The 57,671-nt window shown below is 35.9% G+C and carries 56 protein-coding genes, 1 tRNA gene, 1 other RNA gene and 1 pseudogene (1 of these 59 running past the window's edge); 20 read left to right on the top strand and 39 right to left on the bottom strand.

Annotated features, from left to right (window positions below; translation table 11 throughout):
• Positions 1–118: 118 nt before the first annotated feature.
• The 3 genes from DJ533_RS06245 to DJ533_RS06235 form a co-directional block, all read right to left on the bottom strand.
• Positions 119–3,109, bottom strand: coding sequence for a DEAD/DEAH box helicase (locus DJ533_RS06245; RefSeq protein ID WP_065993695.1), 2,991 nt, complete (start codon positions 3,107–3,109; stop codon positions 119–121).
• A gap of 187 nt (positions 3,110–3,296) precedes the next feature.
• Positions 3,297–3,467, bottom strand: a complete 171-nt coding sequence (locus tag DJ533_RS06240) for an acetyltransferase (protein ID WP_065993696.1) — start codon at positions 3,465–3,467, stop codon at positions 3,297–3,299.
• Between the two features lie 201 nt (positions 3,468–3,668).
• The gene (locus DJ533_RS06235; RefSeq protein WP_065993721.1) at positions 3,669–3,875 is read right to left on the bottom strand and encodes a helix-turn-helix domain-containing protein; all 207 of its coding nucleotides are present in this window, start codon (positions 3,873–3,875) and stop codon (positions 3,669–3,671) included.
• A 94-nt stretch (positions 3,876–3,969) separates the two neighbouring features.
• Here DJ533_RS06235 and DJ533_RS06230 point away from each other — a divergent pair, with 94 nt between their 5' ends.
• From DJ533_RS06230 to DJ533_RS06170, 13 genes and pseudogenes are all read left to right on the top strand, one after another.
• On the top strand, positions 3,970–4,449 hold the full coding sequence (locus DJ533_RS06230) for a hypothetical protein (RefSeq protein ID WP_065993697.1): 480 nt from the start codon (positions 3,970–3,972) through the stop codon (positions 4,447–4,449).
• A 171-nt stretch (positions 4,450–4,620) separates the two neighbouring features.
• Entirely contained in the window at positions 4,621–4,815 is a 195-nt protein-coding gene (locus DJ533_RS06225) for a helix-turn-helix domain-containing protein (protein WP_065993698.1), read from the top strand.
• 170 nt (positions 4,816–4,985) lie between these two features.
• Positions 4,986–5,657, top strand: coding sequence for a TnsA endonuclease N-terminal domain-containing protein (locus DJ533_RS06220; protein WP_065993699.1), 672 nt, complete (start codon positions 4,986–4,988; stop codon positions 5,655–5,657).
• 2 nt (positions 5,658–5,659) lie between these two features.
• Positions 5,660–7,549 carry a Mu transposase C-terminal domain-containing protein gene (locus DJ533_RS06215; protein ID WP_065993700.1) on the top strand — a complete coding sequence of 630 codons (1,890 nt, stop codon included), beginning with the start codon at positions 5,660–5,662 and terminating at the stop codon, positions 7,547–7,549.
• Positions 7,542–8,480 (top strand): TniB family NTP-binding protein, encoded by a 939-nt coding sequence (locus DJ533_RS06210; protein WP_065993701.1) that lies wholly within the window; start codon positions 7,542–7,544, stop codon positions 8,478–8,480. The genes DJ533_RS06215 and DJ533_RS06210 overlap by 8 nt, the downstream gene beginning before the upstream one ends.
• A 3-nt stretch (positions 8,481–8,483) precedes the next feature.
• Positions 8,484–9,227, top strand: coding sequence for a TniQ family protein (locus DJ533_RS18875; protein WP_228716520.1), 744 nt, complete (start codon positions 8,484–8,486; stop codon positions 9,225–9,227).
• A complete protein-coding gene (locus DJ533_RS06205; RefSeq protein ID WP_228716519.1) occupies positions 9,181–10,515 on the top strand; it encodes a MerR family transcriptional regulator in 1,335 nt (444 codons plus the stop codon). Before DJ533_RS18875 ends, DJ533_RS06205 begins: the two co-directional genes overlap by 47 nt.
• A 285-nt stretch (positions 10,516–10,800) precedes the next feature.
• Positions 10,801–11,523 (top strand): glycerophosphodiester phosphodiesterase, encoded by a 723-nt coding sequence (locus DJ533_RS06200; RefSeq protein ID WP_065993702.1) that lies wholly within the window; start codon positions 10,801–10,803, stop codon positions 11,521–11,523.
• Positions 11,524–11,863: 340 nt separating this feature from the next.
• Positions 11,864–13,027: an acyl-CoA desaturase gene (locus tag DJ533_RS06195; protein ID WP_065993703.1), complete on the top strand. Its 1,164-nt coding sequence runs from the start codon at positions 11,864–11,866 to the stop codon at positions 13,025–13,027.
• Between the two features lie 133 nt (positions 13,028–13,160).
• Complete coding sequence (locus tag DJ533_RS06190; RefSeq protein ID WP_065993704.1) at positions 13,161–13,493, top strand: DHCW motif cupin fold protein; 333 nt, start codon at positions 13,161–13,163, stop codon at positions 13,491–13,493.
• A gap of 141 nt (positions 13,494–13,634) precedes the next feature.
• A complete protein-coding gene (locus tag DJ533_RS06180) occupies positions 13,635–15,077 on the top strand; it encodes a protein adenylyltransferase SelO (RefSeq protein WP_065993705.1) in 1,443 nt (480 codons plus the stop codon).
• Positions 15,078–15,212: 135 nt separating this feature from the next.
• Positions 15,213–15,809, top strand: coding sequence for a L,D-transpeptidase family protein (locus DJ533_RS06175; RefSeq protein WP_065993706.1), 597 nt, complete (start codon positions 15,213–15,215; stop codon positions 15,807–15,809).
• A gap of 28 nt (positions 15,810–15,837) precedes the next feature.
• A pseudogene (locus tag DJ533_RS06170) lies at positions 15,838–16,218 on the top strand (MmcQ/YjbR family DNA-binding protein).
• Between the two features lie 31 nt (positions 16,219–16,249).
• On the opposite strand, the gene DJ533_RS06165 reads toward DJ533_RS06170, so the two are convergent.
• From DJ533_RS06165 to baeS, 3 genes are all read right to left on the bottom strand, one after another.
• Positions 16,250–16,555 carry a hypothetical protein gene (locus DJ533_RS06165; protein WP_148245828.1) on the bottom strand — a complete coding sequence of 102 codons (306 nt, stop codon included), beginning with the start codon at positions 16,553–16,555 and terminating at the stop codon, positions 16,250–16,252.
• A gap of 198 nt (positions 16,556–16,753) precedes the next feature.
• A complete protein-coding gene (locus DJ533_RS06160; RefSeq protein ID WP_065993707.1) occupies positions 16,754–17,440 on the bottom strand; it encodes a response regulator in 687 nt (228 codons plus the stop codon).
• A 16-nt stretch (positions 17,441–17,456) separates the two neighbouring features.
• Positions 17,457–19,115: a sensor histidine kinase efflux regulator BaeS gene (gene baeS / locus DJ533_RS06155; protein WP_065993722.1), complete on the bottom strand. Its 1,659-nt coding sequence runs from the start codon at positions 19,113–19,115 to the stop codon at positions 17,457–17,459.
• A 135-nt stretch (positions 19,116–19,250) separates the two neighbouring features.
• Between baeS and DJ533_RS06150 the strand changes: the two genes are divergently transcribed.
• The gene (locus DJ533_RS06150) at positions 19,251–19,889 is read left to right on the top strand and encodes a hypothetical protein (RefSeq protein ID WP_065993708.1); all 639 of its coding nucleotides are present in this window, start codon (positions 19,251–19,253) and stop codon (positions 19,887–19,889) included.
• A 46-nt stretch (positions 19,890–19,935) separates the two neighbouring features.
• Here the strand turns inward: DJ533_RS06150 and DJ533_RS06145 are convergent, their stop codons facing one another.
• Positions 19,936–21,240 (bottom strand): IS4 family transposase, encoded by a 1,305-nt coding sequence (locus DJ533_RS06145; RefSeq protein WP_109849248.1) that lies wholly within the window; start codon positions 21,238–21,240, stop codon positions 19,936–19,938.
• A 536-nt stretch (positions 21,241–21,776) separates the two neighbouring features.
• Here DJ533_RS06145 and DJ533_RS06140 point away from each other — a divergent pair.
• Positions 21,777–23,579 carry an acyl-CoA dehydrogenase C-terminal domain-containing protein gene (locus DJ533_RS06140; RefSeq protein ID WP_065995570.1) on the top strand — a complete coding sequence of 601 codons (1,803 nt, stop codon included), beginning with the start codon at positions 21,777–21,779 and terminating at the stop codon, positions 23,577–23,579.
• A 174-nt stretch (positions 23,580–23,753) separates the two neighbouring features.
• Positions 23,754–25,535 carry an acyl-CoA dehydrogenase C-terminal domain-containing protein gene (locus DJ533_RS06135; RefSeq protein WP_065995569.1) on the top strand — a complete coding sequence of 594 codons (1,782 nt, stop codon included), beginning with the start codon at positions 23,754–23,756 and terminating at the stop codon, positions 25,533–25,535.
• A 165-nt stretch (positions 25,536–25,700) separates the two neighbouring features.
• On the opposite strand, the gene DJ533_RS06130 is transcribed toward DJ533_RS06135, so the two are convergent.
• The 4 genes from DJ533_RS06130 to coaD all read right to left on the bottom strand — a co-directional run bounded on the left by DJ533_RS06130 (position 25,701) and on the right by coaD (position 27,008).
• Positions 25,701–25,777, bottom strand: a tRNA-Met gene (locus DJ533_RS06130).
• A gap of 63 nt (positions 25,778–25,840) precedes the next feature.
• Positions 25,841–26,223, bottom strand: an RNA gene (gene rnpB, locus DJ533_RS06125) — RNase P RNA component class A.
• A 28-nt stretch (positions 26,224–26,251) separates the two neighbouring features.
• The gene (locus DJ533_RS06120; RefSeq protein ID WP_065995568.1) at positions 26,252–26,515 is read right to left on the bottom strand and encodes a YfhL family 4Fe-4S dicluster ferredoxin; all 264 of its coding nucleotides are present in this window, start codon (positions 26,513–26,515) and stop codon (positions 26,252–26,254) included.
• Between the two features lies 1 nt (position 26,516).
• Complete coding sequence (coaD, locus tag DJ533_RS06115; protein ID WP_065995567.1) at positions 26,517–27,008, bottom strand: pantetheine-phosphate adenylyltransferase; 492 nt, start codon at positions 27,006–27,008, stop codon at positions 26,517–26,519.
• A 141-nt stretch (positions 27,009–27,149) separates the two neighbouring features.
• Between coaD and smpB the strand changes: the two genes are divergently transcribed.
• Complete coding sequence (smpB, locus tag DJ533_RS06110; protein ID WP_065995566.1) at positions 27,150–27,626, top strand: SsrA-binding protein SmpB; 477 nt, start codon at positions 27,150–27,152, stop codon at positions 27,624–27,626.
• Between the two features lie 127 nt (positions 27,627–27,753).
• Here smpB and DJ533_RS06105 read toward each other — a convergent pair whose 3' ends face one another.
• The 3 genes from DJ533_RS06105 to DJ533_RS06095 form a co-directional block, all read right to left on the bottom strand.
• The gene (locus DJ533_RS06105) at positions 27,754–28,419 is read right to left on the bottom strand and encodes an RluA family pseudouridine synthase (RefSeq protein ID WP_065995565.1); all 666 of its coding nucleotides are present in this window, start codon (positions 28,417–28,419) and stop codon (positions 27,754–27,756) included.
• 98 nt (positions 28,420–28,517) lie between these two features.
• Positions 28,518–29,195, bottom strand: a complete 678-nt coding sequence (locus tag DJ533_RS06100) for an IS1595 family transposase (protein WP_109849251.1) — start codon at positions 29,193–29,195, stop codon at positions 28,518–28,520.
• A gap of 72 nt (positions 29,196–29,267) precedes the next feature.
• A complete protein-coding gene (locus tag DJ533_RS06095) occupies positions 29,268–30,116 on the bottom strand; it encodes a GGDEF domain-containing protein (RefSeq protein ID WP_228716518.1) in 849 nt (282 codons plus the stop codon).
• A gap of 169 nt (positions 30,117–30,285) precedes the next feature.
• On the opposite strand from DJ533_RS06095, the gene DJ533_RS06090 reads away from it, so the two are divergent.
• Positions 30,286–30,774, top strand: a complete 489-nt coding sequence (locus DJ533_RS06090) for a hypothetical protein (protein ID WP_065995407.1) — start codon at positions 30,286–30,288, stop codon at positions 30,772–30,774.
• A gap of 1,218 nt (positions 30,775–31,992) precedes the next feature.
• On the opposite strand, the gene DJ533_RS06085 is transcribed toward DJ533_RS06090, so the two are convergent.
• The 11 genes from DJ533_RS06085 to DJ533_RS06035 form a co-directional block, all read right to left on the bottom strand.
• Positions 31,993–32,442, bottom strand: coding sequence for a hypothetical protein (locus DJ533_RS06085; RefSeq protein WP_065995408.1), 450 nt, complete (start codon positions 32,440–32,442; stop codon positions 31,993–31,995).
• A gap of 154 nt (positions 32,443–32,596) precedes the next feature.
• Positions 32,597–32,803, bottom strand: coding sequence for a hypothetical protein (locus DJ533_RS06080; RefSeq protein WP_065995409.1), 207 nt, complete (start codon positions 32,801–32,803; stop codon positions 32,597–32,599).
• 185 nt (positions 32,804–32,988) lie between these two features.
• Positions 32,989–33,567: a DUF4126 domain-containing protein gene (locus DJ533_RS06075; RefSeq protein WP_065995410.1), complete on the bottom strand. Its 579-nt coding sequence runs from the start codon at positions 33,565–33,567 to the stop codon at positions 32,989–32,991.
• A 106-nt stretch (positions 33,568–33,673) separates the two neighbouring features.
• Positions 33,674–33,817 carry a zinc ribbon-containing protein gene (locus DJ533_RS18780; protein ID WP_004829882.1) on the bottom strand — a complete coding sequence of 48 codons (144 nt, stop codon included), beginning with the start codon at positions 33,815–33,817 and terminating at the stop codon, positions 33,674–33,676.
• 451 nt (positions 33,818–34,268) lie between these two features.
• Entirely contained in the window at positions 34,269–35,096 is an 828-nt protein-coding gene (fghA, locus tag DJ533_RS06065) for an S-formylglutathione hydrolase (RefSeq protein ID WP_065995411.1), read from the bottom strand.
• A gap of 282 nt (positions 35,097–35,378) precedes the next feature.
• Positions 35,379–36,818, bottom strand: a complete 1,440-nt coding sequence (locus DJ533_RS06060; RefSeq protein ID WP_065995412.1) for a C13 family peptidase — start codon at positions 36,816–36,818, stop codon at positions 35,379–35,381.
• A gap of 136 nt (positions 36,819–36,954) precedes the next feature.
• Complete coding sequence (locus DJ533_RS06055) at positions 36,955–37,758, bottom strand: class I SAM-dependent methyltransferase (RefSeq protein WP_065995413.1); 804 nt, start codon at positions 37,756–37,758, stop codon at positions 36,955–36,957.
• Entirely contained in the window at positions 37,752–38,576 is an 825-nt protein-coding gene (locus tag DJ533_RS06050) for an undecaprenyl-diphosphate phosphatase (RefSeq protein ID WP_065995414.1), read from the bottom strand. The genes DJ533_RS06055 and DJ533_RS06050 overlap by 7 nt, the downstream gene beginning before the upstream one ends.
• A 15-nt stretch (positions 38,577–38,591) precedes the next feature.
• The gene (tsaB, locus tag DJ533_RS06045) at positions 38,592–39,257 is read right to left on the bottom strand and encodes a tRNA (adenosine(37)-N6)-threonylcarbamoyltransferase complex dimerization subunit type 1 TsaB (RefSeq protein WP_065995415.1); all 666 of its coding nucleotides are present in this window, start codon (positions 39,255–39,257) and stop codon (positions 38,592–38,594) included.
• Between the two features lie 124 nt (positions 39,258–39,381).
• On the bottom strand, positions 39,382–39,912 hold the full coding sequence (locus DJ533_RS06040) for a gamma carbonic anhydrase family protein (RefSeq protein ID WP_065995416.1): 531 nt from the start codon (positions 39,910–39,912) through the stop codon (positions 39,382–39,384).
• Positions 39,913–39,968: 56 nt separating this feature from the next.
• Positions 39,969–40,583: a CoA pyrophosphatase gene (locus tag DJ533_RS06035; protein WP_065995417.1), complete on the bottom strand. Its 615-nt coding sequence runs from the start codon at positions 40,581–40,583 to the stop codon at positions 39,969–39,971.
• 128 nt (positions 40,584–40,711) lie between these two features.
• On the opposite strand from DJ533_RS06035, the gene DJ533_RS06030 reads away from it, so the two are divergent.
• A complete protein-coding gene (locus DJ533_RS06030; protein WP_089024809.1) occupies positions 40,712–41,260 on the top strand; it encodes an NUDIX hydrolase in 549 nt (182 codons plus the stop codon).
• A 58-nt stretch (positions 41,261–41,318) separates the two neighbouring features.
• Here DJ533_RS06030 and filF read toward each other — a convergent pair whose 3' ends face one another.
• The 6 genes from filF to filA all read right to left on the bottom strand — a co-directional run bounded on the left by filF (position 41,319) and on the right by filA (position 49,434).
• Positions 41,319–43,265 carry a putative pilus system protein FilF gene (gene filF / locus DJ533_RS06025; protein WP_065995418.1) on the bottom strand — a complete coding sequence of 649 codons (1,947 nt, stop codon included), beginning with the start codon at positions 43,263–43,265 and terminating at the stop codon, positions 41,319–41,321.
• A gap of 12 nt (positions 43,266–43,277) precedes the next feature.
• On the bottom strand, positions 43,278–44,546 hold the full coding sequence (gene filE, locus DJ533_RS06020; RefSeq protein ID WP_065995419.1) for a putative pilus assembly protein FilE: 1,269 nt from the start codon (positions 44,544–44,546) through the stop codon (positions 43,278–43,280).
• Positions 44,547–44,575: 29 nt separating this feature from the next.
• On the bottom strand, positions 44,576–46,240 hold the full coding sequence (gene filD / locus DJ533_RS06015; RefSeq protein ID WP_065995420.1) for a putative pilus system OmpP1/FadL family transporter FilD: 1,665 nt from the start codon (positions 46,238–46,240) through the stop codon (positions 44,576–44,578).
• 12 nt (positions 46,241–46,252) lie between these two features.
• Positions 46,253–47,470 (bottom strand): putative pilus system protein FilC, encoded by a 1,218-nt coding sequence (filC, locus tag DJ533_RS06010; RefSeq protein ID WP_065995421.1) that lies wholly within the window; start codon positions 47,468–47,470, stop codon positions 46,253–46,255.
• A 48-nt stretch (positions 47,471–47,518) separates the two neighbouring features.
• Positions 47,519–48,352, bottom strand: a complete 834-nt coding sequence (gene filB, locus DJ533_RS06005) for a putative pilus system C39 family peptidase FilB (RefSeq protein ID WP_065995422.1) — start codon at positions 48,350–48,352, stop codon at positions 47,519–47,521.
• Between the two features lie 197 nt (positions 48,353–48,549).
• Entirely contained in the window at positions 48,550–49,434 is an 885-nt protein-coding gene (gene filA, locus DJ533_RS06000) for a putative pilus system protein FilA (protein WP_065995423.1), read from the bottom strand.
• 272 nt (positions 49,435–49,706) lie between these two features.
• Between filA and DJ533_RS05995 the strand changes: the two genes are divergently transcribed.
• Positions 49,707–51,074: an anthranilate synthase component I family protein gene (locus DJ533_RS05995; protein WP_065995437.1), complete on the top strand. Its 1,368-nt coding sequence runs from the start codon at positions 49,707–49,709 to the stop codon at positions 51,072–51,074.
• Between the two features lie 67 nt (positions 51,075–51,141).
• On the opposite strand, the gene hisC is transcribed toward DJ533_RS05995, so the two are convergent.
• From hisC to DJ533_RS05955, 8 genes are all read right to left on the bottom strand, one after another.
• Positions 51,142–52,239 (bottom strand): histidinol-phosphate transaminase, encoded by a 1,098-nt coding sequence (gene hisC, locus DJ533_RS05990; RefSeq protein WP_065995424.1) that lies wholly within the window; start codon positions 52,237–52,239, stop codon positions 51,142–51,144.
• A 168-nt stretch (positions 52,240–52,407) separates the two neighbouring features.
• Positions 52,408–53,709 carry a histidinol dehydrogenase gene (hisD, locus tag DJ533_RS05985; RefSeq protein WP_081406159.1) on the bottom strand — a complete coding sequence of 434 codons (1,302 nt, stop codon included), beginning with the start codon at positions 53,707–53,709 and terminating at the stop codon, positions 52,408–52,410.
• Between the two features lie 128 nt (positions 53,710–53,837).
• Positions 53,838–54,500, bottom strand: a complete 663-nt coding sequence (locus DJ533_RS05980) for a DUF4272 domain-containing protein (protein ID WP_065995426.1) — start codon at positions 54,498–54,500, stop codon at positions 53,838–53,840.
• A 151-nt stretch (positions 54,501–54,651) separates the two neighbouring features.
• Positions 54,652–55,353 carry an ATP phosphoribosyltransferase gene (gene hisG / locus DJ533_RS05975; protein ID WP_065995427.1) on the bottom strand — a complete coding sequence of 234 codons (702 nt, stop codon included), beginning with the start codon at positions 55,351–55,353 and terminating at the stop codon, positions 54,652–54,654.
• Positions 55,353–56,618 carry a UDP-N-acetylglucosamine 1-carboxyvinyltransferase gene (gene murA / locus DJ533_RS05970; protein WP_065995428.1) on the bottom strand — a complete coding sequence of 422 codons (1,266 nt, stop codon included), beginning with the start codon at positions 56,616–56,618 and terminating at the stop codon, positions 55,353–55,355. Before murA ends, hisG begins: the two co-directional genes overlap by 1 nt.
• A 6-nt stretch (positions 56,619–56,624) precedes the next feature.
• The gene (gene ibaG / locus DJ533_RS05965; RefSeq protein ID WP_065995429.1) at positions 56,625–56,876 is read right to left on the bottom strand and encodes a BolA family iron metabolism protein IbaG; all 252 of its coding nucleotides are present in this window, start codon (positions 56,874–56,876) and stop codon (positions 56,625–56,627) included.
• A 139-nt stretch (positions 56,877–57,015) separates the two neighbouring features.
• A complete protein-coding gene (gene hpf / locus DJ533_RS05960; protein ID WP_065995430.1) occupies positions 57,016–57,354 on the bottom strand; it encodes a ribosome hibernation-promoting factor, HPF/YfiA family in 339 nt (112 codons plus the stop codon).
• A 181-nt stretch (positions 57,355–57,535) separates the two neighbouring features.
• On the bottom strand, positions 57,536–57,671 hold the final stretch of the coding sequence (locus tag DJ533_RS05955) for an RNA polymerase factor sigma-54 (protein ID WP_065995431.1). 1,313 nt of this gene lie beyond the right edge of the window; 136 of the gene's 1,449 nt are visible here — the last part of the coding sequence; its start codon lies off the right edge, out of view — the gene reads right to left on this strand; the stop codon is at positions 57,536–57,538.

The following is a 57,671-nucleotide window of genomic DNA, read 5'->3' as shown; positions in this document are numbered from 1 at the left end:
TGTTCTATAAATTGGCTGAATAGCCACTAATTTTATAGACACCTTTGAGTTAGATTGGTGACAATTTTTTTGGTCACCAATCAATCCGTTAATAATAAAATAATTGAGCTAAAAAATATTATTGGTTAATTATTACTCGTAGCTTTACACCACTAATTTCATCTATATATGCAGCCGTAGCACCAATCACAGTCAATTGATCATCAGAAATCTTCTTTTTGGAAATTGCAGGTTGAACAATAGCAATACCTAGCTGAAAGTCAGCATACCTTGCAATTTTTGCTAAGTTGATTAAGTCCTCGAACTTTCCTTTATCGATTCTAGAAGCTTTACCTTGGCTCAAACGATCTCGTTCTCTTTCCATTAAACGCAAAATTAATCTTTCTTTATCTGCAAACCACTTAACACTTTTTTCTGCTTGCCCTACAACTTGGTATACATCATCAATTCTCGCACCTGGTTTAGCTACTCCATCTTTTTTAGAACAATATTTACAATGGAATAAGTCTATGATTAGTTTATTATCATCAATATTCTTTATTGCGACGATATCAGCAATTTCACCTGCGCCATCATCATCAAAAATAAAATCATAGTCATTCATAACTTTGTTAATCGTAGAATATTGAATTGAATGCTTTAGCTTACTTTCTGTTTGTGATTCAACGGATATATCAACACCCTGCCAGTCCCAGTCTTCCGTATTATTAATGTCATATTTGTAAGCATAATTATCATTAGGGTAATATCTAAAACCACCATCGATTATTGAAGTATCTCTCAAAAAGAGCGTCGGAGGATTTTCCTCAAAGAACTCAGCAATTGAATATAATTGTTCGCCTATTTTGATCTCCAGACTATCTTCTGAATGGAAGACTACTTCTCCACGACTTTTAATCCTCATGGAAATTTTACTAAGTCCATATTGTGTTCTTAAACAGAACTTAAGCTCTTTCAGATCTAAATTCTGCTCATCACTAAAAATTAGGTCACAATTTATTAATGATTCTTGCCATTTAGTCGTTTTAACAATTATTTTCGATTCATTTTTTCTAAGAATTTCTATTGGCCATTCAACAGCAAGTACCTGAACATTTGGAAACTCTTCCAACTCCTCAGTTTGCATGGCTGTTTTCATAACATCATTTGTATTAATAGTATCGTCTAGTATTTTAGTACCCACTCCTTTGCACCATGCTACCCACTGGTCTAAAGAATCACTATCCATTGCCCAAATTTTACCTTTATATGAACAGCCAATACTTACAAGCTGACCATTTTCATACCCTTTACCAAAAATATTCGATTTAGTTGCTCTATTTGCCTCTATGTCGGGAATTTGATCATTAATTTCTGTTCCCGTATGCATGGAATAACGTAGCCCCTTCTTATTTTTATTAAGACCAACATTTTGAAGCTTTAATCTTTTTAAATGAGCCAATGCTCTAAATATATATTCTCCTTTGATCTGAATAGCATCTTCCGCGATTAGTTGCATTAATCTCTTGACTAATCCATCTTTCGAAGAGGAATGGATAAAAAGTAAATCTGTATCCTTGTCATAGAAAGCAATATATAAATCCCATGATTCATCAAAAAGCTCCTTAGAACTTGTCCAGCCTACGGGTAGATAAGACTTAACAGAAAAAATCAATGTATCCTGTTCGTCATTAATTACTGAATCTACGATCTGAAACTGTTTATTCCCAAACTCACTAAACCGCTCTGGCTTCCATTTAGCAAACTTCATCTTATAAATAGTAGTACTTATACTCGGAGTTAATCCCAAATCTAATAATTTACTAGGTTCAGAAAATTCCTCTCGAAATGCTTGATACTCTTTTTCATTTTTAATTTTTCTAGAGCTAATACTGCTAATTACTGTATTCCAGTCTGAATCTTCTTTATAAAGTTCTTCCAAACTTTCATTGACATTAGGATTGGCAATATTTGCAATAAACTTGGCATCACCAACATTCTTAGTCGTTCTTGTAAATCTACCCGTAAATTGGAGCATTACATTGATACTTTTATGGGGGTCATGAATGGCTGAAATTTTCAACTGAGGAAGATCGAATCCCTCTCCAAGCATATTTACACATACGATGATCTTATGTTCTCTATTTCTAATTGCTTTAAGAACTTCTGCTTTCTTCTTAGTTTTACTATCTATTAATACAGGTTTAAGATCTGTTTCTTTCGAATATATACTGAAGATATCTTTAGCTCGCTTCATAGATGAAGCTCTAGCCATAACTATGTGATCTAACCCATTTTCTAAATCTTCTCTTAATAACAATATAGCTTGCTTAGCTATCGCCTCATCCGATTTTTCTTCAACAAATTCTCGTACAGGATGAAAAATGATAGGTTTGAAATATCCTTCCTCTTGTGCCCGTTTTAAAGGGTAATTGAATATTATTTTTCCTTCTACCCTTGAACCATCACTTCGGAATGGAGTGGCTGTAAATTGAAAGACTGATTTATCTCTAAATTGTGATTTAATCCTTGCCCAAGTAGAAGCCGTTACATGATGAGCCTCGTCAACTATTAAATGTGTACATTCACTAGTAAGCTTATCAAAAAATTCTTTTGAAAATTTTGATAATGAAGCCGCAGATGCTATTAAAACATTAGCATTTAATATTTTGGATAATTCTTCCGTATTAGTAATCCCATGTTTGATAGTTGAAACTACTGGATTAAGAATATCATTCGTAACTAGACCTAACTCTCTTAATAAACCAAGTTCAACAAACTTAGTTTTTGTCTGCTCTCGTAGGGCATCTGATGGAACAATAACAAGAGTTTTTTTAAACTTACCAGCTACTACAATTGATAGAATCGTTTCAGTTTTACCTGTGCCCGTTGGCATAACAATTGTCGCTGCATTTTTCTCATCAGATTTTTCATAGCCCAGAGCTGCAAATATTCCACCTAATTGTGGTGGTCTAAGTCCAATAACTCCTAAAGCTTGATTTTCTTCAATAAAAATCAAATTAGACTTCAACCATGATTTAAAAACTGAATCGGGTGAGTGCTCATGATCATTGAATGACAGCTTAGTTATCGTACTTTTCCCTACTTTAAACTCTTCTAATTGCCCCATATAAACCCACTTTATAAAAAATTATATTTCGTATTTCTTTAACACATTTAATGTTTTTAGACAAGAAATCGGGGGGTAAACCATCATATAAATATTATATTTAATTGGGATGATTTTTTTATAAGTCTATATTTTTCATAAAAAAATTAAGAATTAACTACAACATATAGGTATTTGAAGAAATACACTATAAATCAGCCAAACGTTCGAATGCTTTTTTATGGCGAATTAGAAGCAATTTCGTTTCATACTCAACAATTTTCTCTCCCTCTTTACCAGTTAAATCAAGCTTTTTAGAAGCCTTTATTTTCGGACGAGAAACTATTTTAACGCCATATTTTTTAACTGAATTTTCCATATAAATCTCATAGATACTAACTATATAGTCGCTTATTCTAAAAACTCATAATAAATTAAACTTTCCTCTAAAAAAATCATAAATAAAAATATGAGCCTGTATACAACCAATATAGTTCAAAAGATTAACAATAAATATTCTCATCAGACTATTATCAGAAAAATTATTCTAATTTCTAACTATAAAATCGTATATCTTGAATTAGACAAGCAATATTCGAATATCAACCTCTAAAACTTTCGCTATTTCATATAGTTTTAAAACCGTTATATTTACTTCTCCTCTTTCTATACGCCCCAGATAGCTTCTATCAAATTCGCATAACAATGCTAACTTTTCTTGTGAAAGGTTTTTCTCTTTCCTTGCTTTGCGTATATTTTGACCTAATATTATCGATAATTCTGTCATTTGAATCAATTGCTCAAAAAACAGAACTATCACTATTTGAGGATTAAACATCCACGGACTATAATCCTCTTTTAGAAATTAAAAGTATGTCTTCATGAATGAGTTCAATCATCCACTAAAGGAGGATTTTCTAAAAATTGTAGAAAATGATCCACTTTTGTTTGCATTTAAACCAAAACGAATTTGGCAAGAAATCAATCCAAATTCTGATTCAATTCAGCAACAAACGTACTCTTTAATCAAAGAGTTAGTTAATTATGAATATCTAATTATTTATTATGAAGATAATGAAAAACTCTACTCAGAAACAGAAAAATTGGCTAAATTTAGACAATATCACTGCGAGAAAAAAGCAAAAGAAACATTAGAAAAACGATTAGAAGAACTACAATTAGAAATCATAATAAAAAACAATAAAATCAAAGATATAGAGATAATTAAGAAAAAGGTCAATTCCATTGATTTTTGTTTCAATAATTATATTTCATTAATTAAAAAAAATATTAATAAACTTAATAATGAGAAAGAAATAATAATAGATATTATTAAAAACCTACAACACTGCACTTATTGAAAAACAAAATAAACAATCACAAAACATTAAATAATAATAAATATAAAATATCAATAATTAAAAAATAAACATTAATTAATCCATTAATTTTTTTATAATAAATAAAAAAAACACTTGATAAAATCAAAAAAAGAACATAAGTTTATATAAATTTTTCTTATTATTATCACTATGACAAAGACAAGATATCAGATAAAAAAAGAGTTTGAGCAGTCAGAAATGAGTGTTTCTGATTGGAGCTTAAAACATAATTTTTCAAGAGATTTAGTATATAGAATCCTAAATACCAATCGTTTACCTCAGCGTGGCGAAAGTCGACGAATTGCTGTTGCTCTTGGATTAATTCTAGAGGAGAAAGAAAAATGACTTAAAAAATAAAGCGGACTCATAGAATCCGCTCTACCCGTTTGCAATCAAGAGAAAGCTAACTATTGGCGTTTTTAGTATCTCTTGATTGCAAGGTTCCGTCAAGCCTTGAGCAATAAAATCAAAATTGCTCAGCGTTTTATCTCATCCTAAAAAATGTGAGAACAGCAATGCAATCAAGCTATTTAGAACAAAAATTAGAGCATCTGAATCAAAACCTACATGAAAAATTTGAAGATGCTTTTCGAAAACAAACACATGTATCATCAAAGTTCATTGGTGAACGTAGAATAAAATCACGTATTGGTAGCCGTGTTTCACTCTTTCCAAGCACAAAAAATGAAGGCCTCATCTGTCTTGAAAGCAATTTAGAACTTGCTCATGCAATAAGTTTAGAGCGTGATGAAAATATACTTCAGTATCGAACACAAGCAGTTCAAATCTTTATTAGTGATCAACATTTTATTATTCCAGATTTCATTATCAAAAAATCAAATGGATTTGAAGTTCATGAAATAAAACCAAATTTAAAAACAATTTCGGAAAGAATTTTTTCAAGATTTAAAATTGCAGAGGAAATTTTAAAAAATCATTGTATTAAATTCAAGACCTTTGATCGCCATAATCTTCTTTCAAAACAAGATTATCTATTTTTAAATATCAGCTATCAACGCGCAAACCATAAAATATTAAATAAATCTGATTTAGATAAAGCAGAAATCATTATTAATAATGCAAAATTTAAAATAAAAGAAGACCTATACCTTTTGATGCAATCAAATAATTTAAACCCAATGATTGCTGATTACTTTATTTTTTATAAAAAAATTTTAGGAGTTTAATTATGAAAAATAAACTTAGTATAAATATTGGTGACCGCATCACATATAACGATGAATTTTATGAAATATGTTATATAGAACAAGATGTCATCCGATACTCAAATTTCATTAATGGAAACATGTATTTCATAACCAAAGATGATTTAATTCAAAAGATTTTAAATGGAGATGTAAAGTTCACTAATTTAAGTATTCCACAATTTCACAAAAACAAAGCTCTGACACTTGAAGAAATTTTTAAGTATCTTAACTACGTTTTTTCAAAACAAATCCCATGTTCAAATAGGAAATTGAAACTTGCAATTAAAAATATAATTAAAGAAAATCCTGATCTTAGAGAAATATCTGCAAGTACACTTGCAAAATATATAAAAATATATCGTGACAAATCAGATTCATTCCACGGGTTTTATCAAGAAAAGGGGGGAAATAAAAGTCTTAGATTTTCGATCGAAGTTGAGAAAATTATTAATGAAGTAATTTTCAGTTTTATTAAGGAAAGAGAAAGTTTCAGTCCAAATGATGCCTATGTAATTATTAAAGAACGAATTAGGTCACTCAATACAAATTCAAAAATACCGTCAGAACGAACTATATATCGACGTTTTAAAAGAATTGATCCCTATATTGTGGTTAAAAATAAAAATGGATCAAAAGAAGCAAATAGAAAATTTAAGGCATCGGGTCAGAGTTTAATCTCTTATGGACTACTTGCAATAGTTGAAATCGATACACATGAGATTGATTGCATTATCATAGATCAAAACGGAAACGTACTTGGTAGACCACAGCTTTGCATTGCTATAGATGTTTATACACGAGCAATCGTTGGATGGCACTTATGCATGTTACCTCCATCAGCAACAAAAACATTACTTACGCTTAAAAATATGTTAATGAGACCCTATATTGGAAAAACTGGAGGCCTTCCAACGGTAATAATCCCAGACAATGGTTGCGAATTTAACAATAATGCCTTAGCTAATTTTTGTAATAATTTCAATATTACAAAATCTGAATCACAACCATATTTGCCAAATAACAAAGCGCATGTTGAAAGTTTCTTTAAATCACTTAATGAAAGTATTATTCATAAACTCAGAGGTACTACGTATTCATCACCATTGCATCGTGGTGATTATGACTCTATAGGAAATGCTTGTTATACACTTGATACATTGAGAGATTTAGTGAATGAATGGATTGAAAATATTTATCATAAAAGAGTGCATTCTGGCACCCAACAGCGACCAGAAAAAATGTGGGATGATGCTTCAAAAATACTACCTCCACTAACTATTCCAAAATTAGAAGTTGAAAGAAAATGTAGAACTGTTTTTCGATATAAAATAAGTAAAGATCAAATAAATCTAAAAGGACTAAGATATAAATCTCATGCCCTCGCAACATTAAATTCTCATTTCAAAGAGAAAGTTACCGTTTATGTCGACCAGCTAGATTTAAGCACTATCTATGTTCAAGATCCTTTCAATAAAAGCAATCTAATTCAAGCCGACTCCATTTATCCTAACGCAACTAAAGATTTGACTTTAGCCGAATGGCTTGAAGCCAAAGAAATAATACGTGAAAAGTATAAATCTGATCCTAATGAGATCAAAAATGAAGAGACTTTATATCTAGCACGCTTAAACTTCTTATTAAAAATACAAACACTTAATAAAAAGAATAAACGTTTTAGACAAGTTAAAAATGATTTACCACTAATGATTAAACAGCAGGAAGATCGTTTAAAGCTAACAAGTCTAAATGATGAAAAAGTTGATGTACGTTCATCCAATATTCATATAGACGATGTCCCTCACCTTGCATATGACAATTTACATTCAGATTTAACTGATTTTTTTTACGAAGAGATTAATTTCGATGAATAATAATACAAATATTGAAGTTCTCTCTAAGTTAAGAAACTTCATTTGTCACCATTCTGATTTTTCAAATGCTTTGACCTGTATTGATGAATGTATGCAGATGAGTTACCTGAATAATCGTCCTATCGGCTCATTATTGCTTGGTGAAGGAGGTGTTGGTAAATCAACGATATGTAAGCTTATTAGAAGTAGATATAAAACATATAAATCTATTGAAGATAATATGGAGAAGTTAATTGTTCCCGCTTTTTATTTTCCAGTCCCATCTCCAATCACGATCAAGAGCCTAGCAATCAGAATGCTAGAAGAGCTTGGATGTACTGACCACAAAGGTACTAGTGAGCAATTAAATTATCGATTACGCATTCTTTTAAAAGAATGCAAAACACAACTGATTATGCTTGATGAGTTTCATCACATTTACAGCTCAAGCGCTCAAAAAAATAAGACTTCAGAAAATGTTGCGAATTGGATCAAGACATTAGCGGATGAAACGAAAATATCTATATGTTTAGTCGGATTACCGAATATTCAACACAATCTGTTCATTGATAGCCAATTAGCACGAAGGTTCTCATGTGTTGTAAAACTCAACCCTCTGACTTTAGATGTACATGCAGAAAATTCGACACTAATACCTTTTTTAAAGCAAATTTCTATATATATGTTAAAGAATTTTGACATTAGATTTGATCCAGAAATTAGCTCAAAAGATCTATCCACGCGAATATTTTTAGCGACTAGTGGCTTTCAAGCTTATGTTATGCAGCTTGTACACCAGAGTTGCTTAAATGCGATGAACAATAACCGCCTAGTTGTTTCAATGAGCGACTTTCATGAAGCCTATGCTTCAAAAAGTATCTTATATAAACCAATGACTCAAAAAAATATTTTTCAACTCAATCCTTCTCAAATTACTGAAATTCTAATTTAAATCATGAAAAAACTGACTCTTTCTCATACGCCAATTCCATTTGATGATGAATTTTTAGCAAGCTTTCTACTTAGAGCATCATACTCAAACGGTTATCAATCGCCAAAACAAATGCTAAATAGTGTTCGCATTCCAGTTTATAAATTATCATATGATTCTATATTTACTGACGAAAATAAATTCAAACAAATCATAGAGCGTCTAGATCTTTCATATGATTTATTAGAATTAGTCATAAAAAAAGTTCCTCCAACGTCTCAATATTTCTTTTGGAATGAAAATCAAATAATTCAACCTAAACTGCTTACCATTGGATTGAATAAGTTCTGTCCAATTTGCTTAGATAAAAATGGATATTGGAAAAAAAATTGGTTATTAACCCCTCTCTTAATTTGTCCAGATCATCAAGTTAATTTAATAAGCAACTGTCCAGAATGCCTCAATCCATTGCAAACAAATCGAAGATCATTATTTGAATGTTCAAATTGCAATTTTGATATTCGAAAAAGCCAGATAGAACTATCTAATCCTGACAAAATTAATACTAACAGCTGGTTCATAGAAAAACTAAATTCAGATGAAGAAAATTTTGTTGAAATATTTTTTGATATATGGATAGCATTAATTGAATATTTTTCCAATTTAGAAATTACAGCAAACTATTCTTATATTTTAAAATTATGTCACGAGTATTTTCACAATGAAAAAAGATTTGCATCTATATTTATCAAAGATAATCGAGAATAATTTAAATTATGCTCATCCTCAAATTCAAATACTACCATTTTCAAGAAATAAAACTAGATTTAGAAATATTGTAAATGATGTGCAATCCTACTTTAGAGATTATAAAAAAAAATCATCCCTACCCATCAGTAAAAAATTCAACAAAAATGATGTTATTCATGTACTTGGGATAACTTTCGTATCATTCAATAAAAGATTGAAAGCTGGAATTTTATATCATGAGCAATTTATCAATAGCGATAAAACTAATTTCACTATAGAAATTCTTGAGGACTGGCTTATTTATGAAAAACAAAATATCAATGGCAACTACAAATATAACCGTCCACCAGCATTAGAAGATGAATCCAGTCACTATTATACCATTACTGAAATCATGAAAATACTTGACATTAATATTGCTAATACACGTTTATTTCTTAAAATGCCAACCATTCCAGCAACCAAAAAATATATCAATCGCTCTATGCAACTATGTCTTGAGAAGGAATTCGTTATTAAATTCAATAAAAATTATATTTTTTTAAGTTCTCTTGCTAGGACTTTAGATGTTTCAGTATTTACTTTAAGAGATAAACTTTCAAGTTTAAATATCAACCCAATTGATAGTGATAAAACTTATCCTGCTTACTATAATAGAAGTTCAGTTAACCATTTAACTAAAGATATAATTGAAAAAATAACAACATATAAAAACAATCGCAGGCGTAATAAAAAAAATACTACATTTCAGGATAGAAAAAATAATTTTATGAGTCTAAATGAAGCAGCTGAGCTTTTGAGCATTTCATCGTTACAAGTAGCCCAACTAATTCAACATAATTGGATTCAAGTCGAAGATCTAGATGCACGGCCTTACCGCATTCCTAGAAGCAGTGTTAATAAACTACTACAACAAAAGAATGATCCTTCATATATTGAAATAGATGAAGTGCTTAGAACTCTAAATTGTACTTTCAATCAGCTACAAAAAAATTGGATTATGACTGGTTTCTTAACAATAAAATCTATTGGTTATTGCCGATTATTCACTAAGAAACAATTCAATCATGTGTTAGAGATTAAAAAGGAATTTTTTACAGCTTCGGAAGCTAATAAATATCTAGGCATGCATCGAACGCACATTACGAATTTAGTAACGCGTGGATTAATCAAACCATATTTTTATGGCAATCATCATTACTCCATCAGGTTATTTAAAAAAAAGGATGTAGAAAATTTACTTCATTCAGGTTATGGAAATCAACATAGTGAGAAAAATCTTAACTTATGTGACACAGATTCTTAGAAAATCTTAACTTATGTGTCAAAAGTAGCTCAGACCATGTGTCACAAAAAATTAAAAGCTATTGATTTAATTAAAAAAACCAATCTCACATTATCTGTCATTTACTGTAAGTAATTAGAGGAGGGTTTTAACCCTCCTTTTTTATGTATAGATAGAAATAAACAATCATTTAAACTAGCTATTTTGTTTAGATGAATTCTGTACCTTTATATATTTTACTAGCTCAACCTCATTTACACTATACAATACGTTTTCATAAAATGATTAAAAAGTTAAGAGCTGATTATGATCATCATCGGACATCGTGGCGCACGTGGCGAAGCACCAGAAAATACGTTAGGTGGATTTGAATACATTCATGACTTAGGCATTCGTGCAGTCGAGTTTGATGTGCGACAACTCAAAGACGATGAACTGATCATCATGCATGATGATAATTTTCTGAGAACTACAGGTATTGATCAAAATCTGTATGAATTAGCAAGCACAGAGTTAGGTGAGTATAATCAAGCCAACATTTGGATAGATTGGGACAAGCAAATCACCCCCACACTAAAACAAACTTTGAATATTATTCAAAATTTTGATCATATTGAAGTCGAAGTCAAAGCAGTTGATACACAACAACAAGCTGAAAAATTAGTGATCGAACTCCAAAAGCAATTACAAGGTTTTGAAACATCTGCGGTGATTACCAGTTTTGATTTAAAAATTCATCAAGCTTTAAAACAGCAACAAACTCAATTTAAACAAGGATTGTTGATCGAAAATGACATTGGTGAGCATGCGATTGAACAAGCACTTGAACTCAATTGTGTTCAGATCGGTTGGATGAATCAACTTGCAACCGATTACATCCTTCAAAAAACTCAAGCGGCACAGTTAAATATCAGTGTGTGGACAGTAAATGATATTGAGCGTGCTCGACATTTATGCGAACTTGGTGTTCAAGGTTTAATTACAGATTTTCCTAAAATGATGCAAATTGCTTTACAACACCGCCGATAACACGTCATAAAATTGTTGATATTTTGTTCTACTTTGACTTTTAAATGAAATATTACAATGTCACATTCTGTATAAAATCAAAGATTAAAGACTAATTTTCGCACAATTCCACCACAGGGCTTTACCTAAAATTTCATGATATTCGTAGTTTCTTTTTTCCGATAAAATCTATTAAAAATATGTTTTATTCTGTTACTGTTTTGCACAATACAGTTGTACAATAATACTGGTGAACAATCGTTTTAGCATGTTATTATTCACGCATTGCAGCCTTATAAAAAGTGTTGGCTGTATCTTATTTTTACCTAATATTTAAAGGTTTTTAGGAGTGCTGTTGGAGATGAATGCTCCCTTACCCAAAGCCCCAATTAACTGGATCGGTGTATTCGCGTTAGTTTTGTTACCTATCGTCGCACTTATCGCCATTCCTTTGTATGCTTGGCATCATGATTTCAGTCCTGCGGCGTGGATCAGCTTATTCGTGCTACTTGGTTTTAGTAGTTTAGGTATTACTGCGGGTTATCATCGTCTATGGGCACATCGTGCCTATGAAGCGACCTTACCGCTTAAAATCATTTTAATGATTATGGGAACTTTTGCCGTTCAGAACAGTATCTTGTTTTGGGCTTCAGGTCATCGTACTCATCACCGTCATGTAGATGATGTCGATCAAGATCCTTATTCGATTAATAATGGATTTTGGTACGCGCACATTGGTTGGATGTTGCGTAATTATCCAGCGTCTGAGCCTAATTATAAAAATGCGCCAGATTTGCTGAATGACAAACTGGTTATGTTCCAACATAAATACTATATTCCGTTGGTAATTGGTGTTCATGCTGCGATTTTATTACCCATCGGTTGGGCTGTAGGTGATATATGGGGTGTTTTATTATTAGGTGGTTTGATTCGCCTAATTATTAGCCATCATGTCACATTCTTCATTAACTCATTGTGTCATATGTGGGGCAAACGTCCTTATACCGATGAAAATACAGCACGTGATAACTTCATCCTTGCGATCGCAACTTGGGGCGAGGGTTATCATAACTATCATCATATTTTCCAGTATGACTATCGTAATGGTGTGAAGTGGTGGCAGTATGATCCAACAAAATGGTTAATCTGGTCTTGCTCTAAAGTGGGTCTTGCAAAAAATTTACGCCGTATCCCAAGCTTTAATATTAAAAAAGCTGAATTAGCAATGCGTTTTAAATATGCAGAACAAGACTTAGCCGTTTATGGACATGATGTTAATGCAGATATTTTGGCAATGAAACAAAAAGTTGCTCAAGAATATGAAGCATTTACCAATACCTTAAATGATTGGGCAGCATTGAAAGAACAAGAGTTACAAACAAAAAAAGCTTCTGTGGCAGAAAAACTACATCAAATGGACAGTAAACTTAAAGTTGACTTCCAATTGGTAGAGCAAAAACTTGCTTTCCATCGTGAACGCTTAGAAACTTTGATGCGTGGCATTAAAAAGAATGTTGTTTCTTAATCAAATGAATATTCAAGAATAGCTCCGACATGGGGCTTTTCTTTTATCATTAAAAAAAGATCAAGAGAAAGTTATCTCATAAAAAATAGCCTTTGTCTTACACATGATAAACAACATAAATAAGAGAATAAAAATGAATCTGGACAATATCCTTTTCGGCACGACCAATTGGAATGATATCCCCACAATTCGTCATGAAGGCGAACAAGGCTATGCACTTTGGCGCACTCAGCAGTTTGACAATATCCGTGTCAGGATGGTCGAGTATTCAGAAGGCTACCTTGCAGACCATTGGTGTTCTAAAGGGCATATTCTGCTTTGCTTAGAAGGTGAATTACATACTGAACTTGAAGATGGTCGAACTTTTACCCTCAGCGCAGGTATGAGTTATCAGGTCGTAGACAATGCAGAAGCACATCGCTCTTCAACAAGAATTGGAGCACAGTTGTTGATTATTGATTGTTGATTGTTGATTGTTGATTGTTGATTGTTGATTGTTGATTGTTGATTGTTGATTAATATTAAAGTGTACTCAAACAGTTGGAATTCATCCAATCCCTCTAATAACTTTGCTATAGTTTTAGCAAAGCCATTTTGATGACCTGCTATGAAATTCAACTCCCGCTACCCTTCACTTAACTCTAAACTTTATCATGAGCAAATGCCTATACCACTCGAAGGTGCAAAAGCAGGTCATTTCAATACAGCTTTGGCAAATGAATTACAGTGGTCAGAACAGGATAAAACTGATTGGGTTGAAATTTGTAGCGGACAAAAAACATTTCCTGAATTTCATCCATTGGCAATGGTCTACGCAGGACATCAATTTGGACAATGGGCAGGACAACTCGGTGATGGGCGTGGCTTACTCATTGCACAGATTTTAGATCAAAATAACAAAACCATAGACTTACATTTAAAAGGTGCAGGCTCAACGCCCTACTCGCGTATGGGCGATGGTCGTGCGGTTTTACGCTCAGTGATCCGTGAATATCTGGCAGGACATGCCTTAAATGCTTTGGGTGTGCCTTCAAGTAATGCTGTTGGATTTACCAGCTCAGCACAAGGTGTACAACGTGAAAAATTAGAGTTAGGCGCAATGATGCTACGAACTTCAGATTGTCACATTCGTCTTGGACATTTTGAATGGATTAATCAATACCAACCTGAATTGTTGACTGAATTTACCCAGAAATGTATCGAGTGGCATTATCCAGAGTGTTTAGAAACTGAAAATCCTATTTTAGCATTTGCCAGCAAAGTGATTCAAAACACGGCTGTGATGATCGCTAAATGGCAATTAGTGGGCTTTGCTCATGGGGTAATGAATACGGATAATTTAAATATTACAGGTTCAACTTTGGACTTTGGACCTTATGGTTTTATGGAACGTTTCCGTCCAAGCTGGATCAATAATCACAGTGATTATAATGGTCGTTATACCTATCAAAATCAACCGAGTATTGGACATTGGAATTTATGGAACTGGCTGAATAACCTCATTCCTCTTGCTCCGATTGAAACCAAAGAACAATTTAAAAAAGACCTTGCCGATTGCTTAGAACATTTTGAACCGACATTTTTAGAGCATTACACACATGGCTTATGTCAAAAAATGGGCTTACCGAGCTTCCATAAAGACAGTTTTGATTGTGCAATGGCATTTCTAAGAATTTTGCAAAGTGAACAGTTAGATTATACTGATAGTTTTATACGTTTACAGAACAAGCACTATGAAGCCATTAAAGATGACTGTTTAGATCGCCGACAGTTTGAAAGTTTCTTGGCACGGTATAAAAATATTCGTAAAAATCAAGATACCGATGCCTTAGATGCTGAAATGCGTACAGCCAATCCGATTTATATTTTACGTAATCACATGGCGCAAAAGGCAATCGAAGCAGCAGAGAGAAATGATTTTTCTGAAGTCGATCGCCTGTTTAAATTACTAAGTGAACCATTTACCAAGCAACCTGAGCTAGAAAAAGCAGAAGATTTAGCACCGTTGCCAAGTGATGTCCCCGAAGTGATGGTCAGTTGTTCTTCCTAAAGCACTCGTTTAATTGTAAACGGGTAGACACTCTACCCTTTGCAATCCTTGAAATCTTTAAAAACAAGATCAACACAGCGCTAGAAATTATTTCCTTGTAGAATAAATCTCAAAACTTTCTCGTTACTTTTAGAAATGAATAAAAAAATTATTCTCTTGATCACCTTGATTCTAGTTGCAATTGTAGGGACTTTTGCTTATCAAAAATATGGTAAATATCTCCCATCTAAACCAACTACAATACCCAACCATAATTTAACATCTACCGAAATGGCAAAAATCCGCCAAGAAACCCCGATTACCGAGGTTAAAGTCTATAAGTCCAAGCGTATCGTTGAACTGTTACATCAGGAGCAAAATATTCGTACTTATCCGATGCGTTTAGGTTTTGATCCGTTTGGACATAAAGTTCAAGAGGGTGATGGAAAAACACCTGAAGGTCAGTATGTTTTAGATTGGCGTAATCCCAAAAGTGCATTTTATAAATCCTTGCATATCTCCTATCCCAATGCACAAGATCAAGCCAAAGCCAAGCAGCTCGGTGTATCTGTAGGTGGCGATATCATGATTCATGGTTCAGCGACCACCGCACAAATGAATAAACTCCCCAAACTGATGGAGTATTTACCCCGCAATGATTGGACTTGGGGCTGCATCGCTATACGCAATGTTGATATGGATGAAATCTGGGCATTGGTTGATGATGGAACGATCATCACCATTTATCCATAAATGATATGTAAAAATAGGAAGTAAAAATATGAATGAAGATGAAATCCAAACCCACGCAATGCATATTGCCGAACAACTTCCTTTGGCTGAGCTCAGTTATCCTTTTGGTGAAGATATTTATGTGTTTAAAGTCATGGATAAAATTTTTATGATGAGTTTTAGACATGCAACTTAGAAAATCATCAATCTCAAATGTAACCCTGAACAATCTGAAATTTTACGTGACTTATATCCTTCTATTCATACAGGCTATCATATGAATAAACAGCATTGGATTTCAGTCTATGCAGGTGAAAAAATTGATCAGGCATTAGTTGAAGATTTAGTTAAAACCTCATATCAATTGGTCACGGATAAATTAACCAAAAAACAGAAACAAGTTTTAACTGTCTATTCTGAAATTATTTAACATCTCAAATTAGCATATTTTCTTAAATATTTTAATCAAATATATGGCGAATCAGTGTCAATATCATCCGAATCGGATAGGCAATTAAATGAAAAAATCCTTGGATAATCCATTGATCTAAAAATAGTTCCTGTATAACATCAGCTCGCCTACTCTCTCTATTTTGCGAATATGGTGCAATACAATAAGCCAATACAAAAAAGATCACCATCAAGATGAGTAAAATATAATGCTCTAAATCAGTAAGAAAAAATGTCCCTAAACAAACAAATGCCGCAATAAAACAAAGCACTGCTAAAAATCGACGCAAATGGTAATAATCGGATGAGTTAGACATTTTAGTTTTCTATTGAGCTTATTCGACTGATTGTAATTTAAGCATAATTCTTATAAAAATACAGATCAAAAGCAGTTTTCATCATAGAAGCATGTCATCTGATTGTTTATTTTTTAATATACGTTATCAGCAGTTATACCCAAAATCTGTGGATAAACCTGTGTTTATCCACAAACCATGTTTTAAATTGTAAATTTTTTAATCTTCTGGATATTCAAAACGATAGCCTACTCCATAAACAGCTTGCACCCATTCATGACGGTTACCAGTTTCTGCTGCCTCTGATATTTTACGACGTAAGTTTTTGATATGACTATCAATAACTCGATCAGCCACATCGAAACTGTCTGGATTGATGTGGTCTAAAAGTTGCGCACGTGAATACACTTGCCCAACATGCTCTAGGAATAATTCCAATAAACGGAATTCAGTTGGTGTTAAATTCAACGATTTTTGTTGATACCAGATGCGTTGTTGTGCTTTATCCATACGAAATAAATTATTTTCCTCAGGTTCAGCTTTACGTTCTAAACGACGCAATACTGCTTGCACACGTGCGACTAACTCTTTTGGACTAAACGGTTTACAGACATAATCATCTGCACCCATGTTTAGCCCCAATACACGGTCAATCTCTTCGGTACGCGCCGTTACCATAATAATCGGTAAGTCAGACTGCTCACGGACTTTACGACAAATGGTCAAACCATCCATACGTGGCACCATCAAGTCTAAAATCATCAAACTTGGCTTACGTTGTAAGAAACTGTCATATGCTTCTTGTCCATCATGAAACATACTGACTTCTAAGCCTGCTGCTTCAAGATAATCTCGCACTAACGCTGCAAGTTCCACTTCATCTTCTACAAGCATAATATGCTTCATGTTGTATTTTCCTTTTTTAACGCTTTGTTTGTTTTGGGAAAGTTAATTTACAACGCAACCCACCCAATGGAGAATGCGCAAAACTCAACTGACCACCTAAAGCTTGCGCAATTTTACCTGACAATGCCAAGCCTAAACCTGTACCACCAGTGCTACGTGTGCGAGAGTCGTCCACTCGATAAAAACGCTCACCGAGTTTGGATAGCTGCTCATCACTTAAACCCAGTGGACTATCATCTACATAGATCGTCCAGCTCTGTGCATCTTGCGCAGTGTGAATCTGAACTTCACCGCCAGCTTCAGTGTAGCGAATACTATTACCTAACAAGTTCACCATAATTTGTTTAAAACGGTCTATGTCTAATTGTAATTTTGCACCCTCACCTTGCACATCAATGGACAAATGAGCTTTCTCAAATTTTGGTTTAAAATTTTCAACCTCTTGTAAAACCACTTGCCATGGATCAACTTCAGCAAAATAACATGTCAGTTGCTGCGCTTCAGCCTGTGCCAAATCTGCCAAATCTTGAGTGAGTTTTTTCAAACTGGTGACTTGTCCAAGCATGGCAGAAAAATGCTCAGGTGTTGGCTTACGAATACCATCTTGCATTGCCTCAATTTGTGCTTGCAAAACAGCTAAAGGCGTTTTGAGCTCATGGGAAGTATCTGCAACCCATTGACGGCGTGAATGTTCATGCTGATCTAAGATCACTGCCAATTGATTAATTTCTGTAGATAAATCCCCCAATTCATCGTTGCGTTTAACTACAACTTGGTGTTGATAATTACCTTTGGTCAGTTCTCGGGTTGCATTGAGTAAGCGCTGAATCGGCTTTTTAAAATATGTTGCAAGTAATAATGCTGTAACTAAACTGGCAATTACAGATAAAATATAAATCAACACCAGAAACTTTTTCTGATTACTAAAAAAATTAATACTTAAAGCATCATCTTGATCTAAAACAGGTTTTAGCCCTAAATAACCCACCACTTGATTTTTGACAATAATGGGGCGAAATGACACTTGGTCTTCCGAGGGTTCACCAATGATGAATTGATGTTTGGCATCATACAAAGACAAACGAGAACTTAAACCTAAGCGGTCAGGCATTGAAATAAAACGTTTTTTCCCTTCTTGCTTTAAAGATGATACGGATGTCTGACTTTTATTATTCTTTTCAGGTGCTTTAAAAAAGCTTTGATTAGAGCTGAGTGGAAACTTTAAACCTTCAAAAGGCTGATAAGCGGAAGGTAGGTTTTCTTGTAACATTTGCAATTCAGCAGGATCAAGTTTGCTTTGATTCATCCCTGAATCTTGGCTGATCTGACTAACTAACGTGTGTTCTTTAAAATAACGCTGCTGCAAAGCAATATCATACTGCCGTCTCAGCCACCAACGTGACAATTTATCATAATCATCAGGTGCAGCCTGTCCTTCGATCTGTAAAATCTGTGCTTGAACAGCATTGCCCCAGTCATGGTACAAACCATATACGCCTGCCAAATTTTCAATCAAATGATCGAGTTTTTGCATCTCAACATCTGCGACATATTTAGCGAAATTTTTCTGCATCGTCCAATGTAAAACCCCCAAGCTGACTGTGGTAATGACTAAAGTTGTCAGTAATACAGTCAAAAATAGACGTAATGCAATGGGAACTCGACGTATATTCAAATCAGCTCTCACACATTTTCTTCTCTATTTCACATTGTAACCAACAGTGCCTCAAAATACTCTCCATTGTTTCTACATCATTATTATTTAATCTTTAAAGAATGCAAATATTTACAACATCATTGGAGCAGCACAATGAAAGTAACAACTAAAATTGCGTTGGTTACAGCAAGTATGCTTAGCATCGGGGTATTAACTGCTTGTCAATCAACAGCTACACCGCAAAATGAACAAAATACTCGCATGATGGGATATCATAAATATGATCGTCATATGAGCCCAGAACAGCGTGCCCAATTTAAAAAAATGCGTGCTGAACGCCAAGCATTTCATAATCAAATTCAAAAAGCATGTGATGGAAAATCTGTGGGTCAGATGACTCAAATCAAAGCAGGCGAAAAAACACTAGATGGCACATGTAATATGGTGTTCCAAGCTGACCGTAAAGCTATGAGTGAAATGAAACGTGAGTTTCGTCATGATCAAGGTCGTATGATGCATGGTCATTCGGGTAATCATCATCGTGGTCAGCGTCAAATGCAAGCAATGACTGAGGAACAGCGGATACAAATTCAACAACAGCGTGAACAAAACCGTGCAGAACGTCAGGCTCGTTGGGATGCGATGCAAAAGGCTTGTGTAGGACAAAGCAATGGTAAAGCTATTCAAGTGAAATTAGGTGAAAAAATCATTAATGGAACATGCGTGGTAAGATTTCAACCGCAACGACCGATGCAACCACTTACACCTGCAACAAATCTAAAAACATCTTAATTTAAAAGAACAAATAAAAATCGCTCTTCGGGGTAATGCCAGTCAGTTAAGAAATTGACTGGCATTTTCTTGGATATTTTTGTGCTTTAATTTTCACGACTCGTGAACATTCTCTCTGCCTTTTTTCAGGTAATACAAATATTTTTGATTGTTCAAATAATTGTGCTAAATGTTTAGGTAAGTTTCCTGCTGACTCTAAAGGCGTATGTCTTAAGATATTGATAATACCTATGGATGCAATATGGAAACTGATCCTTAAAGGACTGACATTTGCATGTTGGGCGATAAATTTCATCTGTCGTCTCAAAATATTATAAGCTATAAATACACCCCACAATTCTTGATACACCAAATCAGGTTGCTTACTTCTTAAAACCTTTGAATCCTGTAAATCACTTTTAATTTCTCGATAACACATTTCTATTTCCCAACGCTGCATATAAAGCATCGCAAGGTCTTTGAATGGATACGCTTTAGAATCTGTCAATGATGTAATGTAACGCCTCGTTTTTCCTGCATATTCAACTTCAAGCAAACGGGCTTCCCAATAATCACCTAATGCTGGATTGATCTTTTTTGCTCTTGGTGAAACAGGCATTTTTATCTGAAAGTCATGGGCGGCATTATTGTGAATAACTTCATAACGAAGGTTATCTTTTGCACGCATCAACCAATGACTTTCTTCTGCCTGAGATTGCCAACTCACTAAAAAATCAGCAGAGAAGTAAGCACGATCAAATAAGGTAATACTATGAGCAGGTGCTTTTAATTGACTAGCTAAGGTTAATTCACCTTGATCCATACTGCCAATTTGGGCATCGATCATTTCATGTGTATTGGTATTCACAAGACAAGTTGCTCTAACTTGTGGATAAGGAACAACTGCTGTTTTCCCTTTAGAAGAGCCAAAGTGCTTAAAGTTTTCTTCGGTATGAGGCATAGACCAAACCACGCCGTCTACAGCACAAACGCACAGACCATGAAAGTTATTATATTGTTGTTGTGAGTCTTTAAGCCATGCCTGACTTAATGTTGAAAATAAAGCACTCATAGGTTCTAAACCTAAGCGCTGTCTTGCCTGTACCGATGCACTAGGTACACAGTATTCTGTTGTACCGAAAACAAGTTGTAATTGCTGAACTACATACCAAATTGGTTGGTTTCGAAATAGAGCAAGTCCAATGACTAACCAAACAACATGTTCAGCAGGAAGTTTTCTTTTTCGAATGGATGCTTTACCTGTTTGATTTAAGCAATCTTCAATCCAGTTTAAATCAATTAACTCACTAAATTGAGAAAGTGAAGGCAAGGTTTGTTGTAATGTTATATCTAAATTCTGAGATAATTTCATAAAAAAAAGAGCGTATTTACATACACTCTTTTTACAGCATTTTAACTTTTTTTGCTTAACTGACTGGCATTAGCTCTTCGGGGCGATTTTTTATTTTCTATCCAAATTTACTACTCACAGTTTTTATTTATCAGTTAAATTTGCATTCTATTTTCTTGATTTAGCAAAAATAGAGAAATTGGCATTATCTAACTCAAACTACATGATTTGTTTCTGTATTTAAATTTTTTTGAAAAAATTATGTTATTTTTACTTTTTACAATTCGTCATTCTGACAAAAGCATGACTGGAAATATCTTTTTACGATTTTGACTATTTGTGACCTTATTTTCCCTATAAAACTGTTTACACTCAAAGCACTTACACTATTCCAACTATTTTTCTTTGACTTTACAGTCACAGAGAAATCACACTGAAATACTTGTACGTTATTATAAGTTGTTGCACGATGTACATAACAACTATGTGTCGATGAAGACACACATCGTATTTATTAGGATTATAAATCTGGTCTAACCAGTATTGAGGAAACCGATATGCCACAATACAAAGCACCCTTACGTGATATGCAATTCGTTTTACATGAATTATTAAATGCTGAAGAACATTACGCTAAACTCCCTGCATACCAAGACAACGTAAGCCGTGAGTTGGTTGACCAGTACTTAGAAGCTGCTGCTGATTTTTGTGAAAATGAGCTTTCACCTTTAAACCAAGTGGGCGACCAAGAAGGTTGTACTTGGAATGACGGTGTTGTAACAACACCAACAGGCTTCAAAGAAGCATATCAAAAGTATATCGAACTTGGTTTCCCATCTCTTTCTGTGCCAGAAGAACATGGCGGTCAAGGTCTACCAGGCTCATTAGGTACTGCGATTTCTGAAATGGTCGGTTCTGCAAACTGGGCTTGGGGAATGTATCCAGGTCTATCTCATGGTGCAGTACGTACCATTGAGCATCATGGTAATGAAGAGCAGAAATCAACCTATTTACCAAAACTTGTATCTGGTGAATGGACTGGTACCATGTGCTTAACAGAGTCTCATGCAGGTTCTGACTTAGGTATTATTCGCTCTAAAGCTGAACCTCAAGCTGACGGTAGTTATGCAATTTCTGGAGAGAAAATCTTTATCTCAGCAGGTGAGCATGACATGGCTGAGAACATCATCCATATTGTACTTGCACGTTTGCCAGGCGCACCGAAAGGTACTAAAGGTATTTCTTTATTCATCGTACCAAAGTTCAATGTCAATGCTGATGGCTCAGTTGGCGAGCGTAATGCGGTGCGTTGTGGTTCGATTGAACATAAAATGGGAATCCACGGTAACGCAACTTGCGTGATCAATTTTGACAATGCTAAAGGTTTCTTGATTGGACCTGAAAATCGTGGTCTAAACTGTATGTTTACCTTCATGAACACTGCACGTATTGGTACTGCTGTTCAAGGTTTAACAGCGTCGGAATCGTCTTTCCAAGGTGCGCTTGCATATGCAAAAGATCGTTTAGCAATGCGTTCTCTTTCTGGTCCTAAAGCACCTGAAAAAGAAGCAGACCCGATCATTGTACACCCTGCTGTTCGTAACATGCTGTTAACTCAAAAAGCATTTGCTGAAGGTGGTCGTGCGTTAGTTTACTTCTTGTCGCAATATGCTGATATTGTAGAACAAGGTGGAACTGAAGAAGAACGTAAATTTGCAGATAACATCTTGTCACTTCTTACCCCAATTGCAAAAGCATTCTTAACTGAAACAGGTTCAGAATCAGCAAAACACGGTGTTCAAGTCTTTGGTGGTCACGGCTTTATTTCAGAACATGGTATGGAGCAAATTGTACGTGATACACGTATCTCTTGCCTATATGAGGGAACAACTGAAATCCAAGCACTTGACTTATTAGGTCGTAAAGTATTGGGGACTCAAGGTGCGATGTTGAAAGACTTCACCAAGATCATCCACAAATTTATCGAAGCAAACAAAGACAATGCGGACTTGAAAGAGTTCTTAGAACCACTTGCTGCTCTAAACAAAGAGTGGGGTGATTTAACGATGCAAATCGGTATGAAAGCAATGCAAAACCCTGATGAAGTGGGTGCTGCTGCAGTTGACTATATGTACTTCTCTGGTTATGTAACGCTTGCATACTTATGGGCACGTATGGCACTTGTTGCACAACAAAAACTTGCTGAAGGTACGACAGATGTAGACTTCTACAATGCTAAAGTAACGACTGCTCGTTTCTACTTTAAGAAAATCTTACCACGTGTACGTTCACACGTTGACGTGATTGCAGGTGGTTTAGAGCCATTGATGTCTTTAGATGCAGAACACTTTGCATTCTAAGTGACTGAAAAAACTGTACCCATGCGTACATAAATCAAGAAAGGACAGTCATAGCTTTGATTGTCCTTTTTCTTTATAAATAGACCTAAATTTTACTTTTATCAGTCTAAGCGTGATGTTTCAGTTTAGACTGACCCTTAACTTTAGTTTTAATCGAATAATAGGTGACTGACTATGCCAATTTACAATGCGCCCCTCACGGATATGCGTTTTATCCTTAATGATGTTTTTAACGCAGAACAATTCTGGCAAGCCAATGAAAACCTAGCACACCTTGATGCGGCAACAGCAGAAGCTATTTTAGAAGAAATGGCAAAATTTGCTCAAAATGTAACACTTCCAATCAACCGTACAGGTGATGAAGAAGGAGCAAAATATGAAAATGGTGCTGTGACCACACCTGCTGGTTTTAAAGAAGCATTTAAGCAATATGCTGAAGGCGGTTGGATCGGCTTAGGTGCGGATGAAGAATGGGGCGGTCAAGGCATGCCTAAAATGCTAACTGTGCTTGCAGATGAAATGCTTTTCGCAACAAATCCTTCATTCATGCTCTATCCACTGCTTTCTGTGGGTGCGGGTATGGCTTTGAACAGCTACGCTTCACAAGAGCAAAAAGAAACCTATTTACCTAAAATTTATTCAGGTGAATGGTCTGGTACAATGTGTTTGACTGAGCCACATGCAGGTACAGACTTAGGCATTATCAAAACCAAAGCTGAACCGAATGCTGATGGTACATATAACATCACAGGTACAAAAATCTTTATTACAGGTGGTGATCACGACCTCGCTGAAAACATTATTCACCTTGTTTTAGCTAAAACACCTGATGCACCTGCGGGTTCACGTGGTATTTCTTTATTTATCGTGCCTAAATTCATTGTAAATACAGATGGTTCTTTAGGTGAGCGTAACCCAGTCGGTCCTGGTTCGATTGAACACAAAATGGGCATTAAAGCTTCTGCAACCTGCGTTATGAATTTTGATGCTGCGAAAGGCTATCTGGTTGGTAAAGAAAATGAAGGTTTAGCGGCAATGTTCGTGATGATGAACTACGAACGCCTTTCTATGGGGATTCAAGGGCTAGGTGCTTCTGAATTTGCTTATCAAAATGCAGCACAATATGCGACTGATCGTTTACAAGGTCGTAGTGCCAATGGCGTTCAATCACCAAATAAACCTGCAGACAGCATTTTAGTGCATGGTGATGTACGTCGTATGTTGCTTAATGCTCGTGCAAACAACGAAGCTTCTCGTGCATTTGCAGTCTATGTTGGTCAGCAATTAGATATCACCAAGTTCTCAACAGATCCTGAAGCGGTTGCAAAAGCCAATAACCGTGTTGCACTCTTAACACCTATTGCGAAAGCATATTTAACAGATACAGCTTTTGACGCAGTAATTGATGCACAAATGTGCTTTGGTGGTCATGGCTATATCCGTGAATGGGGTATGGAACAATGTGTCCGTGATTTACGTATCGCGCAAATCTATGAAGGTACTAACGGTGTTCAATCACAAGATTTGATTGGTCGTAAAACCATTAAATGTGATGGAGCTTTCATTGCAGAATATATTGCTGAAATCCGTGACTTTGCCAACGATTTAGATGCTGATCTCAACTTTATCAAAGATGCCACTTTAGATGCTGCCACTGAAATTGAAGTAGCAACAAATCGTATTATCGAACGCTCTAAAGAAAATGCAGATTTTGCCAATACTGTTGCTGTAGATTATTTACACGCAGTTGGTTTGTTAAGCTTTACCTATATGTTTGCGCGTATTGCAAAAGCAGCATCAGCTAAAGAAGGTCAGTTCTACCAAGACAAATTATCACTCACACATTACTACATCCAACGTGTATTACCTGAATTAAGCTCACGTATTGCAAAGATTAAGTCTGGTGCAGAAGTAGTTATGAGCTTTAGCGAAGATTATTTTACGAATCAAGCTTAATTTCATTCGAAATAAAAAACGCTCGATCATTCGAGCGTTTTTTATTTCAACGCTTCTTCTTATTTCTTCTTAATCGTTAACAGCTCAATAAGCCGAAAACTTATAGAAAGCCCAAGATCAAGCCAAATAAAAAAAGACCACGTTTTGGAACGTGGTCTATAAAAATGGTGGCTATGACGGGACTTGAACCTGTGACCCCAGCATTATGAGTGCTGTGCTCTAACCAACTGAGCTACATAGCCGTAAACTGTGCGCGCATTATGTGTTGTAATCACCACTACGTCAAGCACTAATTTTAAAAATTTATTTGAAGTGAGCCGATAAGCCGGGTTCTGTCGAGAACGATCATTCCTCTAGGCGTACAATCACTCATACGCTCAAGCGACCTACCCGAATCCAGTACGGGCCGTACCTCAGGATTCCTATTTGGTCTTGCTTCTGGTGGGGTTTACCTTGCCGTGAACTGTTACCAGACACGCGGTGCGCTCTTACCGCACCCTTTCACCCTTACCCTCTTTCTTGGTTTCCTCAAAAGGAAATTGCAAAGATGGCGGTCTACTCTCTGCTGCACTTGCCGTCGGCTTTCACCGCCCAGGCGTTACCTGGCACCCTGCCCTATGAAGCCCGGACTTTCCTCCCCTGCTTCAATCACGGAGATCTCCACAGCAGCGATCGTTTGGCTCACTTCAAGGGGCGCATATTAGCAAATTTTCAACTCAATTGCTCGCACTTTTTTGAGCAATTAGTTTTTTATACTTATCCATCAACTGCTCTTGGCTCTCTTCATGATTTGGATCGGAAGGAATACAATCTACAGGACAAAATAAGGCACACTGTGGCTGATCATGATGCCCCACACATTCTGTACACAAATCAGGATTAATTTCATAAATGACTTCACCCATGAAAATCGCCTCATTTGGACAAACAGGCTCACACACATCACAGTTGATGCATTCATCAGTTATATATAAAGACACTCTACCAACCTTGTTGATGTTTGCGTTCAAAAGCCTCAACCACGGTTTGTGGTACGAACTTGGTCACATCACCTTTTAAACGCGCTATTTCACGCACCAATGTTGATGAAATAAATGAATATTGCTCAGAAGGTGTTAAAAATACAGCTTCGAATTTTGCATCCAGTTGACGGTTCATATTTGCCAACTGAAATTCATATTCAAAATCAGAAACTGCTCTTAAACCACGTAAAACAGCAGTTGCTTTTTGCTCATTAAAAAAACTCACCAAAAGTCCATCAAAACCAACAAATTCAACATTTGGCAGATGACTTAAAGACTTTTGCGCCAATGCCACACGCTCTTCTAAAGTAAATACAGGATTTTTATGATGTCCAATTGCAATCGCGACTACGACTTCATCAAACATTTTTGATGCACGGGAAACTAAATCGATATGCCCATTGGTAATAGGATCAAATGTTCCAGGATAGATGACACGAGTTTTAGACATCCATTTTTACTCTAGTTGTTTATGTAGGCATATAGTTTAACAAAAACTTATTTTTAAGCGAACCATCTCATTGCAAATGAAAGCACTTCACCTACAGTCAAGTTTGAGGCAAAATAGGATTAATCTTGGAATTTTTGAATTATGTCTAAAAATATTGTGGTAAAGAAAAATAATAGTGGCACCATTGCACAAAATAAACGTGCTCGCCATGATTATTTTATTGAGGAAAAATTTGAAGCAGGTTTGGCTTTACAAGGTTGGGAAGTCAAATCTTTACGTGCTGGACGTATGACCATTACCGAAAGTTATATTATTTTTAAAAATAACGAAGCATTTTTGTTTGGTTCACAGATTCAACCGCTGTTGTCTGCGTCTACACATGTTGTTCCTGAAGCAACTCGTACACGTAAGCTACTGCTTTCTAAGCGTGAAATCGAAAAACTACAAGGTGCCGTCAATCAAAAAGGCTACTCTTGTGTACCTTTAGCCTGTTATTGGAAAGGTCATTTGGTTAAAATTGAAATTGCTTTGGTAAAAGGTAAGCAGTTGCATGACAAACGTGCCACTGAAAAAGACCGTGATTGGCAACGAGATAAAGCGCGTATTTTTCATAAATAATGAGCTTAAATAAAAATGTGATTTCCCCGAATAACGTATCGCAATAAGGGAAACATATACGTTTTTACTGGTGTTTTTTATAATCTCATTCAATGCGTCATAGCGTATATTTAAATCAACGCTATGACTAAAAAGGCACATTCCCCTGAATCTCAACCTGCTCACCGCTTAAAGGCTGAGTAAATGCCAAATAACTGGCATGTAAAGCCATTCGTTTTAATGGGCTACGGCTAGGTTCAGGGTGATAAATTTTATCCCCTGTAATTGGATGCCCAATATGCATCATATGCACACGTAGCTGATGTGAACGTCCAGTAATAGGCGTCAGCAAAACACGAGTAATCGCTTGTTCTACATCATAACTTAGCGCTTGGTACAAGGTTTTTGCTGGCTTTCCTAACTCAAAATGAACCATCTGACGAGGACGATTCTCCCAATCAGTAATCAAAGGCACATCCACACTGCCCTCACCTAACAACCGCCCCTGAACCAAAGCAATATAGTTTTTGTGTACGCTTCTGGCTTGAAACATTTTACTGACAGCCACTTCCGCATCTCGATGTTTAGCAAACATAAGAATCCCTGACGTCGCCATATCTAAACGGTGAGTAATTTTTGCGTTTGGAAATTTATCTAATACACGAAAATAGGCACTATCATGATGCTCAGGCAAGCGTCCTGGAACAGATAACAAACCTGCTGGCTTTTCAATCACCACCAAATCCGCATCTTCATACAAAATTTTAAGTGGCTCTTGAGGAGGCATATACACAAAGTTATCATCTAAAGGCATGGTAAAAACCAATTTTTAACTTAAATCAGGAGCGAATTTTAATTTCTAAATACAAAATTTATCAACACTGATCGTAAATAAAATAGGGGCTTAGGAAGCTAAAGAGGATTTTCACGGAGTAGTTTAAGCAAATTGAGGTACAAATTATTGTGCCGATGATTGAAGCGATACTCCGTCTCTTTAAGATGCAGATAAAACATTTTCTTGTCAATTCCATTGAATTTAATTAAACGCTTTTTTGCATATCCCCAAAATGATTCAATCCCGTTTATATGCCGATCACCACATGCAAACTCATTGTTGCCATGATTAACACGTAAATGCTTATTGAAGCCCAAATCTACCAGACCATCATAACCACGCCATCCATCAGTATTAATCACTGAGTCCAGCTCAATATGACCTCTGACAATCCCTTGCAGCGTGACTTTGGAGCAATCAGATATAATTTCTGTATAGACATTACCTTCTCGTTTTAGTAATCCAAAAACGATCGTTTTTCCTGAAGCACCACGTCCCCGTTTACCACGAACACGACGTGCCCCAAAGTAAGATTCATCAAGCTCAACCACACCTTCAAAAGGAGAAATTTCTTCACAAGCTTGGGCTATTTTATGACGAATTTTGATGAAGATAGAATTGATAGATCGGACAGAAATATTGGTTAATTCAGCGGTGTCTGTAGCAGTAAAATCCATGGCAAAAAAGCGAATAATCTGTCTGAATTTCGCTTCTGTAATTTTAGAACGCAAATAGTATCTATTTCTATGTTTCATATTAGGAAGTTACCATATAATTTAGATATGTTTACTTCCTAAGCCCCTAAAATATAAGCATTAGATTCGATATTAAGCCATACAGATCGTAGTTTGTGATTTGCCGTGTGCTTTAGACTGATACATTAACTGATCTGCTTGATGAGTAGCATCGTCTAAATTTTTAGGCAATTCATCAAAAATACGAATCCCCATACTAAAATCTACACCGTATTGACGTTTCAAACCACTCATTAAAAAAGCTTCACGTAAGCGTGTTTCAAAAACCTCTGCACCTTTTTGATCAGTATCTTTGAGGAGCATAATAAATTCATCACCGCCCATACGCGCCACAATATCACTTGAACGTGCTACACTTTTTAAAACCTGTGCAAATGTAATCAGCACATCATCACCTTTACTATGACCATGTTGATCATTGACTGCTTTAAAGCCATCCATATCAATCAATGCTACCGCTATTTTTTGCCTTCCTCTGATTTTACCTTCGCGTAGTTGCTGGTATTGAATAGCAAAAGCACGTGTATTATTTAAAGTTGTTAAATTGTCTTGCATCGCCATCCTGGTCATTGCAGTTAAATTTTCACGTACTTTGATTAATAGAAAAGCCACAACACTAAAAAAACCTAAACGTGCAATCGCATTCCAATAAGGAGCAGCAATATGTTTATATTGATGTCCAGAAATAAAATCTGCATACAACCAAGTCAAACCTGAAACAAGAATAGTGATGATCGTTACTTTTTTATTATCAAACCAAGCTGCAATTGAAATCGGCACTAAATAAAAGACTGCAAAAGAGTATTCATAACCTGTCACAATATCGATCCATCCCCAAATGAAAATAATCAAGAGAATAATCATTCGACGAAGCAATGCATGTGTTGAAAGTAGTTTTTCAAGGATTTTCATCTTATTCATACTCTCAATTTTCAATTAAAATACCTAGAACTAAATTTAGCATTTTTACTAAGTTTAAATTGTTTAATTGATTCATCAGTTGTGGATTCGGATCAAGTTTGGTAAGTAGCATCAATAAAAGTTTGTATAATAGGCTGACTAAATAGGGTATTTAAACAGTTATATAAAGATGAAACTTTTAAATTTAGGCATTATATTATGCCTTACTGGTTGCACAGCTGTAGGCGAACAATCACCTAAAACTCTCCATCCATCTGCGCAACATACTTTACAACAAAGTGTATATCAATATACGCAAGACAAAACCCAATATCTATCGGCTTTTCATGACTTAAATCAAGATGGTCAATCTGATGCTGTGGTATTATTACAAGGTTTAGATTGGTGTGGTTCTGGTGGCTGTACCTTATTAATTTATCAAGGATTACCAAATCAGCAGTTTAAATTGGTTAATAAAACTACTGTGACTAACCCACCAGTTTACGTCAGCCAACAAAAAAGTCATGGGTGGAAAAATCTCATCGTCCAATCCCGTGGTTTAGGCGCAGTGCAATTAACTTTTGATGGAACAGCTTATCCAAGTAATCCGTCATTGCTTCCTGCTTTAACGACACAGCAAGCCTCTGAAAAGATGCAGCTTTTAATTTCAAATCCATAACCACCATATTGTTATTAATTTTAAATCAAGGTAATTTTTTACCTTGATTTAATTGGGTTTTGACTTAAACATTATAAAAATTTATTCTGATTTTACGAGAAAAGTAATTTTTAATAGGAACAATTATCATTTTAAATTCATAACACAATTTATTTAATCTTTCTTATTTTTAAAATTTCTGGGGCGTTCAGGAAAACATCATGTTGTTTACTTCAACTATTAAAACTTGGTAAGTTTTAATCCTATTGCCTATAAACTTTTGGTCTATAGCGTCCTAAGCCGAATCGAGATCTTGTGGATTTGTACTACACACACGTTGTACGCAACTGGTAGCAGGCTACTCTTTTCGATCCCATCACACCCTTGCGATCTATCATAGTAAAATGAATACGGGATTAATTCCCTAAGAATGCAATATTTTCACTAAATTTGAAAATATTTTTCACTATTTTATAAATATCAAAAAAAATTTCCAATTAAGCCTGATTTATGCATTTTTTTACGCTATTTATCGCTAAAAATGAGATATTTTTCTGTATCAAAACTCTAATTTTCCAAAGATTAGATGTAAATGTGAAGTAGTACACTTCTATACATTAGAAAATATCTACTGAATGCCAAACTAACTTTTATAATTGCATGCAAATTGCCAAGGATTATTAGAAATTAAAATTGATGACAAAAGTAATTTAGTTAAAAGCAAAAATGAAAATGCTCTATGGACAGTATGCAAAAAATAGCTCGTATATTTTAAACTAAAATGGTGCTTGATAAATGTATGGCTATTTTTGTTTATCTTATAATTTTGCTGAGAATTTTTTAGGGTATTTGGGAAAACATCATATGGTTTACTTCAACTATTAAAACTTGGTAAGTTTTAATCCTATTGCCTATAAACTTTTGGTCTATAGCGTCCTAAGCCGAATCGAGATCTTGTAGATTTGTACTACACACACGTTGTACGCAACTGGTAGCAGGCTACTCTTTTCGATCCCATCACACCCTTGCGATTTATAATAGTCAAATCTGAGCGGGATTAATTTCCTAAGTTTTACCTTTTCATTAAAATTTTAAAAAAAATTTCCACAAAAATAGCTTTAAAGCATATTTTTTTCCAAATCTATAAAAATAACCTAATTTTTTATGCTTAAAATCATCATTTTTTCGAATTTTTAACGTCAAATTGTATAAGCTTCAGTTTAAGGTTTTCAAAAAAGTTTAATGGCTGAGTGAAGTCTTAACTTTAGTTTGTTTATAGCATTGTGCCAAAACGTCACTTTCACCATTTAAAAAATATAATAAATATTGTCGTGCTGTACCAAAATCAATATTTTTGAAATCAATGTAGTCTTTAATTTTACGCGTAATTAAGCCAAAGACATCTTTTTGTGGCGTGATAACCACAATGTCACTTTCGATTCTAAATTCTAAATCAGCCGAGCGCGAAAATGCATTTAAGCTTAATTTTAGCGTTTGCTCTGTTTCCAAATCAGTCACAGTAAAACTCGCATTATCACCATCAAATTGAAGTTGACGTACCAAAAGTTGTCGCCAGTTTATATTATCAAATTTGATTAATGTTTGAATTGCTGTCAATTTCCCTGATGCTTCATCACCACCTTCTTGTAAGTTTTTCGGTGTATGAATCACTAAATCAAATGTTTTCATTGTTATTCATCCTGTTAAACAGGAACATCTTAACAATTAATTGAGGCTAATCCTTTGAATTTCCGATGAATAAACAAATCATAGCCCATTTTTACGCAAGTCTATTTGTGCATAACAAACAAAAAAATACCATTAAAATTAAATGGTTAATAGATTAAAAGACACAACATTTTTTACATGCCTCTATTTTTTCTTTGGGCCAATTCATTCTGGCTCTTTTATGTGCAAGTTCAAAATCGGCAAAATAACCGATTAAAATTTGATTATCTAACTTCGGCATATCCACACAGCCGAGGGTTGCATTATGCATTTGATATGATCCGTTGACTAACGGATTTTCATCTACAATAAATTTAATCATGTCATTCCCCAAATTATTTTTATAAAATTCAACAACAAGAAAACCATAAAAAAATTATGTGTTTAACCACAACTTAAAATTAAGCTCTTTATCAATAAAAATCAAACTTTTTAGATAAAATTTTATTTTAATATTTTTCAAAATATATAAGAAAAATACTGGATAAGTATTGAATTATTCTCAATTTATAAGGCTGATGGATTAATCTTATTTTTGCTTTTTGAACGCACCCAACGTACAACCCAAATCATCATTATCACACCCACGATCACCACCAAGACAGGAACAAGAAAAGACAAGATTGATACTAGGATTGCCCCAATCCATTCAGCAGTAGATACGATGGGATTAGCAATTCCACCCGTTGTTGCGGTAGACACACCACGTACTGCAACTGTGCTCATTTGTACTGCAGTCGCTGTACCACCTCCTACAATAATGGCTGCTGCCCAAGCTGCAAATTGAGACATTTCCCCACTACTGACCGCCATCGTGCTTAATGTACCTGCGACCATCGCAGCAGGTGTCGCAATACTATCTAAAGCATTATCGACCCAAGGAATGTAATATGCTGCAATTTCGCAAAGTGTTGCGATCCCCAGAGCAATACACACGGATGGTAAGGCTAACCATTCAAAGCCTTTCATGGGTTCAAACCATCCAATCAACGCTGCGATACTCATGACCAATAAAGGTACAAAAACGCGAAAACCGCAAGCAGCACTTAAACCAATGCCGATACATAAACCAAGACTTGTTTCCATGCTGTTTGTCTGCCCATTTGATATTTATGCTAATAAGTTAGCAAAAAGCCCTATTGAGTAATAGGGCTTTTTTTAAAACAGGAAATAGCTGTTTTGCTTGTGCTGCTTAGGCATTCTTGTTGTTAAATTGATTGCCAAGGCATTTGGTACACGGAGGTAAACGATCAGTACCAATTTCTAAGTAGACACGGTGTCCGCATTGAACACAAAAATAGAAGCCTGTTCCAGGTTTTTGACCAGCAGTAACCATTTTTGTTCTCCATATGATTTTAGAAATGGTAGGATCAGTATAACCCTCTTGTGATGAATGTCTATTGATCATTTCGCCAATTGATATTGGCATTTAGGCTAAACATGATTTTCAAATAAAATTTGACTATCGATATTCGTTGAATACTTAAATTCAAAATATTTTAGTAGCTTTAACTTATATTTCACTTTTAACTATTTTAATATATTTAATTATTACAAACACTTATATCAAAATTAAAAGTTTTTAAATTGTTGTTTTAATAATATTTTTTAAAGCACATTTGCATAAAAAACGAATTTTAAAAATTTAGATGATGCACCTGAACATCACTTAGACAATATACAGTTAACAATTTGTTATATTTTATTCGATTTATAATTGCCTTTATTTCTGAAAAATTACAAAAAATAAGTCTTAGGCGCTCAACGATTTGCTCAGCGCCTTAAAGTTATTTGATAAATGCGGAGTGAAATTGAATATGCTGCTCAATAAAACTCGCAATGAAATAATAACTATGATCGTATCCTTCACGCATGTTTAAAGTGATTGGATAATTTTGATCTTTACAAGCATTCAGCAAAAGCTCAGGTTTTAATTGCTCTTGCAAAAATGCATCTTCACTTCCTTGATCAATTAGAATCGGCAATTGCACCGCATTTGCCTTGATCAGCGCAACCGTATCATATTGCTGCCAAAGCGTCTGATCTGTTCCAAGATAAGCGGTGAATGCTTTTTGCCCCCAAGGAACTTGAGAGGGTGCCACAATCGGAGAAAATGCAGAAATACTTTTATAGATATTCGGATTTTTTAAGCCAATGGTTAATGCGCCATGCCCTCCAGCACTATGCCCCATAATGCTTTGAACTTTATTTGTAGGGAAATTTTGATCGATTAAAGTTCTTAACTCATCAACAATGTAATCATACATTCTATAATTTTTTGACCAAGGTTCTTGAATTGCATTCAAATAAAAACCTGCACCTTGTCCTAGATCATAAGCAGCATCGTTTGGAACGTCCTCACCTCTCGGACTAGTATCTGGCGCAACAATAATTACCTTATGTTCAGCAGCATATTTTTGCGCACCAGCTTTAGTAATAAAGTTTTGCTCATTACAAGTAAGACCTGAAAGCCAATAAATTACAGGTAATTTTTCATCTTGCTCATGTGATGGTATATAAATTGAGAAATTCATTGAACACTTCAATACATCTGACTCGTGCTTATAGACGTCCTGCCAACCACCAAATGAAGCATGTCTTTCTAATCTTTCCACGATGAATACTCCTACAATTATAATTTATCTATAGACGCTGAAATAAGCAAAAAATATTGGAGATTGATTTAATCAAGCAATATCAATGCACAGGCTTGATATTTTTATATGATGACATCATATCGCAGAGAATCTAAGCATTGGATTTTAAAATGGATGTATGAAGCACATACTAACCCTTAAATCACTCAATTAAATTAATAATCAGCCTAAAAACAGCCATCTTTTATGATCAACATATTACTCTCCAACTAAGAGATTTAGCTTAAATCTATTACCTCACTATTGCGTTGCAACATTTAACACGGGGGTAGCTTTAGTTACTGAGCTTAGAGGTTGCTCTGTATTGGGTGCTGACAAGTTACTTTGTGGAAATAAATGCTGTTCTAACTGAGGTAAGACCAATTCGATATTTTTACCCATTACCCATTGCGGTTCAGAGGGTTCAAAACCTTGAGCATTTTCCCATTTTGCCACAGTTTCAGAAGCTTGTTCGAATGCAGCTTTCAATGTTGTTTGTTCACGCATTGCTTGATCAAAAAAAGCACGTCCAAAATAAGTATAATCCGCCTCATTTGAACACCCAAAAGATGCCCGATCTGCTGCTGATGCAGTAATAATTAAGGTATCAAGTGCTTGTAAAGCAGGAATAAAGCTTCCTGAATAACATGCTGAAATCACGATTACTTTCCAACGGATACCTGACTTATCTAAGGTATCACGTAACCATTTTGGATCAACATCGTTCAGATCTAAAGGATCATTTTCCATTTCGAACTGATTTTGTAAACCATGTGATGTCATATATAAAAACAAAACATCACTTTCACGATTCATTTGCTGACCAATACGGCGTAGTGCTAACTCCATACTTGTTTTTGATGCCAATGGAATTGTGGTACGTGTTTCTAAATTATTAATCAGTGCTATTGAACGTCCAAAAGTACCAAAACGGGTATCAAACTGCTCTTTAATGCGTTCGATTTCGTACTTAAAAACATCTTGATAACTTACACCTGCCACACCTAAAAAATACCAATGCGTCTGTGCAAACTCGCCATATTGGATTTGCTCCAGTGCTTTATTTAAAACATTGCTTTGGGCATAAAAAGCATCTTCTGCAAAAGTTGGTGGAACATCTTCAACTTTCCAAATCGGCTGGTCTTTGACCGACATTTGCCACACCACCAAAGTAAAAAGTGTCGCTAAAATAATAAGCGCTCGTTCCCACCACGGCCACTGAAGCTCACGAGCAAACACCCAAACTACCGCCAAACTTTGCCAAACGAACAACACCATAAAAATGATAGGTAGGTAGTCATAGGTAAAATTTGGGAGGTAATCCAAAGAACCCAAAAACTGAATAAAACTTTGTAAAAATGCGATATGCGTATCTAGTACCAACCATAACAAGGCAGGCACAAGCATTAAACGAGGATTTTCAGTGCGTTGTGATAAGAAAATCCCCACAATTAAAGCAATAAAAGGCCACAAAGCGTAACTGACGAGACCTTGTCGATTAAAAACACCACCCTCGCCTGCGACTAACCAACTAAATAGCGTATTGGCACAGCCCCCCAAGATACCCCAAAAAATTAACTGTAAAATAGAAGGACGAACAATTTGTAATGCTTTACGCGATCCAAGAAACAACCAAAGTCCCGCACGTTGATTACTTTTGAAATCATGCCAAAAATTAATGGAGGGTTTAAGGTCTATCATAAAGCTTCTATAGTTGCAGGTGGCTTAAATCAGCATAGTTAGTTTATGCTTGCTTAAAATATTATCAATGTATATTTCGACTATATAACATTTTTCTGTTGATTTTTGAGGCAGTTACCAAAATCCTCATAAGCCATCAATGAAAATAGGCATCAAAGCGACAAGCATCTCCTTGCCATTGATGATCAGGCTGTTGATCGTTCAAAAAAACAGCAAGTCTTGGTCTTTTTACCACAACTCGCTTCGCAATAGTTTGGGCTAAGACTAAAAGATGATCTCCCAAGTCCATTTCACCATCTTCGGGCAACAACATATGCAGAAGCTGCATTTGTTTTTTAACTTGTGCCTGTTTTTTGAGGGCATTTTGATTTTGATCACGCTGTGGAAACATGGGATCTAAATACACCACATCAAAGCTATGTTGCTGTTCAGTTTGTTGTTGTAAAAACTGGTTCGAATCTGAAAATACCAAATGAATTTTTGCCACAATTTTAGCTAAAAAAGCATCGTGTTCAGCTTGTGCTTTGGAATCTTCCAGTAAGGTAAATAAAATCGGATGACGCTCAACTAGAGTCACATCAGCACCTAAATGTGCCATCAACAAACTATCATGTCCTAAACCTGCTGTAGCATCTATCAGTTTTGGCTTCTCTGCTAAGTTACATGCACGTGCAATCATTTCCGACTTTAAACTGGCACGTTTTAAACGGGGAATCTCTGCTTTCCAATCCGGCTGCATTTTCATCCCATTGGCACAGAGCCATAAACCCTGCTCATCAACACACAATGCTATTTCAGGATTTAATCTTAAAAATCGTGCATTCAATTTATCGATTTGCACTAATTTTACCTCAACCCCACGTAAAGAAAGCACAGACTGGTAAGACTGTGCTTTCTCTAAGTATTTGATTTCGGCAAATAAGCGAAACTCGCTTACCATAATCTCCAACCTGTTAATGCAAATAACAAAATAATCAAACCAGAAACGATACGATACCATGCAAAAACCATGAAATCACGTTTTGCAACATACGCCACTAACACACGAATAAGGATCAGCGCTGAAACAAATGATACTAAAGTCCCAAATCCTATAACCAGCCAGTCCTGTGTCCCTTCAAACACATGATAACTTTGATATAAGTCTAATACCCCAGCACCAATAATGACAGGAATGCCCAAGAAAAATGAAAACTCAGTTGCAGCCTTTCGTGAAACCCCAAGCATCATTGCACCAATAATGGTTGCGCCTGAACGAGAAGTCCCAGGAATCAAAGCCAAAACTTGAATTAAACCAATATAAACCGCTTCTTTAATGGAAATATTTTCAACTTCTTGTGCATTGACCTTAGGTGGATGTTTCTCAACCCACCAAATAATCAAACCACCGACAATTAAACCGATCGCAACTGAAATATCATTAAATAATAATTCTTTTACTGTTTGTCCAAAAGTCACCCCGATCAACATGATTGGAATCGAGGCAAGAATTAAACTAATACCTAAATGACGTCCTTTAGGTTCGCCCGAAACTAAACCCGTTGCAGCACCCCAAAGTTTTGCCCAGTATTCATAAATAACTGCTGCAATTGCGCCCATCTGAATGGCAATCACAAAAACATCACTTTTTTCTTTGGTCCAAAAGTTCATCAGCTCAGAGGCAAGAATTAAATGCCCTGTACTTGAGATTGGAAGGAATTCGGTGATCCCTTCAACAACCCCCATAATTGCTGCTTTTAAGAGCAGTAAAAGATCCATATTTAATCCTAAAAATTAAGGTTTACCTTGTTCTGGAATTTTTTTCCACGCATCATCACGCAAATAAACAGGCAATGCCAATTCAGCGCTTAGCCATTGTTTTTGTAAAGCTTGTTGACGTGCAATTGTTGCAATATCTTCAGCATTTGCAATTGAAGCTTGAAACTCTATCGCACCATCCTTAACTAAAGATGAACCAGAGCCGACTAAGGTAAATTTTTGATATTCAGAAGCTTGTTGATAATCTAATAATTTTTCTTCGTCTACAAGTTGCATAATGTTATTTTCATCTAAACGAAAACTTGCCATATAGACTTCTTTCATACGTGCATCGAGTACTGCTGATACTTCAACAAGTCCATGCAAACGATACGCTGCTTGTGCCAAAGCCTGTAATGTCGATACGGGAATCACTGGAATATCATTGACCCAAGCCAAAGCTTGTGTGACTGCAGCATTGATCCGCACACCACTAAATGAACCAGGACCACGACTAAAAGCGATTGTAGTTAAATCAGAGTTTTGTATTTGAGTTTGTGCAAAACCTTGCTCAATCATTGGTAAAATGGTTTGAGTTTGTGCCTTTGCTCGTGCATCAAGTTGAAAAAAAAGTGTTTTTGTTTCATCAACAATTGAAACGGAACACTGCTCATTGGCAGTTTCCAATGCCAGCAATTTCATGCACAACCTAATCTGTCTTAAAAATGTCTACTATGATACTCCACTCATAGCATTCATGCGACTATTTCCACGTATATTCCAATACACTCAATACAAAAAAGCCAAGCAAATGCTTGGCTAAAATTTAAAAATTAATTTCTTCTAAATCTTTAAAATCTTCAAAATGAGCAGCATAATGCATTGCACTCATTTTTAAGCGCACTTCTGCTTGATCATCCAAAGTTTTGACAACACGTGCAGGTGAGCCGACCACCAAAGCGTTATCTGGAATCACCTTACCCTCTGGCACCAATGCATTTGCGCCGACAATACAATTTTTGCCGATCACTGCATTGTTTAACACCACAGCATTGATACCAATCAGGCTATTATCCCCAATTGTACAGCCATGTAACATCGCTTGATGACCAATCGTCACATAGTTACCAATATTCAAATCAATGCCAGCATCTGTATGCAGAACAGCATTCTCCTGAACATTACTAAAATCACCGATTCGAATACAGCTATTATCGCCACGAATGACTGCGCCATACCACACACTAACTTTCTGTCCAAGTTCAACTTGACCAATTACCGTCGCATTGTCCGCAATCCAACCATCAAATGGCTCATGTAAGGCTTTAGGTGAATGTCCTTTAAACTTATACATCATGTGCAATACTCCTATCTGAATGAATTTTCCTATGTAAATCTTCTTGTCGCAAAATCCTATTTTTTATTTCTTATTTGAGAATGAAAATTGGGTGAATTAAGTAAAAAAGGCCAATTTTTTTGATAATCCAAACCATACTGAAATAAAGACATTAAAATACGTGCGGTTAATCCCCAGACTACTTCATTTTCCACTCTTAAACTTGGGAAATAAACAGATTGATGTGCCAAACGCACTTCATAAGGGATCGGTTGCGATTCCATAAGATTTTTTAAAGGTGCATAAAAAATTCGGTCAATTTCAGTCGGCTGTGCAATTAATTTGACATCAGGTGGAATCAACCCTACGACAGGTTTTACTGTCATACCACTACGTGCCCGTTCCATTGGCAAGTCACCTAACAAAGTAACTTGATATGGGTTTAATGCGGTTTCTTCCCAAGCCTCACGCAAAGCCACCACAATATTACTGGTATCTCCTGGGTCTCTTTTGCCGCCTGGAAATGAAACTTCGCCAGCATGATTATTTAAATATGCAGAGCGTCGTGTTAATAAAATCTTAGGATCTTGCTCTTGAGTAATTGCGATTAATACAGCAGCTTGTGCAGGATAAGTTCGCTTAGCAAAACGTAATCGTTGCTGCAATACTTGTGTTAATAATTGCTCCTGCATAAAACCTCTACTCACCTCTTTTTTGTTATATAGACATCATATATGAAATTTTGTACATAAGGCTATAAATGATGCGAAAGTACTAAAATTCAGTTATGCTGAGTGATCTTTTATTTTCAATGAAGCCTATGCGTTTTTGTACAGCCTGTGGACATACAACAATAGAAAAAATTCCTTTGGGTGATCATAAAGTTCGTAAAGTATGTACCCATTGTGGCACTATTCACTATGTTAATCCGAAAGTGATTTGTGGCGCACTTGCACTTTGGGACAACAAAGTTTTACTGTGCCGCCGTGCAATTGAACCGCGCTATGGTTTATGGACTTTACCCGCAGGCTATATGGAGTTGTTCGAAACCATGGAACAAGGTGCTGCACGAGAAACACGCGAAGAATCCGAAGCTGAAATTGAAATCGAACAACTTTATTGTATGTACAATATCCCACGAATTGGGCAAATCTATGTACTATTTAAAGGCAATATCCTTGAGGGACAGTTTGGTGCAGGTGAAGAAACCATCGAAAGCCGTTTGTTTGAAGAAAAAGATATTCCTTGGACTGAACTTGCGTTCCCCAGTGTAGAAAGAACCTTACGTCATTATTTTGAAGACCGTAAAAATAATCAGTTTCCAACACATTTAGAAACCTTAGGTACACGTTTAGATCAAACTGGTTAATTTTAAGCAATAAAAAACCATCTCGAAAGATGGTTTTTTATTTTAAATGATGTATTTACTACTGCTTAGTTTTAATTTGATAACAGCTTGGTAATTCGACATCCAACTCACCAAAAGTACGCTTCGCTAACTCTTTTTGTGTGTCAGTAATTTTATCTTTATTCCCTGCATTATAGATAGTTTGATAAACTGCTTGCATATTTGCCCATTGTGCAGTGGTCGCCTTATTCCCATTCCATCCTGTAATATTGATACCACGTTCTGTCGTTCCATCACTTAACAAACGTTGCAAATTCAAACGCACACCGCCTGCCGATAACGTATTATCTTCACTAATTGATGGGCCTGGCAAATAGACAATTGCATCATTTAACCCCACCAAAGCACCATCAATATTTCCAAAGATAGGATTGGCTAAAATCATACGAATCGTAATTGATTTATCTGGGTCAGTCGTGGTGTAGTTTGCAGCGCCAGTTGTTCCTATACGATATTGTTGTACATTATTGTTGTCTATATAAGTTGCGGGATTTACAGTACTACATTCTTTTGATGTCAGATCATTTGCTGTCGCATTTGGACCAATATTGGTACGAATATCGCCATGCTCATCAATTACAATCCCTAACTTCACTGGGGAAATGCTTTTATCATTAAAGTTAAAGATAATATTGGCATATAGTGGAAAGATATATTTTTGACCTGTTTTGACAGTGTTTACCGTACGGAAAACTTTATTGGTTAAGTAGGTTGCAGGATTTGACTTATAAATATCAATTGTACCAGTAAAGTTTTCATTGCCTTGGGTTTGACGCCATTCACCATATACCGTTTTATCCGTTGGTACTTTATCTGTATTTAGAACTCGCTTATACATATCTTCTGTACCAGCGATGTTGCTACCATTGATTAAACTGCCTTGTATTAGCTGCAAGTTATCCGTTGTATTTTTCACTGATTTAAAAATAAAAGGTTTTTCAATTTTATTATTATATTGACTAAGCAACGCACCTTGCGCATCTGCATTTAATTTTTGTGGCTTTGCTTGGGTCAGAAGTGCATATTTGAGTAATGAATCACTAATTTGATTCCCAGTTTCTTTTTGGGTTGGTACACCTGTCCACTGTATTGCATAACCTGTACTATACCCCTCACGAGTGGTCAACAAATACATATTTGCAACAGTTTCTTTTTTACTATTGATCGTACTTTTACCACTAAAACCACGAATATCAACATTTGCACCGCTAAAGATCAAGAAGTTAGTTGTATAAATACCTACTTGATTTTGTTTAATTAAACGATCCGCCGCTTGCTGTGCAGTTTCTTCAGTAATAGAGCTAACATCTAACCAAGGCTTAATAATTCCAATATAAGTACCATCCTTAAAGTTTTGTACACTAATATCAGATTCAATATTTTTAAGATCTTCTTTGAATTCTTTTGATAAAGTCAATGGTTGGATATCACCAGCAACCATTTCTATATTTTGTTTAACTCCAGCTGCTTGGAAGATGCGAACTAAAGCCGTTAGGACTCTAAACGTTTCATCATTAACATTACTGCTTGCAATTGCCTTACCGGTAAGCCCATTTGCCATATCCATAAGACTAATTTGAGCTGGCTGATTATTTACTTTTAATGGTCGAATTTTAGCCAAATCAACCGTACCTAAAGATATTTTTCTTGAGGATTGTGCACCTTGAATATAAAAGTTTACCTTATCACCAGCAAGACATGCCCCCGTGGCAACACTGCTCACCATTTCAGTCACAAAATGATTATTTTTATCACTACTACAATCAAAATTAAGCCCAGCAATTGGATAATCCACAACAAAAGATTGACATTTATTATCAACTTTATCTTCACAACCATTACTAGTCGTGCTTACCCCTTTGTTCGGATCTTCATGAATAACCGCACTCTCACCACCACCGCCACATGCTGAAAGTGCTGCAACTAAACCTGTTAAAGCAAAAGGTAATATAAATTTTTTTTTCACTGTTAAATATCCTTACTGAATAACGCTCAGTTTAATTTGTCCTTGATTGGTTAATTCATGATTTTGAATATCGATTGCTTCCGATAAAGGGGTCATAAATAAATAATGTGCTGAGTCTGGTTTCTTAAGTACACCTTCAAGCGAGGCATAATGTGTTGTACTTTCATTTTGCTCTTCATTCTTAAAGCCACTTACACCCTCTACTACACAGCCTTTTTCATCTAAAAATACAACTAAAGGCCAATAATAGCTGGGTTTCTTTTGAGAGGATGCATAAGATGAAAATAAAATATTTTGGATATCTGCATCTAATTTAACAATCTCATAGGCGAAATTTTCTTTAATAGGCGCGACAGGAAAAAAACTCACTTCTTGATTTTTCAAAGACATAGTTTTTGCTTTTTCCACTTTTTTACCCGTAAAACACGATTGCTCTAAAGTTTGTATGACTTGTTCTTTAGGTAAGCGATAATATGTTGTCGCTAAGGTAATTGCTTTATGCTCTAAAGGCTTACGTTGACGAATCCGATCCAATAAGGACTGGCTCAGACCTTTTTGACGTTCAACCGTTTCAAAACGCCCTCCAACCATTGCACCTGTTTCAGGCATAACATAAAAACGTTTTTTGCCTTCCAAGTTAAATTCACGCTCCTCTAAATATTCATTATTAACATATTGAACACCATCAATTTCAGTAATATTTGCATTTTTTGGAGTATCTACAGGTTTTTTATTTTCCTGTACTTTTTCTACTTTCTTTTCTGGGAAAACTTCAGTCTTGTTATTAGAAGATATGACTTGATTATTTTCTGTGGGGGTTAAACTTGCTGGCTTAGAGGGAGATATTGGCTTAATTTCTTGATGAGTGGGTTGTATATCTTTTTGTTCAACCGTTTCAACTTTTTTAATCCCTGAACTATCTCCTAAACGATTTATAGTTGTTTGGGGGCTTGGCTGGTCAGGCTGAACAGCCAACTTATCTTGCGCAATATTTGTTGCATGATTGCTATTTTGTTGTTTTTGCTGAGAGGATAAAGGAACAACTGCTGTTGTAGCCTGAGATTTTTCAGCGATAGGCGCTTGTTGTAAGGATGCCGTACTTGCTTGTGAGTTTTGCTTCTTTTCAGCTTGAGACTGCGTTTTTATTTTTTGCTTATTTTCACTTTCTATAGGTTTTTGGACGATGATTGGTCGCCCATCTGGACCAATAATAGTATAAAAATTAGCAGCATAAGTTACTGGTACAATACTCATAGCTAAAAATATTAAACTTAGTCTCATGATGCTAATTTCCTTATTATGAAACAATATTACCATCTGGTTCTATAATTCAGACCCAAAATGGTTACTTTTGTGTTGGTTTTGACATCTAAACCAGCGTAAGGGTTTAATAAAAGGTTATCCACACCTGTTTTGTTGGCCATACTACTTGTATTGGCAGGAATATTATCTCGACTGCGTAAGAAGCCAACTGACAAGTCAATATCAGTATCTTCATCAAATCGATACCCCAAACCTAAACCAAACAATTGAGCATTGTTAATCGGAACCAAGGTATTACGTTTATCATTTGGAATAGCACTTGCACGAGGTTCATAACCTGCTCGCAGTTTTAAACGATCTGTTGCAGAATATTCAACGCCTATTCCCCAACTCCACGGAGATTTAAAACCTAAAGGAACAGATAATGAAGTATCTGTTACGTTATTCGATAATAGTTTGGCGATTTTAAGTGCTGAAATTTGTCGATCAAACTCAAACTGGAATTTTTCCCATGCTTTAAAATCCGTCCATCCCAAATCAAAATTAACTTGTAAGTCAGGTAAAATCTTATATTTGACCCCAGCTTGGAAATGCGCTGGATATTCTAAATCCATCGCAATTAAACCAGATTCTGTGGGTGGGATATAACCAGGAAAACCTAAAATTGCGGCAAGAATTTGCCCGGTTGCAGAAGAGTTTAAACCTTTAATCAACTCACGCGGTGCATTTGCAACATCAATAAAGTACTTACCTTTCATGCGCATTTTTGCAGCACTTTGATAGACCATACCAAAACCAAATTCTTCAGTTGGTTCCCAGAGCAAACCAAGGTTATAACTTGGGCTTAAGCTTTGTTCTAAAGTAACATCTAAAGACGCAAATTTATTAAAAGGATTGATCGTTTCATCCGCATTACATAAGCCAAATAACAATAAGTCAGTAATCACGTTAGAGTTCTCTCTAAATGGTGCACATACAGACTCATCCACCATACGCAATACGCCAATCATTTCATTTGGGAAACGTAGGTCAGTTTTTAAAGCCATCGCATTATATGACATACCGATCGATGCACCGATGGATAGCTCATCATTTACTTCATATGCGATAGAAGGTGATAGATAGGTAATACGTTCGATCGCTACTTGTTGCCCCATATAATTACCAGGGTTACCATTTTCAGAGCCAAAGCCCGCCACCAATGGCGCATACACCGCTGTTGCATAAGTCAGTTTAGAACCTGGAGGATTATAAGATATTCCGCCTGTAGGGGCTAAGACTGGCCAACCTTCACCTAAATCTACTACCTTTTTTAGTATTGGAATATATAAACTTGCATATTCCACATCTCCAGCGACAGAGCCTTTATAATCTGTACATAAATTAGAAGGATTATCTGGCGTATCATTACAAATCAGAGGATCATCAGAATAACCAAAAACATTATATCCTGGTGGCGCACTGAACTCTTTCTGAATATCAAAGTTTGCAACAATACCTTGTACATCTGTTTGCAACCCTTTTAATTTTGTTAATGCCGCAGGGTTAAAGTGAATCGCACTAATACCTGGTGGATCAGCAGTTACAGCATTCCCCATAGATAATGAGCGAACATCAACAGATAAGTTTAAACCTAAATGTGCAAAAACCTGTGTTGAACATCCCGTTAAAAAAAGCGCAGTCACTAACGGGCGTAAGCGTGGGTATTTCATACCACCTCTCCATTAGCTCGCTTTTTTCTTACCGAAACCTAAAATATCTAGCGGGAAAGATAAACCTAAAGAAATATCAGGAGAATCCTCTGTTAAACCAATTCCTAAAGTTCCATTTACAATTGTTTCAGGAGATACACGCACCCCTAACGCAATCGAAAACATGCCACTTGATTGATCTGAGGCTTTAAAGGATTCCCCATTGGTATATGTAAATGAAGTATTGGTATTAAATGTTTGCTGATATGACATTGTCATTGAAACATCATAGTTAAAGGAATAAGCAAAACCAAATGAGAAGCCCCCTGTAATGCCAGGCTCAAACTCATCTAGAATACGAGGACCAGCATCCCCGCCCCCACGTACCTGATTTAATCCCGTTTCTTTAAAACCATAATTTCCTGAAACTGAGGCAAATAGGACAACAGGATCAATATATTTACGTGTACTCGCTCCAACACCTACAGAATAATAGCCTTTACCTGTTGATAACTCAGTCACAGGATTGATTTCATATGGACTATCGCCCGTTTTGGTTGAAATATTACCAAATAAAATAAGTGGTAAACGTCCAGCTTTTAAAGGAAATGGCTCCCAACGCGCCCCCAAGTTAATATCGCCGATACCTGCAGCGGTAGTATCTTTTAAGCTGTCTGATTTTGCAATAAATGGGATAGAAGCACTAAAAGTTAAGTTGTCTAATACGCCATACTGTGCAGTGAAAGTGTTGGTAATTGTATGACTTGCATCTTCGTCAACACGTAGTTGATATAAATTCCCATCATTCATTGCAGCATTGAATTGCTGATCCCGATAATAAGAATAATCTAAATCATAAAATGCTGAAATATCACCTTTTTTGATTAAAGAATATTGACGCTCATTGGATGTAAATACCTCTTGCAAGTTAGTTTCCTGAGTCGCATCCCCTTCTTTTTGTTGTAACGCATCTGCAGCCTGCGAACCTGCTGATGGAACTAAAGAAGGCGTTGCCTCCTTATCAATCTCTACAGGTTGAGATGAAGAGGTCGATTGCGTATCATCACTGACTATCGACTGCTCAGCAGCAGTTGTATCTGAATATGCCGCTGCTTGAGTTTCGGGCTCGCTATTGACTTGTTCTTGAACTGATTCAACTACAGGTTCAGAACTTTCTGCTGCATATGCCCCACCAATCGCAAGTTGGATACTTACAGCGAGTAAAGTTCGTCTCATCCAATGATTATTCATTTTATTCCTACCTAAAAGTTTGATTCTTTAATTTGTTCTAATCTGCTTTTACTTACGTTTATAATACAGTCGCATGAATGTTGTAATTGGCTGACCCTTGGTATCCGAGTTATCACCTTGGTCAATTACACGACGCATGGTTGATGCTCTATCTGCAATTTTATTAATATAATCATATGAGTACTGTGTATCAACTAAGGCATACCGATTAATGGTCGCATCTTCAACATGCCTTAAATCTGCTTCTTGTAATGCTAATAAATCTTTTTGCTGATCTTTAGGGACATTAATTAAGAATAAGGTATTATTTTCCCAAATTTCTTTAAAACGCTCTTGATCAAAACTAATATTTCCCAAAGCTGGATCTGCAACGTAGACACGTCCATCTTTATATGCTTTAAATACAACAAAGTGCTTAAACCCAGCATATGAAATAGGTACGATAGCAGGTTGCTGTTGTTTCACTAAATCAGAAAACTCACCTTTATATCCACCACTTTCAAAACCTATGGCTGTTACAAAACGTTTCATATCCAATAATGAGAAACTACGCCGTTCAATAATGCGATTATATTCTCCATAACGCAATAAACCCTCCATAGTTTGTTGTTCAGTCAAATTCGTTCCAATATAGCCATTTAACAGCGTAGTTAAAGCTGCAGAACCACAACTATAGTCATAAGCTTGACGAACAATTCCTCTAAACTGATTTTCTAGCGCGGGTTTTACTTGAACCATTTCACGGTGATTACGTGAAAAAGATGCATTACGTGGGTCTGCAAGCTCAGTATAATACACTGCATCGGTAGGTTTTTCTTTGATGTCTAATGCATGGCTGGCAAAATAGTAAATTATTGCCGAACCTAAAGTAATCTCTAACATATTTTTAAACTATTCAAGTATCGGTAATAAATTACCCGAAGTGTTAATTTTATTTTTAGAGTGAACACTCTACTTCCGTGTGTCTTTAAGATACCTGTTTTTTCCAAAAAAGACAGCTTTTTTTTACTTTTGTTTGATTCTATCATTTAAGTAAAAAAAAACGCGTGAAAAATCACGCGTTTTTACTTTCGATCTGATTAGTGACCAGCGATACGGATTGTAGAGTTGCTCAAGTTAAGACCTGAAATTTCTACATCACCAATAGATGCACCAGTTTGAGTTCCTAAATGTACACCAGTGATATAAGCACCAATATTCATTGCATTCGGCTTAATTTCAATACCAGTATTTTTAACACTAACACCAGCATTAATAGCTAAATTATTTGTACCTGTGGTTGCAACTTCAATTTTGTCAAGAAAAATTTGACCACCGCCAGCTGCATCTTTGATACCAAGTTTATCAATTACTAAACCACCAGTAATTGTAGTATCTAAATTAATCATTGCACCTTGAGGAGTAGCACCCAACTGAACATTTGCTGAAATATCACCAAGTGTTAAAGTTAAACCAGATAAAATTTCATTTGCTGTACCCGTTGTACCACGAGTAATGCCTGATTTTGTACCTGAAGCAGCAACACTGATTGGACCAATCTCTGCTTTCATACCTGTAATGTTTGCAGCAACGTTAAGGAAAGCGCCACCTTTAGTAGCATCACCAGCATCTGTATCGATAACTAATGTAGCCAAATCTTTAGTTGCATCAGTTTGAGTAAGTTTGATACCTGCAACAGCTGGAGTACCAGCAGCACCGCCAACACCAGCAACAGCATCTTTACCTAAAACAATTGCACCTGCTTTACCTGTACCACCAGTTGTCGCATTAACAGCTAAACCGTCATTATCATGAATTAAAACTTTACCAATTGAAAGACCACCAGAACCAAGTTTAACACCAATACTAATACCATCTTGACCAGTTGTAGCGCTCAATGCCGCATCATCCATAGCTTGCATTGCCATTGCATTTGAACTGATTGCAACTGCAGAAACTAAAGCAACTTTAGTAAATAATTTCATCTGTACTCTCCCAAGAGCATTTTTTTTCATTTTTAACCACTCGCCGTCGCTTCATGTTGTTTTTGTTTTTTGTACAACAGAAACTTTCTTCCTTGAGTAGTCCGATTTGCACTATTAAATTAACCTTATGTTATTTTTTGTTCAATAGTTGTTTTGAAAAAAGCCTCACTTCCCGATAAGCGGTATTTTTGTGAACCATCATACAAACTTCATAAGAACTACTATACACATTTTGTAGTAAACTAAAGATATGTTCTTATTCAACTTTCATGATGCTAAATCACGCTATATTCAAGAAAAACTTAAATACGCACAACATTAATGCTGAACATCTTTTATTAAAATTAGGTGATCTTTTGGGATGCGTATTTCTTGAAGATAACCATCATCCTGTCATCGCATTTTTACCAAAAAAATATGTCATCTTTCAAACCAATGTCGCTAAATTTTATCAACGCCAAAACTATAATGAATATCTAGAAAGTAAGTCCGAGCAAAATTTGAATCATTTTATAAAAATTAATCACAACAATATAAATACATCTACAAGTGCAGGTTTTCAGGGTGGATATATCGGCTTTATTGATTATAACTTTCCAGCTCAAAAAAATATTAACACCACATTCCGATCACAACCCAATTTATTTATAGGGGAGTATTTAAGTTATTTAAAATATAGTGATGGTATATGGACTTACTATAGCTATGACAACACTCCTGAAGTATTATTTGAAATTATTCAATCAAAAGTTTCCGCTCAACATACTCAAAACAAACATTTTAAGTTGAAACAAAAATGCCAAGCACAATGGTCAAAAAAACAATATAATCAAGCTTTTAATAAAATTCAAGATTATATTAAGTCTGGCGATTGTTATCAAATTAATCTCACACAAGAGTTTAAAACTAAAGCTCAAGGCTCACTTGTACATATAGCACAAGATTTTTGGCAGCTTACCAATGCACCTTATTCTGGTTATTTAAAAATAAATGATTTTGAATTACTCAGTTGTTCTCCAGAATTATTTATTGAATTTATGTCGCATAAAAAAATTATAACGAAACCAATTAAAGGAACCATGCCGCGTTATCATGATCCTATTTTAGATGAACAATCAAAACAAAAATTAATTCATTCAGAAAAAGATCAAGCTGAAAACTTAATGATCGTTGATCTTTTAAGAAATGATTTAAGTGTTTATGCTGAAATAGGCTCAGTGAAAACCCCTAAGCTATTCACAATTGAATCTTTTAATCAAGTTCACCATATGGTCAGTGAAGTAACCGCCACATTAAAAGACAATATCCATCCTTTTGAAATGTTAATTTCGGCTTTGCCTGGTGGATCAATCACAGGTGCACCTAAAATTCGTGCGATGCAAATTATTGAAGAATTAGAAAATGCACCACGAGGAGCCTATTGTGGAACATTAGGATATTTTAATTTTGATGGAACAGGCTCATGGAATATATTAATTCGTTCAATTCAAAAATATAAAGATGATGTTTCCTTATCAGCAGGTGGCGGAATCACCATTTCTTCCGATTGTGATGCTGAATATCAAGAATGTTTTGATAAAATTTCAGCCTTAATTGATTTACTTAATACATGGTATCACCCAGAACAAGCTCAGCAATAAAAAAGCGAATTCTAAAATTCGCTTTTTTATTTTGACATCTATTTAATTAAACAGCTCATCATACGACTTATTTCAAAATTTCATTTTTCAATGTGGCGACTAGACGTTGATTTTGTTCATCCGTACCAATGGTGATGCGCAAATATTGATTGATTCGCGGCTTATTAAAATAACGCACAATAATGCCGTAATTACGCAATTGTTGCGCCAACTCGCCTGCATTTTTATTTGGCAATGTCGTAAAAATAAAGTTTGCACTCGATGGCAATACTTTAAAACCGAGCTCTACAAGTTGAGCAATCAACTTCTCACGATTAGCAATAACTTTTTGACATTGTACTTCAAAATAATCTTGATCTTCAAATGAAGCCACCGCAGCAGCAATCGCAAAACGATCCATTGGATATGAGTTAAAGCTATTTTTCACGGCTTCAAGTGCTGTAATTAAATGGGGTTGAGCAATTGCGAAACCAACACGCAAACCAGCAAGTGAACGAGATTTAGAGGTAGTTTGACATACCACTAGATTTTCGTATTTTTTAACCAATTTCACCGCTGATTCAGCACCAAAATCCACATAAGCTTCGTCAATAACCACCACAGAGTCAGGATTGGCTTGCAATACTTCTTCAATTGCTGATAGCCCTAACGCAATACTGGTCGGTGCATTTGGATTGGTAATAATAATCCCACCATTTGCTTGCTTATAATCATCCACTACGATTTCAAAATCATCATTTAATGGAATAATTTTTGATTGTGCTGAAATTCCAAAAAACTGACTATAAACAGGATAAAAACTATAGGTAATATCAGGATATAAAACCGGTTTATCTTGCACAAAAAATGCTTTAAAAATATGTGCTAAAACTTCATCTGAGCCATTTCCGACAAAAACTTGCTCTACAGGAACACGCTGCTGTTTGGCAATGGCTTGTTTCAACTCAGTTGCATCAGGGTCTGGATATAGACGTAATGCATCTGCTGAGTTTTCTAATACTTTTTGTACCGCAGCGACTACTTTTGGTGAAGGTGGATACGGGTTTTCATTGGTATTTAACTTTAATAAATTCTGAATTTTGGGTTGTTCACCAGGCACATAAGGTTCTAACTCACGTACTGATGGACTCCAGAAACGCATTTTTTCAGAGCTAATATTTGGCATTTTCTTTTCTCTAATATACTCAACTTACAATGTTGTAAGCTCTCTCCTTTTAGGAGAGAGTTTGGGAGAAGTTAATCATGTCCCAAAATGAACTATTAATATTTCCCCTCACCTAACCTCTCCCCAAGGAGAGGAATATTCATTACTGAAAATGAGAGGTTATTTTTATTACTGATAACGATATCTCGCAGATCTCGCATGTGCATCCAAGTTTTCTTGTTGCGCTAGAATATCAGCAGTTTTGGCAAGTGGTTTTACCCCTTGCTCAGAACACATGATCAAACTTGAACGCTTTTGAAAATCATACACACCCAATGGTGATGAGAATCGTGCTGTTCCTGATGTCGGCAAGACATGGTTTGGACCTGCACAGTAGTCACCAATCGCTTCTGGTGTATAACGTCCCATAAAGATTGCACCCGCATGACGAATATCTTCTGACATTTCTTGTGCTTCGTCTAAACACAACATGAGATGTTCAGGCGCAACTTGGTTAATAAGCGCAGCACCTTCGGCACGATCTTTGACTAAAATCAATGCACCACGATTGGCAATCGAAGTTCGTGCAATTTCAGCTTTTGGTAATGCAGCTAAATGCTCTTCAATGGCTTGCGCCACCTCATTCAATAATTGTTCGTCTGGCGTAATAAATACCGCCTGCGCAACTGCGTCATGTTCAGCTTGGGACAATAAATCCATTGCTAACCATTTTGCATTATTCTGACCTTCTGCATAAACCAAAATTTCTGAAGGTCCGGCAATCATGTCGATACCGACCTGACCAAATACTGCACGTTTTGCCGCAGCCACGAAACGGTTTCCAGGTCCTGTAATTTTATCGACTTGTGGAATAGTTTCTGTTCCATATGCTAGGGCTGCAACAGCTTGTGCGCCACCAATGGTAAAAACACGATGTACACCCGCAAGATAAGCCGCAGCAAGCACCAATGGATTCAACTCACCATTCGGCGCAGGAACTACCATGATAATTTCTTGCACACCTGCAACATGTGCAGGAACAGCATTCATTAATACAGAAGATGGATAAGACGCCAAGCCACCTGGTACATAGATTCCAACACGGTCTAATGGGGTTACTTTTTGACCGAGTGTGTTGCCCAATACATCGACATAAGTCCAACCATCTTGCTTTTGTGCTTGATGAAATTCACGAACACGATTAGCTGCCATTTCTAAAGCTTCACGCACTTCTGTAGTTAAACCTTCAAATGCTGCTTTAAGCTCTGCTTGTGACAGTTCTAAATCTGAAAATTGATGCGCGGGATGTCGATCGAACTGTTGAGTGAGTTTTAATACATGTGCATCACCATGTTGGCGTACATCTGCAATAATTTGGTCTACGGTTTTTAAAAGCTCAGGATCACTCACTGTTTCAAAAGCCAATAAGTCAGCAAAGACTTGTTTAAAGTCTGGCTCTTGAGTCGATAAACGTCGCATCAATTTACCCACAAGGTTGTTTAAGAAAGATTTAGTTTACCTTGTTTTGAGTAACTTGTGGACAAAGATCGCATGATCAATTCTATTTAGTTTGATAGAAAAGTGAAATCAAAATAGGGGAACTGGTATCTCATCTGAACTTAAGTACTGACATCAGGATAATCCCAATAACTATCTGACTGAATTAACCAATTTAATGCGCCATGTCTTTCTACGACTACAGATGAATTTAATTGCGCAGGTGCTTGCTGTTGTTTTAATCGCGCATTCACACATGCCCAATCATAGCGATAAATTAAATCCGCTTGGTCTAAAATTTCCTCAATCTCACGAAGCTTTACTTTCTTCATAAACTCTTCAAACGTACTGACTGAAACCACCGCTTGAGTTGCAAAATCACAATCAACAATATTTTCAGGATAATTTAGCTCATCAACAATACCTAAAGCCCATAATAAAACCCAATAAGCTTCATATTTCCAAATCATATTGATGACATCTTGCTGAGACACTTCTTCATATAAAATTGCCTTTTCTTTTTCAGTTAATGCATCTAAAGCTTGCATCTTTCTCAGAACATTGATCACATAATCTTTAATCTCATGATCATATCGTCCATTATCAATATCACACGCTACTTGTATTACCCACAAACATGCAATTGCACGTTTAGCAATACTTTCAGCACTTCGAGATAGTATCTCTTCTGCTGACTCAATAACGGGTAACCAATCAATATATGGAATATTTCTTTGCTTCAAAATCTCTATGGATTGTTCTTTACGTTGTGGTGGTGTTTTCATAAGATCACTTATTGATTAAGGTTTTATCACCTCATACTTTGTAGCATAGTTTTTTATGGAATGAAGACTCACTTTGGTTAAAAGCTTTGCTAAAAATATTTATGTATAAAAAAACCGTCCTTTCGGACGGTCAGTTTATGCATAGTAAAAATTAAGCTTTTTTTGCATACTCACGTTCTTCCACCGCTTTTTCAAGCTGTGCAAGAATCGGATTCAACAAATTTTGTTTACGCTTAAAACTTGCTTTATTTACAATTAAACGTGAAGACACTTTACAAATCTCCTCCAACGGCTCTAAACCATTGGCACGCAGAGTATTTCCAGTATCCACCACATCCACAATGTAATCACCTAAACCGACCAGTGGTGCAAGTTCCATTGAACCATAAAGCTTAATCACATCGACTTGCTCACCAAGACTTGCATAATATTGACGAGTTAAATTGACATATTTAGTGGCAATTTTTAAACGGCCTTTTGGACGCTCCATCCCGACTTTACCTGCTGTCATTAATTTACAGTTGGCAATTTTCAAATCCAATGGTTCATAGACGTTTTGTGCGCCATGTTCCATTAAAACATCTTTACCCGCAACACCAATATCCGCAGCACCATTTTCCACATAGGTTGGCACATCAGAAGCCCGTAAAATCAAAATACGAACGTGTTTATGTGTCGTTGGAAAAATTAACTTACGGGATTTATCAGGATCTTCCAATAAATTAATACCAGCTGTTTCTAACAGTGGTAAAGTTTCCTTTAAAATACGTCCCTTACTTAATGCTAAAGTTAAACCATGATCAAAATTGCCCATTACGTCAAAGTTAGGATCATCGTTTCTCATATCGCTCATTAACTTTCTCGCTTTACTCGCTTAATTTGGGCGCCAATACCTTGTAATTTTGCTTCTACATCTTCATAACCACGATCAATATGATAAATACGGTCAATTAATGTTTCCCCTTCAGCCGCCAAAGCCGCTAAAACGAGGGAGAATGAAGCACGTAAATCTGTTGCCATCACAGGTGCAGCAGATAATTTTTCTACCCCTGTCACCACAGCATCGTTACCTTCCACCTGAATATTTGCCCCCATACGTGACAACTCAGGCACATGCATAAAACGATTTTCAAAAATCGTTTCCGAAATTGTGGCAAACCCACGACCAATCGCATTGACTGCCATGATCTGTGCTTGCATATCTGTTGGAAATTCTGGATGCGGCAAAGTTTGGAAGCTGACTGCTTTGGGACGTTTGCCCATCATGTCGAGTTCAATCCAATCATCACCACGAGTGACTTCTGCACCCATTTCTTCAAATTTATCTAAAACTGCTTCTAGTAAATTGGGATCAGTATGTGTCGTTTTAACTTTACCGCCTGTGATGGCAGCAGCAGCTAAATATGAGCCTGTTTCGATACGATCAGCAACAACGGCATATTCACAGCCATGCAAGCTTTCCACACCTGTGACGACCAGCGTATCGGTATCTAAACCTTCAATTTTTGCACCCATCTTAATCAGCATCTGTGCAAGATCTGTGATTTCAGGCTCACGCGCAGCATTACGAATCGTAGTGACGCCCTCTGCTAAAACCGCAGCAGTTAAAATATTTTCTGTCCCACCGACTGTAACCATATCAAAGACAACTTCGCCACCTTTTAAGCGACCATCAACTTTGGCATGCACATACCCATTTTCGACCTCAATTTGTGCACCTAAAGCCTCCAAAGCCTTTAGATGTTGATCTACAGGGCGTGAACCAATTGCACAGCCACCTGGTAAAGATACTTTTGCACTACCATAGCGCGCCACCAAAGGACCTAGCACCAAAATAGATGCACGCATGGTTTTAACTAATTCATAGGGTGCAAATTGATTGTCTAATGTCGAAGTATCAGCAACAACTGTTTCACCTTCATAGCTGATTTTTACACCTAAGCCAGCAATCAATTTGACCAATGTATTCACATCTTTTAAATTTGGAACATTGGTTAATGTTATCGGTGTATCTGCAAGAATAGTCGCTGCCAACAATGGAAGCGCAGCATTTTTTGCCCCCGAAATACGCACTTCACCTTGTAGTTTTACACCACCTTGAATTAAAAATTTATCCATTAACGCTTATGCTCCAAATAGGCTTGCTTTACGCCATTCTTCTTTTGTCATCGCACGAATAGTGACGGCATGCACTTCACCACTCGCAATATATGAATTTAATGGAGCATATACTGTTTGTTGACGAGCAACAGGACGTTTACCTTCAAACTGATCATCAACGATACGGAGGTCAAATTTACCTGCTTGTCCACTCACAGCAACTTCAGCATCAGGAAAAGCTGATTTTAAGATTTCAGTGAGCTGTTCACTATTCATTGCATCGACCTCTCATAGGACTGACAGTGTAAAAACTGGCTATTTTACTATAATTATTAAAAATAATTCAGTAACTACTACAATTTTTATCAATAAAAAAGAGGTATTCAGTATACCTCTTTTAAAATAAAATTCACTTTTAAGCTGAAACGATTATAGGCTGATAGTCGAGCTGCATTTTACGATGTCGATGCAATTGTCTTTTTAATTTTTCGGTTAATTTTTTAATTGAAGTATACATATCATCTGCAGTTGCCTGAGCGAACAACTCAACGCCTGGCAAACGCACGATTGCTTCAGCAATATGATTGGCACTGCCCTTTTTTGATCTTTTGTCTAGTTGATGATCTTTACTCAGTTTGACTTGCATACTATTGACTTGATCTAGATGCTTGGTCATTTGAGCAAATTTATTACGAATATCGTCTTCTATTGCAGGGGTAATACTTAGGTGATGTCCACGAATTGTAATTTGCATAATTATAACCCTCTCCTTAGATAAGGATGTGACACGTCATAGCCGAAATGATCGAATGACAGAATCCACTTAGGAATATTCTGCTTTCATTACTTTATATAATCATTTAGGCTACTCCAAAACAAAAAAGAGATTCATTATTTCGTCATAATGAATCTCTAGAATAGCCGCATTTTAAAAGTTAGATCAAGACCTTTCGATCAGAAGAAGATGGAATATTTAAAGACTCTCGATACTTGGCAACCGTTCTGCGTGCAACATCAATACCATCTTCTTTCAACAAATTTGCAATTGTATTATCAGACAAGGGCTTACGT

Origin of the sequence: Acinetobacter defluvii (genome assembly GCF_001704615.3) — a bacterium.
Taxonomy (GTDB): Bacteria; Pseudomonadota; Gammaproteobacteria; order Pseudomonadales; family Moraxellaceae; genus Acinetobacter; species Acinetobacter defluvii.
Note: the sequence above shows the minus strand (reverse complement) of the source record. Positions and strands in the feature narration are given on the sequence as shown.

Coding starts and splice junctions, on each gene's coding strand:
- DJ533_RS05995 (WP_065995437.1), top strand. CDS start 49,707: ATGCTAAATCACGCTATATTCAAGAAAAACTTAAATACGCACAACATT.
- filC (WP_065995421.1), bottom strand. CDS start 47,470: ATGAATAATCATTGGATGAGACGAACTTTACTCGCTGTAAGTATCCAA.
- DJ533_RS06090 (WP_065995407.1), top strand. CDS start 30,286: ATGAAACTTTTAAATTTAGGCATTATATTATGCCTTACTGGTTGCACA.
- DJ533_RS06165 (WP_148245828.1), bottom strand. CDS start 16,555: ATGTCTAACTCATCCGATTATTACCATTTGCGTCGATTTTTAGCAGTG.
- coaD (WP_065995567.1), bottom strand. CDS start 27,008: ATGTCTAAAACTCGTGTCATCTATCCTGGAACATTTGATCCTATTACC.
- murA (WP_065995428.1), bottom strand. CDS start 56,618: ATGGATAAATTTTTAATTCAAGGTGGTGTAAAACTACAAGGTGAAGTG.
- filB (WP_065995422.1), bottom strand. CDS start 48,352: ATGTTAGAGATTACTTTAGGTTCGGCAATAATTTACTATTTTGCCAGC.
- DJ533_RS06050 (WP_065995414.1), bottom strand. CDS start 38,576: ATGGATCTTTTACTGCTCTTAAAAGCAGCAATTATGGGGGTTGTTGAA.
- ibaG (WP_065995429.1), bottom strand. CDS start 56,876: ATGAATAGTGAACAGCTCACTGAAATCTTAAAATCAGCTTTTCCTGAT.
- DJ533_RS06095 (WP_228716518.1), bottom strand. CDS start 30,116: ATGAATAAGATGAAAATCCTTGAAAAACTACTTTCAACACATGCATTG.
- DJ533_RS06080 (WP_065995409.1), bottom strand. CDS start 32,803: ATGATTAAATTTATTGTAGATGAAAATCCGTTAGTCAACGGATCATAT.
- hisG (WP_065995427.1), bottom strand. CDS start 55,353: ATGAGCGATATGAGAAACGATGATCCTAACTTTGACGTAATGGGCAAT.
- DJ533_RS06060 (WP_065995412.1), bottom strand. CDS start 36,818: ATGATAGACCTTAAACCCTCCATTAATTTTTGGCATGATTTCAAAAGT.
- DJ533_RS06205 (WP_228716519.1), top strand. CDS start 9,181: ATGAAAAAAGATTTGCATCTATATTTATCAAAGATAATCGAGAATAAT.
- DJ533_RS06195 (WP_065993703.1), top strand. CDS start 11,864: ATGAATGCTCCCTTACCCAAAGCCCCAATTAACTGGATCGGTGTATTC.
- DJ533_RS06200 (WP_065993702.1), top strand. CDS start 10,801: ATGATCATCATCGGACATCGTGGCGCACGTGGCGAAGCACCAGAAAAT.
- DJ533_RS06040 (WP_065995416.1), bottom strand. CDS start 39,912: ATGATGTATAAGTTTAAAGGACATTCACCTAAAGCCTTACATGAGCCA.
- DJ533_RS06160 (WP_065993707.1), bottom strand. CDS start 17,440: ATGAAGCATATTATGCTTGTAGAAGATGAAGTGGAACTTGCAGCGTTA.
- DJ533_RS06245 (WP_065993695.1), bottom strand. CDS start 3,109: ATGGGGCAATTAGAAGAGTTTAAAGTAGGGAAAAGTACGATAACTAAG.
- filE (WP_065995419.1), bottom strand. CDS start 44,546: ATGAGACTAAGTTTAATATTTTTAGCTATGAGTATTGTACCAGTAACT.
- DJ533_RS06135 (WP_065995569.1), top strand. CDS start 23,754: ATGCCAATTTACAATGCGCCCCTCACGGATATGCGTTTTATCCTTAAT.
- DJ533_RS05980 (WP_065995426.1), bottom strand. CDS start 54,500: ATGAAAACACCACCACAACGTAAAGAACAATCCATAGAGATTTTGAAG.
- DJ533_RS06030 (WP_089024809.1), top strand. CDS start 40,712: ATGCGTTTTTGTACAGCCTGTGGACATACAACAATAGAAAAAATTCCT.
- smpB (WP_065995566.1), top strand. CDS start 27,150: ATGTCTAAAAATATTGTGGTAAAGAAAAATAATAGTGGCACCATTGCA.
- DJ533_RS18875 (WP_228716520.1), top strand. CDS start 8,484: ATGAAAAAACTGACTCTTTCTCATACGCCAATTCCATTTGATGATGAA.
- filA (WP_065995423.1), bottom strand. CDS start 49,434: ATGAAATTATTTACTAAAGTTGCTTTAGTTTCTGCAGTTGCAATCAGT.
- DJ533_RS06085 (WP_065995408.1), bottom strand. CDS start 32,442: ATGAAAACATTTGATTTAGTGATTCATACACCGAAAAACTTACAAGAA.
- DJ533_RS06105 (WP_065995565.1), bottom strand. CDS start 28,419: ATGCCTTTAGATGATAACTTTGTGTATATGCCTCCTCAAGAGCCACTT.
- hpf (WP_065995430.1), bottom strand. CDS start 57,354: ATGCAAATTACAATTCGTGGACATCACCTAAGTATTACCCCTGCAATA.
- DJ533_RS06190 (WP_065993704.1), top strand. CDS start 13,161: ATGAATCTGGACAATATCCTTTTCGGCACGACCAATTGGAATGATATC.
- hisC (WP_065995424.1), bottom strand. CDS start 52,239: ATGCCAAATATTAGCTCTGAAAAAATGCGTTTCTGGAGTCCATCAGTA.
- DJ533_RS06225 (WP_065993698.1), top strand. CDS start 4,621: ATGACAAAGACAAGATATCAGATAAAAAAAGAGTTTGAGCAGTCAGAA.
- DJ533_RS06150 (WP_065993708.1), top strand. CDS start 19,251: ATGAAAGTAACAACTAAAATTGCGTTGGTTACAGCAAGTATGCTTAGC.
- filD (WP_065995420.1), bottom strand. CDS start 46,240: ATGAAATACCCACGCTTACGCCCGTTAGTGACTGCGCTTTTTTTAACG.
- tsaB (WP_065995415.1), bottom strand. CDS start 39,257: ATGAAATTGCTGGCATTGGAAACTGCCAATGAGCAGTGTTCCGTTTCA.
- DJ533_RS06100 (WP_109849251.1), bottom strand. CDS start 29,195: ATGAAACATAGAAATAGATACTATTTGCGTTCTAAAATTACAGAAGCG.
- DJ533_RS06035 (WP_065995417.1), bottom strand. CDS start 40,583: ATGCAGGAGCAATTATTAACACAAGTATTGCAGCAACGATTACGTTTT.
- DJ533_RS06180 (WP_065993705.1), top strand. CDS start 13,635: ATGAAATTCAACTCCCGCTACCCTTCACTTAACTCTAAACTTTATCAT.
- DJ533_RS06210 (WP_065993701.1), top strand. CDS start 7,542: ATGAATAATAATACAAATATTGAAGTTCTCTCTAAGTTAAGAAACTTC.
- DJ533_RS06175 (WP_065993706.1), top strand. CDS start 15,213: ATGAATAAAAAAATTATTCTCTTGATCACCTTGATTCTAGTTGCAATT.
- DJ533_RS06230 (WP_065993697.1), top strand. CDS start 3,970: ATGAATGAGTTCAATCATCCACTAAAGGAGGATTTTCTAAAAATTGTA.
- DJ533_RS06220 (WP_065993699.1), top strand. CDS start 4,986: ATGCAATCAAGCTATTTAGAACAAAAATTAGAGCATCTGAATCAAAAC.
- DJ533_RS06140 (WP_065995570.1), top strand. CDS start 21,777: ATGCCACAATACAAAGCACCCTTACGTGATATGCAATTCGTTTTACAT.
- DJ533_RS06075 (WP_065995410.1), bottom strand. CDS start 33,567: ATGGAAACAAGTCTTGGTTTATGTATCGGCATTGGTTTAAGTGCTGCT.
- DJ533_RS06240 (WP_065993696.1), bottom strand. CDS start 3,467: ATGGAAAATTCAGTTAAAAAATATGGCGTTAAAATAGTTTCTCGTCCG.
- DJ533_RS18780 (WP_004829882.1), bottom strand. CDS start 33,817: ATGGTTACTGCTGGTCAAAAACCTGGAACAGGCTTCTATTTTTGTGTT.
- DJ533_RS06235 (WP_065993721.1), bottom strand. CDS start 3,875: ATGACAGAATTATCGATAATATTAGGTCAAAATATACGCAAAGCAAGG.
- DJ533_RS06055 (WP_065995413.1), bottom strand. CDS start 37,758: ATGGTAAGCGAGTTTCGCTTATTTGCCGAAATCAAATACTTAGAGAAA.
- DJ533_RS06145 (WP_109849248.1), bottom strand. CDS start 21,240: ATGAAATTATCTCAGAATTTAGATATAACATTACAACAAACCTTGCCT.
- DJ533_RS06215 (WP_065993700.1), top strand. CDS start 5,660: ATGAAAAATAAACTTAGTATAAATATTGGTGACCGCATCACATATAAC.